This window comes from Streptomyces coacervatus (assembly GCF_029223485.1).
Lineage (GTDB): Bacteria > Actinomycetota > Actinomycetes > Streptomycetales > Streptomycetaceae > Streptomyces > Streptomyces coacervatus.
This window is the reverse complement of record NZ_JARHTP010000017.1, coordinates 224,574-268,322: the sequence shown is the minus strand read 5'-3', so window position 1 is coordinate 268,322 and position 43,749 is coordinate 224,574. Positions and strand designations below refer to the sequence as shown.

The following is a 43,749-nucleotide window of genomic DNA, read 5'->3' as shown; positions in this document are numbered from 1 at the left end:
TGGGCCCGTTCGCGCCCTGGGCCCGTTCGCGCCCTGGGCCCGTTCGCGCCCTGGGCCCGTTCGCGCCCTGGGCCCGTTCGCGCCCTGGGCCCGTTCGCGCCCTGGGCCCGTTCGCGCCCTGGGCCCGTTCGCGCCCTGGGCCCGCTCACGCCCAGGACCCGTCCAGTCCCGCGCTGTCCCGCTCACGACGCCGGCACCGTCAACCCCCAAGCCCCCTCCCAAACCGTCCAGGTCCGCCTCCGCACCGGCCCCCACACCCCCGCATCCGCCCGGTACCGGAAATCCGCCCCGGACACGCTCACCGTCCGGCCCTGTGCCCGTACCGGCGAGGCCTCCGCGCCCACCGACAGGGGGCGTACCTCGATCTCCGCCAGGCCGCAGTCACCCGGCGTGACCGTCACCGCCTCCACCGGCTGGTCCAGGTCGAGCAGGGTCACCCCGTCGACCTCCACCCGCAGACGGGCCGGCCGGGGCGCCGGGACCGAGGTCTCGCGGGCCGGTACCAGGGTGCGTACGAGGGACTGGGCGGTGCGCAGCCAGGGGCGGCCCGCCTCCACCGCAGGCGCCTGCACGGCCACCGGCGGGATGCACAGCGCGCCCAGCACCACGCCGTCGCTCTCGTCCACCAGCAGATCCCGCCGCCGTACGACCCCGTCGAGGACCGCCCGCGCCGCGGCCACCGCCCCCGTGGGCACGCCCAGGGAACGCGCCACCGACAGCGCCCCGCCCACCGGCACCATCGACAGTGCACATCCGGCCAGCTCCCGCTGCCGGTGCAAAAGGGACACCGCGCGGACCAGGGCGCGGTCGTCCCCGATCACCACCGGGCGCCGCGAGCCCCGCCGGGCCAGTGCCCGGGCGAATTCCTCCGGGCCCTCCGGCAGGCACACCTTCGTGTGCGCACCCGCGCTGAGCACGTCTTTTGCGATGCGTACGGACTCTCCGTCGGTCCGCCGGGCGACCGGATCGATGACCACCAGCAGCTGATCGGAAGTCGCTGAAGTCGCCACCTCGGTCCTGCCTCGCTTCCTCGGGTAGCATCTTTGTGCAAGAGCCCCTTGCGCTATTGCGCCAGGGGCTTCGTCTATTCCGGGGCATCCGGTCCGACGGTTTGCGGCCAACGACGGTCGCGGTGCACGCGGCGGTGAACCTTACGCGTACGCCCCTGACCTTGGACATGCCCCGCCCGGAAGGGGTGTACGCGCGTGCCCGCACTTGTGCTGCTCGGTGCTCAGTGGGGTGACGAAGGCAAGGGAAAGGCGACGGACCTGCTAGGCGGCTCCGTCGACTATGTGGTGCGCTACCAGGGCGGCAACAACGCCGGCCACACGGTAGTCGTGGGCGATCAGAAGTACGCCCTTCACCTGCTCCCTTCCGGGATTCTCTCCCCCGGCTGCACGCCGGTCATCGGCAACGGTGTCGTCGTCGACCCGTCGGTCCTGTTCTCCGAGCTGAACGGGCTGAACGAGCGCGGCGTCGACACGTCCAAGCTCCTGATCAGCGGTAACGCTCACATCATCACGCCGTACAACGTGACGGTGGACAAGGTGACCGAGCGCTTCCTCGGGAAGCGGAAGATCGGGACCACCGGGCGCGGCATCGGCCCGACCTACGCGGACAAGATCAACCGCGTCGGTATCCGTGTACAGGATCTCTACGACGAGTCCATCCTCACCCAGAAGGTGGAGGCGGCCCTCGACGTCAAGAACCAGATCCTCACCAAGCTCTACAACCGCCGCGCCATCGCCATCGACCAGGTGGTCGAGGAGCTGCTGGGCTACGCCGACAGGCTTGCGCCCTACGTCGCCGACACGGTCCTCGTCCTCAACCAGGCGCTGGAGCAGGAGAAGGTGGTCCTGTTCGAGGGCGGGCAGGGCACTCTGCTCGACATCGACCACGGGACCTATCCCTTCGTCACGTCGTCCAACCCCACCGCCGGTGGTGCGTGCACGGGCGCGGGCGTGGGCCCCACGAAGATCAGCCGGGTCATCGGCATCCTCAAGGCCTACACGACCCGCGTCGGCTCCGGCCCCTTCCCGACCGAGCTCTTCGACGAGGACGGCGAGGCGCTGCGCCGTATCGGCGGCGAGCGCGGTGTGACCACCGGCCGTGACCGCCGCTGCGGCTGGTTCGACGCCGTCATCGCCCGCTACGCGACCCGCGTGAACGGCCTGACCGACTTCTTCCTCACCAAGCTGGACGTGCTGACCGGCTGGGAGGAGATCCCGGTCTGCGTGGCGTACGAGATCGACGGAAAGCGCGTCGAGGAACTCCCGTACTCGCAGTCGGACTTCCACCACGCGAAGCCGGTCTACGAGACTCTGCCGGGCTGGTCCGAGGACATCACCAAGGCGAAGTCCTTCTCCGACCTGCCGAAGAACGCGCAGAACTACGTCAAGGCGCTGGAGGAGATGTCGGGCGCGCCGATCTCCGCGATCGGTGTGGGCCCCGGCCGGGACGAGACGATCGAGATCAATTCGTTCCTGTAAATCCCTTATGTCTGCTAGCTGTTGGGCCGGTCATGGACTTCCTTGACCGGTCCATGGCTTGTTCCTGGTTCCGAATGTAACTAGTGGGGCGCAACTATCTACGCGGGTAGTCCCGCCGCGCCCTCCTCCAGTTCCTCTCCATGACCAGGAGCCCCGTATGCCCGTCAGTCCGCTGAACCGCCGGGAGTTCGTGAAGAAGTCGGCCGTCACCGGGGCGGCCGTCGCCGCGGCCGGGACCGTCGCGGCAGGCCCCGCACAGGCCGCCGACCGTACGCCCGAAAACGCCGCCAAGGCCCCCAAGACCTGGTCGTTCTCCATCCTGGGCACCACCGACCTGCACAGCCACGTCTTCGACTGGGACTACTACAAGGACGCCGCCTACAGCGACAAGGCCGGCAACTCCGTCGGTGTCGCCCGCGTCGCCACCCTCATCAAGCAGCAGCGCGAGGCGAAGGGCGAGGAGCACGTCCTGCTCGTCGACGCCGGCGACATCATCCAGGGCACCTCGCTCGCGTACTACTTCGCGCGCGTCGACCCGATCACCGGCAAGGACGGCAAGAAGGGGCCCAAGCACCCCATGGCCGTCGCCATGAACCACATGCGCTACGACGCCGCCGCCCTCGGCAACCACGAGTTCAACTACGGCATCGAGACGCTGCGCAAGTTCGAGAAGCAGTGTCACTTCCCGCTGCTCGGCGCCAACGCCCTCGACGCGAAGACCCTGCGGCCGGCGTTCCACCCGTACACCGTGAAGCGGATCTGCGTGCCGGGCGCCCCCGACATCAAGGTCGGCATACTCGGGCTCACCAACCCCGGTATCGCGCTGTGGGACAAGGACAACGTCAGCGGCAAGATGGTCTTCCCGGGCCTCGTCGAGCAGGCGAAGAAGTACGTGCCGCGGCTGCGCGCGCTGGGTTGTGATGTCGTCTTCCTGACGGACCACTCGGGCCTGGACGGCTCGACGTCGTGGGGCGACTCCCTGCCGTACGTCGAGAACGCCTCCAACCTCGTCGCCGAGCAGGTCCCCGGCATCGATGCGATCCTGGTCGGCCACACGCACAAGGAGGTGTCCTCGTACACCGTCAAGAACGAGGAGACCGGCGAGGAGGTGCTGCTCTCCGAGCCGTACTGCTGGGGCTACCGTCTCACCGTCTTCGACTTCGAGCTCGAACTGCACTGCGGGCAGTGGAAGGTGACGAAGAAGACGGCCCAGACCCTCGACCCGAAGGGCGTCGAGGAGGACCCGGAGATCACCAAGCTCCTCAAGGCCGACCATGACCTCGTGGTGAAGTACGTCAACACGGCCGTGGGCTCCTGCACCCAGGACCTCTCGGCGGCGGAGTCCTGCTGGAAGGACGTCCCGATCATGGACTTCATCCACGAGGTCCAGATGCAGTCGGTGAAGGCGGGCCTGTCGACGAGCGATGCCGCGCTGCCCCTGATCTCCGTCGCCGCGCCGTTCAGCCGCACCGCCGACATCCCCGCGGGCAGCGTCACGATCAAGGATGTCGCCGGCCTCTACATCTACGACAACACGCTCTACGGCAAGAAGCTCACGGGCGCCCAGCTCAAGGACTACCTGGAGTTCGCGGCGAAGTACTACCACCAGGTGCCGTCGGGCACGAAGGTCGACACCGCGACCCTGACCAACGCCAACAACTTCTGGGACTACATGTACGACACCGCCGCCGGCGTCTCGTACGACATCGACATCGCGCAGGCCGAGGGTTCGCGGATCAAGAACCTGACGTACAACGGCGCGGCGGTCGCCGACGACCAGGTCTTCGTCGTCGCGGTCAACAACTACCGGGCGAACGGCGGCTCCGGCTACCCGCACATCGCGACCGCCGACATCGCGTACAGCTCGACCAACGAGATCCGCCAGCTGATGATCGACTACGTGACGGCGAAGGGCACGCTGAACCCGGCGGACTTCGCCGTCGCCAACTGGAAGCTGACGCAGGACGGGACGGCGGTCTTCTAGACGGCGGTCTTTCAGGGCTCTTCCGGGGCTCTTCCAGGGCTGTCAGCCGCTGAAGGCTGCCACATGGGCGCCGGCCCACTCCGCGAACGTCCGCGGCCGGCGCCCCACCTTCTCCACGGTCGGGAGCACTTCTGCGCCCCGGTCGCTGCCCAGGGTGCGCTGCATGATCGCGTCGACGACTTCCGGGGGGAAGCCGTACCGCGCCATGCCCGTGCGCGCCGCGTCGCACGCGTGGATGCATCCGCTCTGCTACCGGGGGAGTACCGACTGGACACAGCAGGGCAGTGGCCGCATACCGGGCATACGGTGAAGTTGTGCACGTGCGTCGTCGACCAGAAGAAGGTGAGTGCGATGCGTGTACTGCTCAAGGTGAACATGGAGACGGAGAAGTCGAACGAGGCCATCCGCAACGGCACCCTGGGGAAGCTGATCCAGGAGTCGGTGGAGCAGATCAAGCCGGAAGCGGCCTACTTCACCGCCGACGAGGGCGACCGCACGGCCTTCCTGGTCTTCGACCTGAAGGACGTCTCGCAGATGCCGGTGATCAGCGAGCCGTTCTTCCTCAACCTCGACGCCAAGATCTCCTACACCCCGCTGATGAACCTGGAGGACGTCCAGAAGGGGCTCTCGCAGCTGCACTGACGGCTGCACTCAAAGCTGCGATGACAGCTGCACCGATCGCGTGCAGTCAGCCCGACCAGGCCCGTGCGACCTCGGCGAGCGCCGTGACCAGACGGGTCCGGGCCGCCGGGTCGGAGCGGAGGCGGTAGCTGTTCTCCACGTGCAGGAAGTCCACGCCCAGGTCGGCCGCCGCACCGGCCTGGACGTTGGTCCTGCCCTCCAGCCCGCCGCAGTCGCCGGAGTCGCTCGACCAGGCCCGGCAGACCTCGAAGCCCTGTGCCGCGATCCGGTCGGCCGCCGCGACGGCCGTCGGGGTGCGTCCGGCGGGGCCCGTCGAGAGCACCACGTCGTGGCCGGGGGAGCTGGCGTCGGCGAAGCCGTGCACCTGGAGGGCGGGGACGCGTCGGCCGACCAGGGCGTCGCACACCGCGTTGAAGACCGTACGGCTGCGATGGGCCATGTCGGCCGTACGGCCCGCGGCGGCGTCGCGGGGCGCACCGGCGAGGACGAGCACGCCACCGGGGACGCGGGCGAACAGGTCGGCGCCGATCAGTTCGGTGTGCAGGTCGGAGCGGGGGTGCGGGACCTGGACGCTCCAGCGGACCGGGGCGCTGAGGTCCACGTAGACCCGGCCCCAGCCGCGGCCCGTTCCCGTCATGTGCTCGGTCGGCTCGGCGATTTCGGCCACCTCGCGGCCGGAGCCAGCCAGTTGATGCCTCGTCAGGCGGTAGTCGATGTGTTGTAGCTGCTGCTGCTGCTGCGCGGCGACGGAGCGATTGCCCCGATCGCCCCGCAGTGTGGCTGCCACGGCGTCGGCGACGGCCGTGCGTTCGCTGCCGGTGGGGGTGCGGTAGCCGCCGTCGCGGGGGAAGTGATCGACGTACTCGCGGAGTTCCTCGGTGAGGTGGAGCTTCGGGGTGGTGGGGGGTTCCCGGGAGAGCAGGGCGTACGTCGTCGGTACGGCGGCCGCCGCGCCCACCACACCGAGGGCGATCAGAAGGGTGCGGCGGCGTGGCTGAAATTCGCTCTCGAATTGCATGATGCGCCGAGCGTAGACCCTGGTTGCCTCTGAATGGCGTGGGGTCGATCACAGCGTCAACCGAGCATTAATTTGCTGATGTTGATGAACCTGCTCGCCTCCTCCCTCGTCTTGCAGGTCGCTTGCCGAGCCTTTCGGTTCGGGAATTTCACCTGCCCTTCTGGTCCCCCACTCAGGAGTGATTTCATGCAGGCAGTCGGGCCTGCCCGTCGCCGACGCCTGCTGCGGCGAAGGCGTGTGGACATGCCGTTGCTCGGCGGTGTCCGGCCTCCCGTAGCGGTTCTTCTGACTTTGTTGGTAACCGTTTGCTGTCTTACTTCGTTCACGGTCGGGAACTCTGACGACCAGGCAGTTTCACGTGCGATCGTCGATTCACAGGGAGATATCGCGGTCGATTCCGCGCGCTCTCTGGGCGCTTCCCTGGAGCAGAGTTCGGCGGATCTGCACGACGCCGTCTCCCTGCTGGAGCGGGGTGGGCGCAAGTCCCCGGGCGCCGTGCTGGCCTCCCTCGCAACCGCTTACGGCAAGTGGCGCGGACTCGCGGTCGTGGACGCCGACTCGGGCCGGCTGCTCGCGTCCCGCGGGGAGCACATACCGCTGGACGGCCTCGACCCGGACGAGCCGGGCTCCCGCCTCGTCGGCGGCGCCTCGGGCGCACCCCGGCTGGTGTCCGCCGCCCGGCTGGAACGGGCCGACGGCACAAGGCAGTTGATCGTCGCGTCCGGGCCGCTGCGGCTGCCGGACCAGTACGGCGGCCGCAGCGCCTACGTCACCGACGCACAGGGCCGCACCGTCCTGGCGTCCGGACCGCACGCGGCCGACGCCGGTCTGCGCAAGGCCGTACAGGACGGCCGCGGCGACGTACGGCGCGCGGGCCATCGCTACTACGTCATCGGCCGCGGGGAGGTGCCGGCAGGCCCCCACGTACGGGACCTCGGCCTGACCGTCTCGACCGTGGTACCGGTGCCCGCCGGAACCGCCGTCGGCGACGACCGGCTGCGGGGCCTCGGCGCGGCGGGCGCACTCCTCGCCGTGGCGCTCCTCGTGACATGGCTGCTGGTGCGCTACGTCCAGCGCCCGCTGCTCACCCTCCATCAGGAGGCCCGGCGCGTGGCCCGCGGAGAACTGGCGCGTCCGGTGTCCGTGCGGGCGCGCGGAGAGGCGGCGCGGATAGCGGGGGCGCTGGAGTCGCTGAGGCGGCAACTGCGCGGTGAAACCGCCGAGTCGGTGCGCGCCCTGAAGGGGCGCGGGGAACTGCGCGACCAGCCACAGCGAAGCCGCAGACAAAAGACGGCATATCGCAGCACGCTACGGCTAGTTCTGGCGGGCTGCGCAACCCTAATAGCCACCTGGGCCGTAGCCCTGCCCCTGGCCGGCCACGGCCAAGGCGGCCAATACGTCCCCCCACAGGCCGCCCGCGACCAACGCGACCGCACACAGGCCGCCGCCGACCGAATCCGCCGCACCCTCGGCGAGACGGTGGCCGACCTGACCTCCATCGCCAAGCTCACCGCAGGTACCCGCGTCGGCGACGTCCTCGACGACGCACGGCCCCGGCACGGCGCCTGGCGCTCGCTCTACCTCGTGAACCGCGACGGCAGGATCCTGGCCCGGTCCGGCCACCATCCGCTCGACATCGACCGCAGGTCCGCGCTGGCCAAGGTGAAGCCGGGCGGGACCGCCGTGCTCCAGCTGAACCGCAGCGGCAGGGTGCCGGTGGCGGCGGCCGTCGTCCCCGTCGGCGACGGCACCCGCAAGCTGGTCGGCGAGCTCACGCCGGACGCCTTCAACGGCGTACTGACCCGCTCCGGGCTCGGCCGGTCCTGGCTGGTCGACCCGAGCGGCCGGATCATCGCCTCCAACCAGGGCTTCATAGCCTTCCGTTCACCACCGGCGCCCGGCGGCCGCACCCTCGCCGCCACCGCCCAGGTCAAGGGCGCGAAAGCCGTCGAGGGCCTGGGCTGGCGGGTCGTCACCCACAAGCCGCTGTCCTGGACCCGCCTGGCCGCGTACGAGACCGAGCGGCACGCCGAACTCGCCGCCCTGCTCGCCCTCGCGGCCGCCGGGCTCGGTCTCGGCTGGCTGGAGCTGACCGTGCTGCGCCCGCTGCGTGCCCTCGACCGCTCGGCGCAGGCCCTGGCGGGCGGCGACCGCACCGCGGTGATCTACCCGGTCCACCACGACGAGGTCGGCTCCGTCGCCCGCAGCCTCGAACTCATCCGGCAGCAACTGGCCGCGGCACCCGCACCCGAACCCCCGCTCCCACCCCCACCCGCAGATCGCGATGCACGCCCGGAAGCACACCGCGAAGCACGAGAAGCACACCGAGAAGCAGGGTCATGGTCTTCCTCTTCAGCGTTTTCTTCGTAGGCTGCCTCGGCCTGCTGGCCGCCGGAATCGTCGAGCAGCGCAGGCACTACGCGAACCTCGACGCGATACCCCAGCGGGTGCTGGTCAACGGCATCCGCGGCAAGTCCTCCATCACCCGCCTGTGCGCGGGCGCCCTGCGCGGCGGCGGCCTGACGACCGTCGCCAAGACCACCGGCACGGCCGCCCGCTTCATCCACCCCGACGCCACCGAGGAACCCGTCTTCCGCAAGTTCGGCATCGCCAACGTCGTCGAGCAGATCGGCATCGTGCGCCGCGCGGCCGTCTACGGGCCCGAGGCCCTGGTCATCGAGTGCATGGCCGTCATGCCCGCCCTCCAGGAGGTCAACCAGACCAAGCTGATCCGCTCCACGATCGGCGTGCTGTGCAACGTCCGCGAGGACCATCTCGCCGAGATGGGACCGACCCTGGACGACGTGGCCCGCTCGCTGTCCCGCTCGATGCCCGTCGGCGGCATCTGCGTCACCGCCGAACGCGACCGGCTGCACATCCTCCAGCAGGAGGCCGCCGCCCGTGACTGCGAACTGATCTACGCCGACCCGGACACCGTCACCGACGAGGAACTGCGCGGATTCTCCTGGTTCACCTTCAAGGAGAACGTCGCCATTGCGCTCACCGTCGCGGAACTCCTCGGCGTGGAGCGGAAGACGGCCCTGCAGGGCATGTACGACGCCCCGCCGGACCCGGGGGTGCTCTCCGTCGAGCGGTACCGCACCCCGGACGGCAGCGAGCTGCGCTTCGCCAATGTCTTCGCGGCCAACGACCCCGAGTCGACGCTGATGAACGTCAACCAGCTCCTCGACCTGGGCGCGATCGGCCGCCCGCTCAACGTCGTCATCAACTGCCGTCCCGACCGTGTCGAACGCAACGGCCAGATGGGTCAGATCATCCCCGATCTCGCCCCCGACACCGTCTTCCTGATCGGCCACCCCACCAAGAGCGCCCGCGACGGCATCCCCGCCGCCTGGGGCGGACGCGTCGTCGACCTCGGCGGCGACGACCGCGACCCCGACGCCCTCACCACCGACCTGCTCGCCGCCCTCGGCCCCGACTCCTCCTTGGTGGCCATCGGCAACATCCACGGCCAGGGCGAGCGCCTCCTGGAGCGGCTCGCGAAGCTCCCCCCGGCCGACGCCGTCACCCTCCCCGCCAACGAACACAACGGACACAACGGAGAAAACGCCCTGTGACCCCCGTCGACCTCAGCCCCGACATGGCCGCGATCGGCATCGCACTCGGCCTGTTCTTCTCGCTGATCTGCTACCTGACCACCAACCTCTCGCCCGGCGGCATGATCACCCCCGGCTGGCTGGCGCTGGCCCTGGTCGGGGACTGGCGGCTGTTCGTGATGGTGCTCGGCGTGAGCGTGGTGACGTACGGCTGCACCCGGCTGATGCAGCGCCTCGTGATCCTTTACGGCAAGCGGCTGTTCGCGGCCGTGGTGATGTGCGGTGTGCTGATCCAGGGGGCGCTGTATCTGGCCCTGCAGCATCAGTTCCCGTACCTCTTCAGCCACCAGACGCTCGGCTACATCGTGCCCGGCCTGATCGCCTACCAGCTGGTCCGCCAGCCGCCGCGCGCCACGCTGCTGGCGACGACGACGGTCACGGTCGGCGCGTACATCGTGCTGCTCACGGGCGCGCTGCTCGGCGCCCTGCCCAGCGTCTGACCGCTCAGGCTCCCCACGGGCCTCAGCTGAAGACGATCATCGACCCCTGCGCCAGACTCCGCGTCGCCGCCGCGTGCAGGCCGAGCCACACATGGCGCTCGCGGGCGAAGGGGCTGGGGTCGTACGGCGCGGGGACGGCGGGCTCCTCCAGCTCGGTGGGGGCGCGCGGCGGCTCGGGCGGCGTCGGCGGGTTGGCCGGATCTATGCCGATCGACGGGGCCACGTACTCCAGTTCGCGCAGCAGGGCCTGGGCGGACCCCAGCGGGCCGCCGCCGGCCAGGAGCTCGTCGTTGGACAGGGGCTGGGGGAAGTCGACCGGGACGTAGGCGCCCGCGTGGTCGTAGTGCCAGACCAGGTGCGACTGCTGGGCCGTCGTCTCGAACATCTCCAGCAACTGCTCGTAGTCGCCGCCCAGTTCGTCGACCGGCGTCACCGGCAGACCGCACACCTGCAGCAGATACACGCGGCGCAGGAAGTGCAGCGCGTCGTAGTCGAAGCCGGCCACCGGGGCGACCTCGCCGGACAGGCCCGGCATGTACTGGTACACCGGCACCGGCGGCAGTCCGGCGGCGGCGAGCACGTTGTTGTACTGCGCGAGTTCCTCGGCGAACGGATTGTCGGGGGTGTGGCACAACACGTCGACGAGCGGTACCAGCCACAGGTCACAGGCCAAAGAGGGCTCCTCACACGGCAAGTCGGTCAAGGCAGGGTAATCGGTATGGCGGCAGGTCAGCTCCCATCGTGCAAGTCCCATACCCACACCCCGGCCACCCACTTACCGGGTCGGCCCACCAGTTCGGTAACGGCCCTGCGGAGGGCCTCGTCGTGCAGCCCGGGGGCCACGACCAGGGCTCCCGCCTTCCAGTACGCGAAGTCGCGCTGCGCCTGCGCCTGCCAGTTCCTGCCGAGTTCCGGGACCACGCCGGTGTCGCGGACGTCACTCAGCATGTCGGAGGTGTAGCGGGGGGAGGCGCCGTAGATGCCGATGCGGTCGGCGCCGTAGGGGCCGTTGAAGTAGCCGCCGGGGAGCTTGAAGCCGAGGCCGGCCCGCTGCTGCCAGTGCAGCGCCTGGGCGTCGCCGGCGCCGGGCAGCGGCACCGTGACGAGCGACTCCCCCTTGCGGACGTACGGCCGCCACGCCCCGTCGGTGAAGAAGGCAGGCGTCGCGGGGCGTTCGACCGTTTTCAGCGGGGCCGGGACCAGCGGGAGCAGGGCCAGGCAGACGCCGAGCAGGCCGACGTACTGCGTGCCCAGGTTGCGGGTCGCCATCAGCCGGTCCAGCGCCAGCGCGAGCAGCATGCCGAGCGCCGGGGCGCAGATCATCGCGACCCGTCCCTCGATGACCGACTCGAACAGGGGGAGTTTGGCGAGGAGCGCCCAGGGGCCCGGGTAGACCTTGTCCGTCATCGGGATACGGAACCTCGGGCCGAGCGAGAGCAACGCCGCGCCGACCGCCGTGACCGCCAGCGCCTTGACCAGGGCGTGCTCCCACAGCCGTACGACGATCGCGAAGGCGAGGAGCACCAGCGGCCAGCCGTAGAAGGCGTTCTGCTCGGTGGGGTTGGGCGAGAGGGCGTTCGCGCGCTGGGCGTTGCCCGCGATCAGGGATCGCTCGGCGAAGGAGAGCAGCTCGAGTGGACTGTTGCCCGAATTATCCCCGTGCGGCATATGGCTGTAGCTCTGCGGACCGGAGAACTGCCAGGTCAGCGCATACGCAACGATCGGAAGACAGACCGCAGCCGCAACCGCCAGACCACGCAGCAACGGCCGCCAGGCCTGCCTGGCCACGTCCCGGCGTACGACGCCATAGGCGCCGGCGAACAGCACCAGCCCGATCGCCGTGAGCAGCAGGGGCTCTTCGCCGAGAAAAACTTGGTACGCGGCCATAACCCCGAGCACAACCCCGTCCTTCAGGGGCGCGGGGAACTGCGCGACAAGCCACGACGGCCCCGCAGACGACCGACGGCCGACATCGGCACTCCCTGCGGAGCACAACCGCACCGCACGGTCGATGATCAGCGGAATCATGAACAGCACCACAAAGTTCGGGTGCGCATTGGCATGACTGACCATGGGCGGCGCAAACGCCGCCAGCGAGGCTCCGACGAAGGCAGCGGCCCGCCGCCGTACGACCCGCTTCACGATCAGCCAGTACCAGGCGACCCCGGTCGCGGCGAGGCCCAGAGCCATGACGACGGCGAGGGAGACGGCCGGTCCCGCGAGCAGGGTGAGCGGGGCGAAGGGGACGGTGAGGCCGAGCATGACCGTGTTGGCCATGAGGTTCACGCCGTCGGGGAAGCCCTGCAGGTCGGAGAAGAGCGGGTTGCGGAGGTGGGCGAGGTTGTCGGCCGTGACCGCGAAGAACCACTCCCACTGGTTCTGGTCCTGGAGGGAGTCGGGCAGATAGCGGTGGTCCGGGTCGAACAGGCGGCCGGAGTACAGGGCCATCGCCATCAGCAGGAAGAGGGCGACGGCGAACAGGTCGGCGGGGCGCAGGGAGCGGGCCCGCAGCCGGGTCAGTTCGGCGAGGACCCGGACGTAGTCCAGATGCCGCAGCTTCGAGCCGGGCCGGTGGGACCAGCGGACCGGGACCTCGGCGACCTGCCAGTCGGCGCGGTGGAAGTGACGCAGCACCTCCACGTCGATTCCCCAGCCGTTGATCCGGGAGGCGGCGAAGGCCTCGCGGGCCTTGACGCCCTCGAAGAGCTTGAAACCGCACTGGGTGTCCCGGATGCCGGGCACCGTCGTACGGCGTATGAGTAAGTTCCCGGCGCGGCCCAGCAGTTCGCGCAGCGGGTGCTGGCGTTCCCCGATCGTCGCGCCGGGCACGGAACGGGAGCCGATCGCCGCCGCGTTCCCCTCGCCGATCGCCTTGTCGAGGTGTTCCAGCTCCTCGATCGGGGCCGCGAGATCGGCGTCCGTGACCAGCACGCGCCGTCCGCGGGAGGCGGCGACGCCCAGGCGCAGGGCGTTGCCCTTGCCGCGGTTGCGGGGGCTGGTGACGAGCTGGATGCGGGGGTCCCGGCGTCCCGTGACGACGTCACGGGTGGTGTCCGTCGACCCGTCGTCGGCGACGACGACCTCCCACTCGCCCCAGCGGCCCTCGTTCTCGCGCAGATAGCCGGTGACGGCGTCGAGGGTGGGCCCGAGCCGCTCCTCCTCGTCGAAGGCGGGGATGACCACGGAGAGGTCCACGGCCCAGGCCGGAGTGCCGCGGGTCGGAGTACCCCTGCCGGGGGTGTCCCTGCCCCGGGTGCCCCTGGCCGGAGTGTCCCCGGCCGGGGTGCTCATCCGTCCGCCAGCCGCTCTAGGAGGGCCAGCGCGTGCTCGTTGTACGCGGCGACGATCGCCCGCGCCGTCTTCGTGTCGCGCCGCGCCAGGGCGTCGACCAGATCGGTGTGGCCGGACCACAGGGCGCCGCGCAGATCGCTCAGCCGGCGCAGATGCTGCACCGCGCACACCCAGGACTGCACGCGCAGCCGGTGCAGGAAGTCGGTGAGGTACGGATTGCCGAAGAGGGCGCCGAGCTCGCGCCAGAAGCGCAGGTCGTAGCCGATCAGGATGGTGAGGTCACCGGCGGCCGCGGCCCGCTGCGCCTCCTCGCCGCGGCGGCGCACCCCGGCGAGCGCGGCGACGGCACGGGCCTGGTCGGAGCGCAGGAAGGTGTCGCGGCCGTTGTCGAGGGCATGGAACATGCCGTCGGTGACCAGGCTGCGGGCCTCGACGATGCCGCGGTAGTCGGCGACCGAGTACTCGTGGACATGGAAGCCGCGGTGCTGGTCGGCGTCGAGGAGCCCTTGGGCGGACAGGTCGACGAGCGCCTCGCGCACGGGCGTCGCGGAGACTCCGTACTGCTCGGCGATCTCCTTGACCGTGAACTCCTGACCCGGCTGGAGCCGCCCGCCCAGCACCTCGTCGCGAAGCGCATCGGCGATCTGCTGCCGCAGGGTGCTGCGCGTCACGGCGCCGTTGCCGCCGCTGCTGCCGGGCATGGGTCGGGCGTCTCCTTGTCGCGTTCGAGTGGCGTGCACGTACCTATCTACGAGCACGCCACCTTACGCGTTCGACCTTCCCGTGTTTACCCGCGTAGCTGTGGTCGTTCGGTGCGGTTTCTGAGCGACTGCAGGCGGCTACTCCGTGTACTCGTCCGCCACGGAGAGCGCCGCGTCCAGCGCCGCGATTCCCTCCTTCAGCTCGGCCTCGCTCACGTTGCACGGGGGCACGACATGGGTGCGGTTCATGTTGATGAAGGGCCAGATGCCGTGCTTCTTCGCGGCGCCGCCGAAGGCGACCATGGCCGCGTTGGCCTCGCCTGCCGCGTTGTAGGGCACCAGCGGCTCGCGGGTCTCCTTGTTCTTCACCAGGTCCAGCGCCCAGAACATGCCGACACCGCGCACCTCGCCGACGCTGGCGTGCCGCTCGGCGAGCTCGCGCAGCGCGGGCCCGACGACGCTCGCACCCAGGTGCCCGGCGTTCTCGACGACGCCCTCCTCCGCCATGACGTTGATCGTCGCGACGGCGGCGGCGCAGGCGAGCGGATGCCCGGAGTACGTGAGACCACCCGGGTACGGCCGCTTCCCGAAGGTCTCGGCGATCGCACCCGAGATGGCGACCCCGCCCAGCGGCACATACCCGCTGTTCACGCCCTTGGCGAAGGTGATCAGGTCGGGTACGACACCGAACAGATCGGCGGCGAACCACTCCCCGGTCCGCCCGAACCCGGCCATGACCTCGTCCAGGACGAAGACGATCCCGTACTTGTCGCAGATCTCACGCACACCGGCGAGGTATCCGGGCGGCGGCACCATGATCCCCGCGGTCCCCGGAATGGTCTCGAGGATGATCGCCGCGACGGTCCCCGGCCCCTCGAAGGCGATCGTCGTCTCCAGGTGCTCCAGCGCCCGCGCGCACTCCTGCTCCTCCGTCTCGGCGTAGAAGCGGGAGCGGTAGAGATACGGCGCCCAGAAGTGCACGACACCGGCGGCCGCACCGTCGGAGGCCCAACGGCGCGGATCCCCGGTGATGTTGATCGCCTGCTGAGTACCACCGTGGTACGAGCGGTACGCGGACAGCACCTTCGCCCGCCCGGTGTGCAGCCGCGCCATCCGCACGGCGTGCTCCACGGCGTCGGCCCCGCCATTGGTGAAGAAGATCTTGTCCAGATCACCGGGCGTCCGCTCGGCGATCAGCCGGGCCGCCTCCGAACGGGCTTCGATGGCGAAGGCGGGCGCGAAGGTGGACAGGGTTGCGGCCTGCTCCTGTATCGCGGCGACGACCTTCGGATGCTGGTAGCCGATGTTCGTGTAGACGAGCCCGCTGGTGAAGTCCAGATACCGCTTGCCGTCGTAGTCCCAGAAGTACGACCCCTCCGCACCGGCGACGGCGAGCGGGTCGATGAGCTCCTGCGCGGACCAGGAGTGAAACACATGAGCACGGTCCGCGGCCTTCACGGCGGCGCCGGCCTCGGGGTTTGGCTGAGGGGTCATGTCCGCGAGCGTAGAAGTCGGCACTGCGGGGGCGAAATCGGCGTCATGTCTGCGGTCCGGGGGTTTCCGCGACAGGTTGTCGGGCCGCAGGGCACGTACTGGAACGGCTGTCCAAGGTGCTGGACCAGCTGAAGGGTGCTGTTACGGAACCGTAGACACCGGTCCGCTCGCCTCCTCGTACGCCCGCATTATCGTTGGGATGTTGCACAGGGGCGTGGCGGGGGATTTCGGGGGAGGCCTGCGATGGAGAAGCTGGGGGCGGGGGATCCGCCGCGGATCGGGGCGTATCGGCTGCTGGCGCGGCTCGGCGCCGGCGGCATGGGATACGTGTATCTCGCCCGCTCGGACCGCGGCCGTACCGTCGCCGTCAAGCTGGTGCGGGAGGAGCTGGCCGCGCAGGAGGAGTTCCGGGCGCGGTTCCGGCAGGAGGTGCAGGCCGCGCGGCAGGTCGGCGGGCACTGGACGGCACCCGTCCTGGACGCCGACACCGAGGCCGCCGTGCCGTGGGTCGCCACCGGGTATGTCGCCGGGCCCAGCCTGCAGCAGGTCGTCGGGCGCGACCACGGGGCGTTGCCGGAGAGGTCGGTGCGCATCCTCGCGGCCGGGCTCGCGCACGCGCTGCAGGACATCCACGCCGCCGGGATCATCCACCGGGATCTGAAGCCGTCCAATGTGCTCGTCACCATCGACGGGCCGCGCGTCATCGACTTCGGGATCGCGCGGGCGCTGGAGACGGTCACGGACGGCGGCCTCACGCGGACCGGCGCACTCGTCGGGTCGCCCGGCTTCATGGCCCCCGAGCAGGTGCGCGGTGACCGCATCACGCCCGCGTGCGACGTCTTCTGCCTGGGCTCCGTGCTGGCGTACGCCGCCACCGGCCACCTCCCCTTCGGCAGCGCCAACAGCGGCGTGCACGCCCTGATGTTCCGCATCGCCCAGGAGGAACCCGACCTGGAGGACGTCCCCGAGGGCATCGCCGACCTCGTACGGGAGTGTCTGAAGAAGGACCCGGGCGCCCGGCCGACGCTGGACGAGGTGCTGGAGCGCACGGGCGCCGAGGACACGGTGCACGGCGGGCGCTCGCGGGACCCCTGGCTGCCGAGCGCGCTCGTGGCCCAACTCGGCCGCCACGCCGTGCAGTTGCTGGACACGGAGAACCCGGAGGAGGGCACCGGCGGCCTCTCGCTGCGGAAGGCGCCCCCCGAGGCCTCCCCCGAGCACGCCCCCGCCGCCGACGACTTGGCACCGGAGCCCGGCACACCCGCCGGCCCGCCCCCGCCCGGGCAGCCGGGCAGCGGCGCCCCGCTGAACCACCTCCCCACCATGGTCGCCGGACAGGGCACACCGACACCCCCGCCCGCCCACGGCTATCCGCAGCAGCACCCGCAACAGCAGCAGCCCGCCTACGGCTACCCGCCCCAGCAGCAGCCCGCCTACGGCTACCCCCAACAGCCCGGCGCCTACGGAGGCACCGGTTCCACCCCGCCCTACGGCCCGTCCTACACCGGCCCGGCCCCGCACGCCCCGCAGGAACCGCCCCGCAGGAGCGGCCGTTCCACGGCGGCGCTGATCGCCGTCGCCCTGATCGTCGCGCTCGGCGCCGGCGGCTCGGTCTACGCCCTCATGAACGGCGGCGACAAGGCCGACAACAAACCGAGCCCGGCCCCGAGCACCGGCGCCCCCTCGAAGCCCGAGCCGTCCACGACGTCCCCGACGACCGCGCAGCCCACCACCTCCGCACCCGCGAACGGCGCGATCCCCACCGGCTACCTGGGCACCTGGACGGCCACCATCACCAATGCCGACGGCGAGAACACCCGCGAACTCACCATCCAGCAGGGCAAGGTGGGCGACACGGTCCTCTCCCTCGTCGCCGACGGCCCCACGAGCAGCGGCACCTACCACTGCGTGTTCCAGGCCCGGCTGACCGCGCCACCGGGCAGCGAGGGCCCCCTGGAGATCGGCCCGTCCACCGTGCGGTCCGGCGATTCCGGCTACTGCAAGCCGGGCGACGCCACCGAGATCAGCCTGCTGCCGGACGGCAGCCTGCAGCGCGAGAACACCGGCAACGGGGAGAAGCTGAAGTACACCAGGCAGTGACGGTGATGTGCGCGGTGCGCGAGGGGCCGACGGGCCCCCTTGTGCCGTAGTGGCGTGTCCATGACGATGGCGACGATCAGAACGATCGGTGAAGCATCGGCATCGGCAGCCACGGGAGGACCCATGCGTCCCAGCCCCAGCAGGAGAACGGTCCTGACCGCGACGGCGGCGGGCGCGGCGGGCGCGGCGGCACTCGGAGCGGCGAGCCCGGCCGAAGCGGCCACGCCGGGCCATCGCCCGCCGGTCACCGCGCAGCCGCCCACTCGTGAACTCCGCGCCCTGCTACGGGAGTTGGACGCTTCCCGTATCGAAGCGACGATCCGCAAGCTCGTCTCCTTCGGCACCCGCCACACCCTCTCCACCCAGGACGACCCGAACCGCGGCATCGGCGCCGCCCGCGACTGGCTCCTCGCCGAGCTGCGCTCCTGCGCCGCCGCCTCCGGCGGCCGGATGACGGCCGAACTCCAGTCGTACGTCCAGGAACCCGCGTCCCGCATCCCCACCGCCACGAAGATCACCAACGTGCTCGCGACCCTGCGCGGTTCGGTGACGCCGGAGCGCGTGTACGTCGTCTCCGGGCACTACGACTCCCGGGTCACGGACGTCATGAACGCCACCGCCGACGCGCCGGGCGCCGACGACGACGCGTCCGGGGTGGCCGTCGTACTGGAGCTGGCGCGGGTGATGGCGAAACGGCGGCCGGCCTCGACGATCGTGTTCGCGGCGGTGGCGGGGGAGGAACAGGGGCTGTACGGATCGACGTATCTGGCCCAGCAGTTGAAGGCCGCGGGGACGGATGTGCAGGGGATGTTCACCAATGACATCGTCGGCAGCTCGACGGCGGACGACGGCACGACCGACCCGTACACCATCCGGCTGTTCGCGGAGGGCGTCCCCTCCTCGGAGACTCCGGAGCAGGCCGCAATCCGCAAGTCGGTCGGCGGCGAGAACGACTCCGTGACCCGCCAACTGGCCCGCTTCGTCAGGGATGTTGCCGACAACAATGCGACCGGCATGCGCGTGCGCGTCATCTACCGCCGCGACCGCTACCTCCGCGGCGGCGACCATATCCCCTTCCTCGAACGCGGCTACCCGGCCGCCCGCTTCACCGAACCGGCCGAGGACTTCGCCCACCAGCACCAGGACGTACGCGTCGACGAGAGGGGCAAGCAGTACGGCGACCTGCCGGAGTTCTGCGACTTCGACTTCGTGGAGCGGGTGGCCAAGGTGAACGCCGCCGCCCTGTGGACCCTGGCGCAGGCGCCGGGAACGCCCAAGGGCGCGAAGACCGTCACCTCGGCCCTGACGAACTCCACGCAACTGGTGTGGACGCGGGGCACGGAACCCGACCTGGCGGGTTACGAGATCGTCTGGCGCGAGACAACCGCCCCGGAGTGGACGCACGTCATCCCGGCCGGCGACGTCACGACGTACGAGGTGGACCTGTCGAAGGACAACGTGTTCTTCGGCGTACGGGCCGTCAACCGGGCGGGGAACAGGAGCCCGGTGGCCTTCCCGGCCCCGCAGTCCTGACCGACGGCTCTCACCTGGGCTCGGGCGGCCGCTGACGGGGCATGTTCGGCCGCGAGTTCGCACCCGGATGCAGCGGGAAGCGCCCCTGTGCACTCCCCGTCTCCTGCCGCCCGGTCCCGGCCACCGCGGACTGGATGCCCATCGGCGCGGACCCCGTCCGGAACTCCACCATCCAGTCGGCCGTCTCGGCGCGCACCAGCTCGGTCACGTCCTCCGAGAAGCGCCGCAGCACCGACAGACACCGCTCGGCGGCCTCGCTCGCCGTGCCCTCCGCGGGACCCAGCACCTCCCGCACACTCTCCGAGGCCCAGTCGAACTGCAGCACCTGCAGCCGCCGCTGCACGGCCTGCGCGGTCGCCACATCCCTTATCCAGCCGGACGTCACACCGAAGAACCGGTCCACGGCCAGGCACGCCACCGCGAACAGCAGCGCCAGATACCCCCATGCGGCCAGCCCTGCGATCACTCCGGTCAGATCCAGCAGCGGCAGCGCGGCCCCGGCGACGGCCCCCACCGCGGCCCCCGAGCGCAGCGCCCGTGCGCCCCGCCGCTTCCACACCCGGTCCTCCAGATACCAGGCCGCCGTCTGAAGCGCCCCGCGCTCCACCCAGAGGTACAGCTCGTGCAGCCGCTCGGCCGGCTCGCCCCAGTCCCCGAGCGGGAACGACCGCCCGATCAGATCGCCCGGCCGCAGCCCGGCCGCACCCTCGCCCCAACCGTCCTGAGGCGGACCCTCGGGCTGCATCTCCGGCTGACCCACCCGGCACTCCCTACTGATCACGACGCCGATCATGAAACTGATCGCGACGCTGATCACGAGACTGATCACGACCGAACACGTTGCGTGACACCTGATCCAGACGTGCCCGAACCTTCCTACCGCCCAATGGGTGGCTGAGCCCCGTGATTCACCTCTAATCCGCCCGTAAGTGGGTCTTGATCAGGTATAGGACTCGGCAACACCTCACTCGAAAGAGTGCTGGGGCGATGGCTGCCTGGACCACGTAGGCTCGTGCCAGGCGGGAAAACCTCGCCCATACAGCCGTACGAAACCAGGAGCTGATCGTGATTCCCGGTGGTGGCCAGCCCAATATGCAGCAGCTGCTCCAGCAGGCCCAGAAGATGCAGCAGGACCTGCAGCGGGCGCAGGAGGAGCTGGCACGGACGGAGGTCGACGGACAGGCGGGCGGCGGCCTGGTGAAGGCCACCGTCACCGGCTCCGGCGAGCTGCGCGCGCTGAAGATCGACCCGAAGGCGGTGGACCCCGAGGACACCGAGACCTTGGCGGACCTGATCGTCGCGGCCGTCCAGGCGGCCAACGAGAACGCCCAGAACCTCCAGCAGCAGAAGCTGGGCCCGCTGGCCCAGGGCCTCGGCGGCGGCAGCGGTATCCCGGGCCTGCCTTTCTAAGAGAGGCATCCGCCAACTACCGTACGTACTTGTAAGGAACCCCCGGGAAGGACGGCAGTCCGTGTACGAAGGCGTGGTGCAGGACCTCATCGACGAACTGGGGCGGCTGCCCGGCGTCGGTCCGAAGAGCGCCCAGCGGATCGCCTTCCACATCCTGCAGGCGGAACCGACGGACGTACGGCGGCTCGCGCAGGCCCTGATGGAGGTCAAGGCGAAGGTCCGCTTCTGCGCGACCTGCGGCAATGTCGCGCAGGAAGAGCTGTGCAACATCTGCCGCGACCCGCGCCGCGACCCCTCCGTGATCTGTGTCGTGGAGGAGCCGAAGGACGTGGTCGCCGTCGAGCGCACCCGCGAGTTCCGCGGCAAGTACCACGTCCTCGGCGGGGCGATCAGCCCCATCGAGGGTGTGGGCCCCGACGACCTGCGTATACGAGAACTTCTCGCGCGGTTGGCCGACGGGACGGTCACGGAACTGATCCTGGCCACGGACCCGAACCTGGAGGGCGAGGCCACAGCGACGTACCTCGCCCGCATGATCAAGCCCATGGGCCTCAAGGTCACCCGCCTGGCCAGCGGCCTCCCGGTGGGCGGAGACCTGGAATACGCGGACGAGGTGACCCTCGGCCGCGCCTTCGAGGGGAGACGACTCCTAGATGTCTGACGCCACGCTGCATGCCACGACGCAGGACCCGGACGACTTCGCGGTCCAGATCGCGGACCAGGTGGAGAGCTTCCTGGTGGCTGTCACCGAGGTCGCGAAGGGCGACGAGCCGGACTCGGCCGTCCCCTTCCTCCTCCTGGAGGTCTCCCAGCTCCTCCTGGCCGGCGGCCGCCTCGGCGCGCACGAGGACATCGTCCCCGACGAGCGCTACGAGCCCGACACGGGCCCGGACGCCGACGTGGACGAACTCCGCGAGAACCTCGCCCGCCTCCTGGACCCGATCGACGTCTACTCCGAGGTCTTCGACCCCTACGAGCCGCGCAAGGCCCCCGTCCCGGCCCGTATCTCCGACGACCTGACCGACGTCATCACCGACCTCCGCCACGGCATGGCCCACTACCGCTCGGGCCGCACCACGGAGGCCCTGTGGTGGTGGCAGTTCTCCTACTTCTCCAACTGGGGCTCCACAGCCTCGGCAACCCTGCGCGCCCTGCAGTCGGTGGTGGCCCACGTCCGCCTGAACCAGCCCCTGGAGGAACTGGACGGCCTGGACACGGACCAGTCGCCGATGGGCGACGAGACCCTCGAATTCGAGGCGGGCAAGGTGATGCAGGAGGAGATCGGGGGGCCGCTGGGGATGCGGCCGGTCAAGCAGCAGTAGCGGCGGGTTTTCACGATGCGCATCGGATGAGCCGGTTCACTCGTTGAGCTGAACATATAAGGATTTCCTTTTGTTGCTCCACGTCGTACGCTCGGATCTGGAGCATGAATTGGGAGATCAACCTCCACCCCTCGGTGGAGTCGTGGCTGCTCAAGCTCGCAGAGGAGGATCCGATGTCTGCGGACCTCGTCGAGGCGGCGATCGACATGCTGGCGGAAGGCGGTCCTGCGCTGGGGCGCCCGCTTGTCGACCGCCTTACAGGTTGCCGTACGCACAACCTCAAAGAGCTGCGGCCGGGTAGTTCGCGAAGCACAGAGGTGCGGATTCTGTTCGTCTTCGACCCGAGGCGGGAGACGATCCTGCTGGTGGCCGGAGACAAGTCCGGCCGCTGGAGGGATTGGTACCTGGAATCGATCCCGCTTGCCGAAGCCCGCTACGACGAGTACCTGGCCGCCGCAGACGAGGCGGGAGAGGACGGGAAGACCCTATGAGCCAGTACAGCAGCTGGGCGGCGGTCAAGCGCCGGGTGCGGGAGAACCAGCTCGAAGTGTCCGACGCCGAGTGGGAATCCCGCAAGCAGGTGGCGCGCACCGCGACCGAGGCGTACGTCGTGGGGCAACACCTCCGGGAGATCCGCGAGGAGCAAGGACTGACACAGGCTCAGGTGGCCCAATCCGTCGGGATCTCGCAGGCCCGGGTCTCCCAGATTGAGCGCGGGGAGATCCATAACCTGGAGACCATGCGTACTTACGCGGAGGCGCTCGGGGCGAGGATCACTGTGACGATCGAGTACGGCGACAGGACTGCCGGCGCTGCCTGACCTTGCGCCATGGGGAGACCTCCCGGCATTGCCGAGGTCGGCTAGGAGCTGCGGACTTTTGCATCCTCCATGACCAGACCGGGGACCTCGGGCAGGGTGGCTCGGATGGCGTCGGTCACGCGCTGGAGGTCGACGCCCAGGCGTTCCAGCCGTTCCACGAGCTCGCTGGTCGGCATTCCGGTTACGCGGGAGATCGTGAGGAAGTCGGTGATCGGCTGGCGCAGCGCGAGGGGGAGACAGGCCGGCGCTCGATGCCCGTCATGGTGGGCGAGGCAGAGGCGGCGGTCGGCTTCGTCCAGCTGCTCCGGCTGAATGTCCGGCAGCTGGAAACCGTAGGCGGAAAGCCGCTCCATGACCTCACGAGGCTCCATGGAGAGCCTTGCCGCGACGGAGATCACGTGATGCATCGGTACCGGCCTGTCCCAGGCAAGCCACTCGCTCCGCTCCCTGTCCCCGTCGTCTGCGGGCAGCACGTTGTCGTAATCGCCCGACTGGATGCGGATGAGGTCGGCGTCGAACCTGTTGGCTTTGTCCGGTGCTGCTTCGAGAGGCGTGGTCAGACCGTATTGGGCGAGTCGGTCCACAACGGCTCGGGGTGAGATTCCGAGGCGGGTGGACACCAGTATCACGTGACGCACCGGTACCGGCCGACCCAATGAAAGCGGATACCTGTCCAGGCGTGAACGGTGGTGCAGGCTCAGGAGGATCTCGTCGTTCCGCTCGGCGAATGCGGGCAGTGATGCGGCTGCTGGCATCAGACCGTAGGCGCGGAGGCGGGAGGCCACTGCCTCGGGGGAGAGCCCCGTATTGATGGACGCCCGCGCCACATGAATCACGGGGACGGTGAATTCATCGGTGAGCCAGGGAAATTTCCCATCAGCCTTGGAGCTGAGGATCACCGTATCCGCGTCGTCCGGTCGCTCCGGCAGAGTGTCGGGAGCGGTGAAGCCCAGCTCCCGGATCCATTCGGCGATGTCGCGGAGGGGGACATCCTGGTGAGCGGCAGTGCGAGCGAGTACGCCCGGTGGCACGGTTTCTCCAGGCCGCAGGCTGCTCCAGTCGTCGGCCGCCCAGCCCCAGCCCGCGCCCTGCTGGAGCAGCACGTCGGTCGGCCAATCGTGCGGAGCGTCGGAGCCCAGATGGATTCCATAGGACTCGAGTTCCTCCACCACCTCTTGCACTGGCCGTTTGAACTCCGCAGCGGCATGAAGCACATGGCCGACCGGGACCGGTTCGGTTGGACTCAGCCCCCAGCGTGTGTCCAGATTGCGGCTGAGTAGGCGCAGGGTTCGCTCGTCAGGGATGTGCGCCGGCGATCCCAGATCCGGGACGGTGAAGCCGAACGCCTTCATCTGTTCGGCGGCCTCGCTCACGTTCATGCCCAGCTCGAAGTGGGCCTTGACGAGATGGGCCGGCGCCACCGGGGCGTCGGTGTCGAGCCAGAACTCGCCTTCCAGGCCGACACTGAGCAGGCACAGCGTCCGATCGTCCGGGGTGTCCGCCAAGGGACTCAGCTCCGGCACGGTGAAACCGAAACCCCGCAGGCGACGGGCCGCCTCGCTGACGCTGATGCTCAGCTCGAAGTGAGCGTTGACGAGGTGTGCTGGACGCACGAGTTGGCTCGTGCTGAGCCATACCTTCAGGTCACCGATCGCCGAACCGGGCGCCCCCCAGCCGTTGCTGAGAAGTATGAGGTTGACTGCGTCGACGACTGGGTCGTCCGTTGGCCGCGCAGGTGCGGCCATACCCAGTTCTTCCAATCGATGGAGAACCTCCCGATAGGAAAGTCCGCAGCGCTGGGCGATGTCGAAGGCATGGCCCGGCTCTGCCCGCTGCTCGAAACGACTGGAAAACCAGTGCCGCTGGCTCCACTTGCCGGTAGAGGTGCTGCGCAGAAGGGCGTCCGAGGGCAGAGCCGGAACGGTGCTGCTGGCCCTGGCCAATTCCGGAACGAGAGCGGTCAGCGCTGTCAGCTCGGCATTGGGCCGTCGGGCCAGCAGGCGCCACAGCAGCGTGGTGGCATCCGGATCACCGTAGACCCTGAAGGCCGAAGGCCCGTCCAAGGCGGCGTCGAGTTCCGAACGCTCGGAGTCGCCACGGTGCACGATGCCGACGTCCTGAGGAAAGAACCCCGCTGTGTTCAGTGAGCAGCGATGACCATTCAGGTCCAGCTCGCAGCCTGCCGCCCCCGCGGCCTTGGTCACGATGTCGGCAAGTCTTGGGCTCTGGCCGGCGACTTCGGTCAGCCACTGTGCCTTCAGCAGAGTGCTGTCGGGCTCGAACAGAGCCGGTAGGGCGTCTCTGACGAGCCGCTCGACCGTGACGCAGATGTCGTTGTCGAGGATCTCGGTTCGGTCTACGGAGAGCCGCTTGGGGCGGCTGTCCCCAGTGAGGTTCACGACGATGCCGCGCAGTCGGCGAGAGTCCTGCGGATCGGCCAGTATGCCCCGCCGTACACGGGCTTCCGTGAAGATGCCGTCGACCAGGATGCCCCCGCCCCGCTCGCACCACACCACCTGGCCGTCGGACCGGGCGGGACGGCACGGCGCGGACACCAACTGCCCATCGGCTGCGAAGCCGTGGGGCCGAAGACCTTGGCTCCTTCTCGGGAGCAGGACACCGGCCTCCCACCTGGCATTCTGTGTGCCGTGCACGGCCGTCGTCGCGAACTCGGCGATCCCCAGGAGCCGCCGGAGCTCCGTGACACAGGAAGGTGCGTTCTCATCGTCGCGCAGGTAGAGCCGGACGACGGTGCCGATGGTTCCCTGCTGACTGGTGGGACGGACCCGGAAGTAATGTCCGGGGCCGCTGATGAGGACGGTGAGTTCGCGTAACTTGCCCTCGAAACCGTCCATGTGACATGTAGTCACTCTTACTTCGTCGGCGAGCATGAAGTAGCTGAGTACGCCGATTCCGAACCGGCTGTTGGGATGGATGGTGATGCCCCGGCTTCGCCATTCCTGGCGTTCTTCCTGAAACCGGGGAAGGTCCGTGAAACGTACCCCGGCCCGGGAGAAGACTTCCGACAACGTGATCTCGTCCATGCCGACGCCGTTGTCCCGGCACTCCAGGTAGTGCCGACCCTCCTCCTCGTCGTAACCTTGCGTGAACTCGATCCGGCCGTCGTACGCGCTGAAGCTGTCGCGGGCCTGCGCTCGGGCCTGCCGGTAGCGGCATGCATCCAGAGCGTTCTGGTACAGCTCGCGAATGGCGAGTGAGCGGTCACGATAGAGGTTCTCGCCCATGAGTAGTTCCTGGACGCGCTCCTCGTCGAGCCGGAAGCGGATGATTCCACCGATCGGCACGGGACCGCCCTTGTCATCGACCTCGCGCACTTCGTCGGCCTGGGTGTGGACCGGCAGCGCACGGAGGACGGGGTCCACGCCGTGCCTTATGCCCCGCAGAAGCGACTCCAGATGGTGGCTGTGCTCGGTGAGGGCAGCCACGACAGCGGGGTGGCGGCAGTTGGCCTTGAGGCCGATTCCGTCCCGGCGCGGGTGCCAGGATGCGTTCTCCACGGTGGTGAGGAGCCGCGCCGGATCCAAGGGGTCCGGTATACCCACATGCCTGACGATCACCGAGGACAGACCGGTGATGTCGATCGCCATGCCATGAGCGACGGCGAACAGCGGCCCCACGAGCCGCTCGCGCACACCCTGGAAGTCCCGGCCGGCGAAGTCGAGTTGGAAAGCGTCCTCGCGCAGATACTCTGCGCGTGCTGTGTCGAACAGTTCCTGCGGCCTGGAGCGAACGCAGGACAGCAGCCGGGACAGCAGTTCCGGATCGAGCACGACTCCGAGACCCGTGCCGCCCGCGCCCACATCCGCCAGGAACGCTTCGAGCTGCCCGGGTTGCTGTTTCACCCACTGGTGAAACAGCCACCAGCCGATCTCCCTACGTCCGTTCCGGCGGTCCTTCAGATCGCCCAGCTCTGCCCGCCGGACCAGTCGCTCGTGCCCGTGCAGCAGCACCTCGTACATTCGCCGCTCCGGATCGGCGGAGGCCCGCAGCTCGAAGTCTGTGGGGTCGACATGCGACAACTCGGCAGCCGTACGCGACCGGTGAACCTGGTACAGGAAGGGAAGTAACGCGATCACGGCGGCCTCGCCGGGTGCGAGGACGTGGTCGGCATCGTGCTGGATCAGATGGATCAACTGATTGGTCCTGCGGGCGATTCGCCGCGCCAGGTTCCCGTCGTGCCAGGGGTCGTCGGCGAGGCTTGGGTGTATCTCGGCGTACAGCTCCGCGAGACGCTCGGCAACTTCCTCGGCTTGTTCCCTGAGCGGCTCGGCCCGGCCCTCGTCGTCCGGCTTGAGCAGCTTCCACGCCAAGGATCCCGCGACATCGGTCCGCCATCCCTGCTGGGCGTGGGAGGCGTCAGGGGAGCCTGGGGGAGGGACGACCGGCCCGGCTTCTCTATTTCGGCGGGCCTCCTTGGCTTGCTTCGCCATGCTGCGCCACTGCGCTTGGCTCGGGAGCCGTGGTGTCGCCGGGTGCTGTCTTGCCTGCGCGAGGCGATGGAGGGCGGGCACAAAGAGGTCCAGGTCGCTGCTCTGCCGTGGAATCGTCCGCCCGGAGATCCAGTCTGCGACCGTGCTGTCGGCCGGCGGCCGGTGCGTGCGTGGCAGGTTCCCCGCGATCTCCGCGCGCACGGCAGCCGGTTCGGGGTGTCCGGCCAATTCCATGAGCCTGGCCAGTGCCTTCCAGTACTCCACCGGTTCCGCCATGGCCCCTATACCCCTGCGCCCTCGCCCAGCATCCCCGAGTCGGCCGGGTCGGCCGACTCGTGAAGTCACACGCTACCGACCTGACCTGCGTGACAACCCAGCATCACGGAGATTCCGAGGCGCGATGCCCGCGCCAGACCCGGCAACCTCGCCGATGTCTGCGCCCGTGGTTCCGAAGGAGTCGTCATGGATCGGGTTCTCGTTGTTGGTGCTGCTGCTTGCGGCGTTTCCGCCTTGCTCATCGTTGCTTGCACGGCCGTGCTCGTTGTGCGGTCAGCGCTTCACGAGGCCGAGTCCCGGGACAGGGCGCGAATTCTGGGTGCGGTGGCTGAGGTGGTGCGGGCGCTGCGGGGGAGGCGTTGATCCTGTTCAGCCTGCGTCCGGGTGGAGGGTCGCAAGGAGTTGGGGATCCGACGAGTCGGCCCGTTTTCATCAAGCGGATGGTGGACGGCTGTGAGTGATCGGTGCGACGGTGAAGCATCCGGAGCCCGTGAATATCACCCTGGACACCGAGCCCCTCAAGGAGTTCACAGCCCCCACGCTCCCTTCCCCACCGCCGTGACCCCACCCCCCAGGGCCAGTGACAGCACCAGCAGACGGGCATGCCTCTCCGGTATGCGCCCGGCGAGACCCCGCCCTATCACCGCCCCCACCACCATCGCGCCGACGACCCACCCCCACCGGTCCCCGCCCAGCCTCGGCACCCCGTTCGCCGCCACCGAGAACGCGTTCACGATCACCCCGTAGAACTGCGCGTTCGGCACGAACTCCCGTACCGTCCAGCCCGCGTTGACCGCGTACAACGACACCGGCGGCCCGCCCACCCCCGCCGCCGAGTTCATGAACCCGCCCACCGCGCCCGCGGCCACCGCCCCCTTCGTGCCCCGCAGGGCAGGTACCCGCGCGCCCCGCATCACCAGCAGCACGGCGGCCGTCACCAGCCCGCCCATCGCCAACAGCAGGACGGGTTCCGGCAGTTGCTGCGTCAGCCATGCCCCTGCCGGCACCGTGCAGGCCGCCGCCGCGCACAGCGGCACCATCGCCGCCGGTCGCACCCGCCGCCAACCGCCCGCCAGGCCGACGATGCTGATCGCCCCCGCCGCGCAGTTGGCGAGCACGACGCCCTCGGCCGGCCCGAGCAGCAGCACCAGTGCGGGTACGGCGACCAGCGCGAAGCCCATGCCGGTCAGCCACTGCACCGAGGAGCCGAGCAGCACGATGCCCGCCAGTAGCAGGTCCGTTGTGATCAATTGGTCACTCCACGTGAGTTGGGTGCGTCTTGGATCTGTGCTGTACGACAGCTGCACGGGCCCTAACCGGTGAAACGCGAGTCTGGAGTCACTTCCCCAGCAGGGAGGCGAAAGACCCGGAACCGCACCGAAACTGGAGACAGCGATGACCCGTCGTTCCATGACCAAGCGCGCAGCCCTCGTCACCGCCACCGCCGTCGTCGCCCTCGGCACGATCGGTACCGTCGCTGCCACCGCCGGCCCGAAGCACGAGGTCAGGCCCACCAAGACGCAGATCGCCGGCCTGTTCGACAACTGGAACAAGGCGCTGCAGACCGGTGACTCGGAGAAGGTGGCGGACCTGTACGCGAAGGACGCGGTCCTGCTGCCCACCGTCTCCAACAAGGTCCGTACCGACCACGCCGAGATCGTCGACTACTTCGACAAGTTCCTGCAGAGCAAGCCGGTCGGCACGAAGATCAAGACGATAGTCAATGTCCTCGACAGCAACTCCGCGATCGACACCGGTGTCTACGAGTTCAGGCTCACCGACAAGGCCACCGGCAAGAAGAGCGTCGTCGAGGCCCGCTACACGTACACCTACGAGAAGATCGGCGGCAAGTGGCTGATCGTCAACCACCACTCCTCGGCGATGCCCGAGAAGTGACCCTCAGCCGCCGGTGCGCTGTGCGGCCGCCCGTAGGCGGATCTCCACGCACAGCCCGCCGCCGGGTGCGTCCCGCAGGGCCACGGTTCCGCCGTCGTCGGTCACCAGCTGCTTGACGACGGCGAGGCCGAGGCCGGAGCCGGAGCGCCCGGTCAGGCCCTGGCCGCGCCAGAAGCGGTCGAAGGCGCGGGATTTCTCCGCGTCGGACATGCCGGGGCCCTCGTCGAGGACGGAGAGGACCACTTCGTCGCCCTTCGGCTCGACCCGGACGGTGATCGTGCCTCCGTCCGGCGAGACCTCCAGGGCATTCGAGAGCACGTTGTCCAGCACCTGGTCCAGATGACCGGGGCCGGCCAGCACAGACGGCCGGCCGTCGGCACTCCCCCTGAGCGTGATGGTGACTCCACGCTCGTCGGCGGCCGGTCTCCACACCGACAGGCGTTCATCGACGATGTCCAGCAGGGCGAGCGGCTCCGCGGCCGTGACCTTCGCCTCCGCACGCGCCAGCACCAGCAGTCCGTTGACCAGGCGGCTCATCCGGACGACCTCCGCGGTCGCCTGCTCCACGTCCTCCCGTACGAACTCGTCGTCCACCCCGTCCGCGATGTTGTCCAGCGACAGACGCAACGCCGTGAGGGGCGTGCGGAGTTGGTGGGAGGCGTCCGCCACGAAGATGCGCTGGGACGCCACCAGCGTGTCGAGGCGTTCCGCGCCCTGGTTGAGGGTGCGCGCCAGCGTCTGGGTCTCCGGCGGGCCCGTCACCGGGGAGCGCGCGGTCAGGTCGCCGTCGCTGAACTTGCTCGCCATGCCGTTGAGTTCGCGCAGGGGGGCGGTGATGCGGCGGGCCGCCACCGCGCCGATCAGCGCCGCCACCGCGAGCACCGCCACCGCGAGGCCCGCGCGGAAGGCCCAGATCGTCCACAGCCTGTGGGTGAGGTGGGAGGTGGAGTACACGATCCTTACGGCGCCGACGACCTGCCCGCCGTCGTCCCTCGCCGGGACCGTGACCACCAGGTGCGGGCCCCAGATGAAGTCCGAGCCCCAGTCTGTGGTCGACCCGCCCTTCTCCAGGGCCTTCGTCAGGGCCGCATCCCCCTGGGGGCGGGGTACGTCCGCCGCGCACCGGTCGGTGGTCGTGACCTGGACATGGTCCTTGGTCTCGGCGGTGTACGCCCCGGCCATCGTCGTCAGCGCCCGGCACGCCGCCGCGTCACCGTTGGCCAGCAGCAGCGCCATGGTGGTCGCCTCGCGCTTGACGGACGCCTCGGTGTCGTCGCGCAGCTGCTTGGTGAGCGTGAAGGCGACGGGCACGGTGAACAGCAGGATGGCCACGGCGACCAGCAGGATGTAACTGCGGATGAGCTGGCGGTTCATGAGGCTGCGCCGTCTTGACCCTCGCTCACGACGAGCCGGAACCCGACCCCTCGCACCGCCTCGATGGTGATCGCGCCCGCGAGTTTGCGCCGGAGCGCCGCCACATGCACGTCCAGGGTCTTCGTCGGCCCGAACCAGTTCGCGTCCCAGACCGCCTCCATGATCTGCTCGCGCGACATCAGCGCGCCGGGCTCCTCGGTGAGGAAGGCCAGCAGGTCGTACTCCTTGGGGGCGAGGGACACCTCCTCGCCGTCCAGGTGGACGCGGGCCGCCTTGCGGTCGACGGTCAGCCGGTCGCCGTACCGGTCCGGGGTGTTCTCGGCGGCGGAGGACGTACGGGGCTGCACGCGCCGCATCACCGCTCGTATCCGCGCGATGACCTCCCGGACCCCGAACGGCTTGGACACATAGTCGTCCGCGCCGAGTTCCAGGCCCACCACCCGGTCCGTCTCGTCGCTGCGCGCGCTGATCACGATGATCGGCACGTCGCTGCGCCCGCGCAGCGCCTTGCACACGTCGAGACCGTCGGTGTCGGGCAGCCCGAGATCGAGGAGTACGACGTCGTAGGGGCCCTCGTGGCTCAGTGCCGCGCCGCCCGTGGTGACCCACTCGACCTCGAAGCCGTAGCGGGTCAGGCCGCGGCGAAGGGACTCGGCGACCGGCTCATCGTCTTCCACCAGAAGTACGCGCACAGGCGAACCCTAATGCTTGAAATTTAAAGACGAACGGCCGCCGAGCCGGGGGGTGCCGCTACCACATGGCCGGCAGCCGCTCCGGAATCCGCTTCATGAATCCCGTCCGCCAGACCAGCTGCTCGATCGGCACCGCGAGCCGTAGGCGCGGCATCCGCTCCAGCAGTGTCTCCAGGGCGATCTCGGCGTGCTTGCGGCCGAGCGCGGTGGCGGGGCAGTAGTGGCGTCCGCCGCCGAAGGAGAGGTGGGCCGTGCTGTTGGCCCGGGTCAGGTCGACGGTGTGCGGGTCGGGGAAGGCGGACGGGTCGAAGTTCGCGCCTTCGACCAGGACGAGGACCAGCTCGCCCGCCGCGACCTTCACATCCCCGAGGAGTACGTCCTCGGTGGCCAGCCTCGGCAGTCCGTCGCCGATGGAGAGGTTGATGCGCAGCAGTTCGTCGACGGCCGCGGGGATCTTCCCGGGATCCGCCACCAACTCCCTTTGCAGATCGGGGTGTTGGATCAGCGACACCAGTGCCATGGTCAGGAAGCCGGACGTCGAGATGACGCCCGCGCCGAACATCGTCACGCCGACCGTCGCGAGCATCTCGTCGGTCAGGTGGGCGTAGTCGGGGTCGGCGCGCAGGGCGGCAAGCTCGGCCATCAGGCCCGTGGTCGACGGGTCGTCCAGCCGCTCCGTCATGTACGCGATGTCACGGTCCCAGTTGAGCCGGGCGCCCGTGACCGGGCAGGCCGAGTTCATGAACGCTATGTCCAGGCTGCGCATCAGCCGGGGCGCGTCCGCCTGCGGGATGCCGAGGATGCGGCAGTGCATGCCGGACGAGTACGGGTCGGCGAAACCGGCCCGCAGGTCCACGGGCGCGCCCTCGCGGACCAGCCCGTCGACGAGCTCACCGGCGTAGGACCGAAGCCACTGAGCCAGCCCCGGGGCCTTCGGATTGAGCGCCTTGAGCACGGCCTTGCGCAGTCCGGCGCCCGTGATGTTCCCCATGTTGTTGACGACCTCGGGCGGGATCGTCAGCGCGTACTGGCGGGGGACCCCGGGGGCCGAGGTGTCCTTGAGGCTGAACCGCGGGTCTTCGAGGACCTGCTTGCAGAGGTCGTACGACGACACCAGCCAGGCCTCGTCGCCCGCGATGGTGCGCACCCGCCGTACGGGGGTCGTGGTGCGCAACTCCTCGACCTCGGACGGGAGTTGGTCGCCCCGCCAGGAGAACGGGAAGTCGATGAGCAGGTCAGCGGACATCGGTGTGGTCCCCCTCGGCCGGCGTGACGATGGCGTGGCCCTGGTTGCGGGAGGCGCGCAGGCCCGCGCCGGGCGAGTAGAGCAGCTCGGCCATCGGCAGGAGCTGGTGGTAGCAGTTGAGGGAGGAGGGGACGCCCAGGATCGCGGGGGTGTCGAGGAAGAGGGGTGCCTCCGCGGTGACGTACTCCATGCAGACGGCCCGTTGGCGCGCGGTCACCTCCTGCTCCTTGGCCGACAGGAAGGAGTCGACGAGTTTCTCGCAGGTCGTGCGGAACTCGTCGTCCGAGGAGAGGCGGGTGCGCAGGTCCTCGTGTATCTCCCGATACGCCGGGTTGTCGCGGAGTTCGGACATGGCGTGCGCTCTGAGGCGGGTGCCGGCGGGGTCGGCGGTCTCGACGGCGCCGAGGACCTTGGCCCTCACGCCGCGCAGGTTCTTCACCGCCTTGCGGCGCGCGTCGTCGGCCGTATAGCCGGACGCCTCGTACATCTCGGCCACGTGCAGATCGGTGTAGACGAAGTCCACGCGCTCGAAGAGGGCGAGGCCCCAGCGGGCCAGATCGTGGATGCGGGCGGCGGAGAAATAGCTGTTGCCGGGGGAGACGCCGATGACGGCGTGGTCCGCGGCGGTGCGGATGACCTCGCAGTGCGGGGTGAAGGGCCGGACCGTGAAGAGGTCGGCGGGAGTGACGTGCTGGAGCTCGGAAACGGTCGCAGTCGTCAAGGAAGGAGAATCCTTCGCGTCGCTAGTCCCGATGGAGCCTTGTGCTCCTGGTGTGGCGACGACGACGTGAAGTTATCGGGCGGCTACTCAGAGCGTCAACGGGTGACCTGGCCCACTTTGCGGAGTGTTCATGTGCGGGGTTGGGCAGGGGCCGTGCTGGAGCGCCGGGTCTCACCATGTGGTTTCAGCAAGGTCGATATCGGGCGCTCGGTAAAATGAGCCGACACACACGGGACGAGCGAGGAGCGCACGTGGGCCTTGTCGTGCAGAAGTACGGAGGCTCCTCCGTAGCCGATGCCGAGGGCATCAAGCGCGTCGCCAAGCGAATCGTGGAAGCGAAGAAGAACGGCCACCAGGTGGTCGTCGTCGTTTCCGCGATGGGCGACACGACGGACGAGCTGATCGATCTCGCCGAGCAGGTATCTCCGATGCCGGCCGGGCGTGAGTTCGACATGCTGCTGACCGCCGGAGAGCGGATCTCCATGGCGCTGCTGGCCATGGCGATCAAAAACCTGGGCCACGAGGCCCAGTCGTTCACCGGCAGCCAGGCAGGAGTCATCACCGACTCGGTCCACAACAAAGCGCGGATCATCGACGTCACCCCGGGCCGGATCCGTGACTCGGTGGACGAGGGCAACATCGCCATCGTCGCGGGCTTCCAGGGTGTAAGTCAGGACAAGAAGGACATCACCACGCTCGGCCGCGGCGGCAGCGACACGACCGCCGTCGCGCTGGCCGCCGCCCTCGATGCCGAGGTGTGCGAGATCTACACCGACGTCGACGGCGTGTTCACCGCCGACCCGCGTGTGGTGAAGAAGGCGAAGAAGATCGACTGGATCGCCTTCGAGGACATGCTGGAGCTCGCCGCCTCCGGCTCCAAGGTGCTGCTCCACCGCTGTGTGGAGTACGCCCGCCGCTACAACATCCCGATCCATGTGCGCTCGTCCTTCTCGGGGCTGCAGGGCACCTGGGTCAGCAACGAGCCACTCGTTCAAAAGGCACAGCAGCAAGGGGAAAAGGTGGAGCAGGCCATCATCTCGGGTGTCGCTCACGACACCTCCGAGGCCAAGGTCACGGTCGTCGGCGTCCCGGACAAGCCGGGCGAGGCCGCCTCGATCTTCCGCGCGATCGCCGACGCCGAGATCAACATCGACATGGTCGTGCAGAACGTGTCCGCCGCCTCCACCGGGCTGACGGACATCTCCTTCACGCTCCCCAAGACCGAGGGCCGCAAGGCCATCGACGCCCTGGAGCGGGCGAAGACGGCCATCGGGTTCGACTCGCTGCGCTACGACGACCAGATCGGCAAGATCTCGCTGGTCGGCGCGGGCATGAAGACCAACCCGGGCGTCACGGCCTCCTTCTTCGAGGCGCTGTCCGACGCCGGCGTGAACATCGAGCTGATCTCGACCTCCGAGATCCGTATCTCGGTCGTCACCCGCGCCGACGACGTGCCGGAGGCCGTGCGCGCCGTCCACACCGCGTTCGGCCTCGACTCCGACACCGCCGAGGCGGTCGTCTACGGAGGCACCGGCCGCTGATGGCCGGCACGGGACGGCCCACGCTCGCGGTCGTGGGAGCGACCGGAGCCGTCGGCACGGTCATGCTCCAGATCCTGTCCCAGCACGCGGACATCTGGGGCGAGATCCGTCTGATCGCCTCACCGCGCTCGGCCGGCCGCAAGCTGGCCGTGCGCGGCGAGGAGGTCGAGGTGAAGGCCCTGGCCGAGGAGGCCTTCGACGGGGTCGACGTCGCCATGTTCGACGTGCCCGACGAGGTGTCCGCGCACTGGGCGCCGATCGCCGCGGCCAAGGGCGCGGTGGTGGTGGACAACTCGGGCGCCTTCCGGATGGACCCGGAGGTGCCGCTGGTCGTCCCCGAGGTCAATCCGCACTGCGCCCGCCGCCGGCCTCGCGGGATCATCGCCAACCCCAACTGCACGACGCTCTCCATGATCGTGGCCCTGGGTGCGCTGCATGCCGAGTTCGGGCTGCGCGAGCTGGTGGTCTCCTCGTACCAGGCGGTGAGCGGAGCCGGGCGCGCCGGGGTGGAGACCCTGCGGCAGCAGTTGGCGCTGGTCGCCGGTACGCAACTGGGGACCAGCCCCGGTGATGTACGGCGGGCCGTCGGCGACAACACCGGGCCGTTCCCGGAGCCGGTCGCGCTGAACGTCGTACCGTGGGCCGGATCCCTGCGCGAGGACGGCTGGTCCTCGGAGGAGATGAAGGTGCGGGACGAGTCCCGCAAGATCCTCGGACTGCCCCGGCTGCCCGTCGCCGTCACCTGTGTACGGGTACCGGTGGTCACCACGCACTCCCTCACCGTCCACGCCCGTTTCCAGGGCGAGGTCACCGTCGACGGGGCCCGCGAGATCCTCGCCACCGCCCCCGGGGTCGTGCTCTTCGACGACCCGGCGGCCGGCGAGTTCCCCACGCCCGCCGATGTCGTGGGCACCGACCCGACCTGGGTGGGCCGGGTGCGGCGCGCGCTCGACGACCCGACGGCGCTCGAACTCTTCGTTTGCGGCGACAATCTGCGCAAGGGCGCGGCCCTGAACACCGCACAGATCGCGGAGCTGGTGGCGGCGGAATTCGCCTAGTCGTCGTGACGGCGCGTGACGATGGTCGCGCTCCCATGACCTGCCGTGTTGCGTGCAGCACATCCGGAAGTAAGGGTTTTCCGCCGGAAAAGCCCTGGCTGTGGCCGGTTTCGTTTATAGGATCTGCGGGTGACACGTGGCCCGGAGAAGGTCCGTACCACTTGCCCCGGGCCCCCTCGGCATCCGAAGATTTCCCTCCCCGCTCTCCGCAACCGCGCGAAGGGCGGGGAGCGTCTTTGCGAACGCCCTTCGGGGTGCGGGGATGCGCGGTGAGGCGTGGGGACGCCTCGGACATTCGGGATATAGGGGAAGAGCGGGTAGGCATGAGGGCGTTTGACGCACGGTCAGTTGCGCTGCCTGACACCGGACGGCCGGCTGCGGCACATGACGCAAAAGTGACGCCCGGCACGTACAACCCTGACGGGGCGGAGCGTGTCCAACTGGCGTGGCAGAGGTTCTCGACTTCCAAGCAGCGACCCGCGGTACGGCTCTACGGCCGCTCCGCCCGTCGCTCCGACCCCGCGTGCCCGGTGCGCCCGGCGGCATGCCGGTGATCGCGCCCATGCCCGCAGCGCGGCCTGCCCGCATACCGAGTCAGCGTGACGGCGCCGATCACGCCGAGGACGCTGCGGCGGCCGGCACCACCGTCGACCACCTCACCGAGACCTACCGCACGCACTACCGCTCACTGCTGGGTCTCGCCGCCCTTCTGCTCGACGACACCGCCTCCTGCGAGGACGTCGTCCAGGAGGCCTTCATCCGCGTGCACTCGGCACGCAAACGGGTCCGCGACCCGGAGAAGACGCTCGCCTATCTGCGTCAGACGGTCGTCAATCTTTCCCGCTCCGCCTTGCGCCGCCGCATCCTGGGCCTCAAGCTCCTGTCGAAGCCGATGCCCGACATGGCGAGCGCCGAGGAGGGGGCCTACGACCAGCTGGAGCGCGACTCCCTGATCAAGGCGATGAAGGGCCTGCAGCGCCGCCAGCGCGAGGTCCTGGTGCTGCGCTACTTCGCGGACATGACCGAGGCCCAGGTCGCCGAGACGCTCGGGATATCGCTGGGCTCGGTGAAGGCGTACGGCTCCCGCGGCATCGCGGCCCTCCGTCTCGCGATGGAGGCAACGGCATGAACAAGGACGCCGAGGGACGTGACTCCCATGGCCGCCATGAGCCCTTCGCATGGCATGAGCCGACGGCAGGGCACGAGCAAGAGCACAGGCAATCGCACGCTGGGAACGGAACTGTGAACCACGGCCCCGACGACCAGAGCCCCGACGGGCTCGACTCGGACGAGCTGGCTCTGCGCAGGATGCTGCACCAGGCGGTGCAGACGGTCGAACCGCGCGACGGCACGCTGGACCATCTGCGGCGGGCCGTGCCCGCGCGGCGCGCCCGCAAGCGGCAGGCCGTCGTCGGCATGGCGGCCGCCGCGCTCTTCCTCGGCACCGCCGTCCCGGCCCTGGTCCATGTCTCCAACTCCACCGGTTCCGACGTCAACCCGTCCGTCGCCGGCCAGGCCTCACAGGCCCAGGGCGGGGCGAGCCAGGGAAAAAACGCAGACGGCAGTGAGAGCACTGCCGGCGGCACCCCGGGCAAGACGCAGGGCAAGGGCAAGGGCGACTCGAAGGGCGACGGCAAGGGCACCGGTACGGGCACGGGCAGCAGCACCGGCACCGGCCCGTCGGCCACCAGCGCCGCCGGTGCCCCCGTGTGCACGGCCGCCCAGCTCGGCTCGCCCACCGAGTCCGTCGCCGCCCCCGACGCCGCGAACACGGTCTACGGCACCTTCCGCGTCGTCAACGTCTCCACCTCCGCCTGCACCCTCGGCGGCGCGGGCACCCTGAGCACGCTCGCGCAGGGCGCCGCAGACGCCACCAAGATCACTACTGCGCGGCATGTGTCCGGGGATGCGGCGGCCGGCCTGCCCGACCCGGCCACCGAGGTCGCCGCGCTGCAGCTGCAGCCGGGCGCGGCCTACGAGGTGAAGTTCGCCTGGGTTCCCTCGGAGACCTGCCCCACCACGGGCAGCAGCACCGGCGGCACCACCGACGGCGGTTCCACCCCCACCCCCACCCCGACTCCGACCGCCGACGCGGGCAGCACGTCCGGCACCGGCTCCACCGGCACGGACAGCGGCGTCACCACGCAGATGATGACGGCGGACGGCACGGCGGACGGCAGCGTGGTGGTGTCCCACACGACGGCGGCGGGGTCTCCGACGGTTTCGGCAACGGTGTCCAATGCGTGTGCGGGGACGGTCATTTACACCGGGGTGCTGGCCGCCGCTTCCTAGCCTGCGGGCAGTCGTGCCGCTGGGGCGGCACCCGTCCCAAAGAAAGGCGGCACCCCGCAAGCGCGGGCAAGTGACACCCCCCCCAAGCCGCAGCCCCGGTTCACCGAAAACCGAGGTCAGACGGCAACCCCCTCTTCCTCCGCCACCAACCCCATCTGCGCATCCCGCGCAAACTCCGCCTCGCGCCGCAGCAGCCGGAACCACATGAAGACCACGAACCCGGCGAAGACGAACCACTCGCCGGTGTAGCCGAGGTTCTGGAACGCCTTCAGGTCCAGCCCGGAGTCCGCGGGCGCGGTCGCCGGCACGGCCGTCATCCCGGCGTCGGCCTTGTCCAGCGTGACCCACGCGTCGTACACGTCGTACGGCACGAGGTTCACCAGCGATGCCGAGCTGATCGCCGCGGTCTGCCCGGACGGCAGGCCTCCCTGGGCGCTCACCCCGTTGTCCCCCGGCGTCTCGGACGCCTGCAGCGCACCGGTGACGGTGACTTCACCGGTGGGCGCGGCGGGCGCCCTGGCGGCGTCGGCGGAACCCGGCAGCCAGCCGCGCACCACGGGCAGCGCCTTGCCGCCGTCGGTGCGCAGCAGTGTGAGGACGTAGTAGCCGCGCTTGCCGTCGAGTTGGCGGTCCGGGACGAGCAGTTGCTTGCCGTACCGCCCGGTCGCGGTGGCCTGTCTGCCGGACGTCGCCTTGTCCACGGGCAGCAGCTCGCGCAGCGGACTGGCCGCCTCGTGCCGGTCCGTCGTGACCTGCTCGGTCGCGTCCCGGTGGGCCTGCACCCGGTCCTCGAACCGGCTCAGCTGCCACGACCCCATGAAGATGCAGAAGGGGATGGCGAGCAGCACGAAGACGTTGATCCCCCACCAGCGGGGCGTCAGCAGAAACCGGTACACGCCTTCCACGGTACGGGGCCGCCGCGCCGGGCTCGGCCGCGGGGTTCAGTACCGCTCGGTGAGATGGTCCCGGCCGGCCGGGGGCTCGTACGGCTCCGGCCAGAAGTCGGTGATGGTGGATATGCGGCCGTGCCCGTCCTCCGTGAAGAACGAGATCGCGTACATCTCGTCCAGCCCCACCGTGAAGTGCACCCAGCTGACCACCTGCCCCGGCTCGGCGACGATCCGCTCGATCCGCAGGTGCCAGTCACCTGGATACTCCCGGTTGAACTGCACATACCGCTCCCGCCCGCTGATCCGCTCCCGGGTCTGGGGGAGCGTGTACTCCACGTCCTCGGCGAGGGTGCCTGCGAACGTGTCCCAGTCCCGGGCCTCGGCGGATGCCCAGAACGTCTCGACTGTCTTGCGCAGATCGGTCATGTCGACGAGTCTGCACCCCGCCACTGACAATCAGTCCTTGGCCGCCCGCAGCGAGTACATCAGCGGAATGCGCGGCCGGTCCGCCGGAAGGCGGAAGTACCCGTCCCGCTGCTCGAAGACCTCGAACCGGCGGAACAGTGAGACGTCGTGCTCGTGCAGGAACTCGATGCGCAGCCCGGCCGCGGCGAGCGCGGAGACGACCTCGCCGAGCGGGTGCTGCCATTCCACGGTCCGGTTGTGGATGGTTTCGGTGCTCTGTGCCGCGTAGGTACCGGGGTAGTCGTAGATCTGCGCGCCAAGGTCGAAGTAGTCCCGCACGATCCGCGATCCGGTCTCGTCGTCGAGCACATCGGTCAGCGGATGGAACTCGGCGAGGTACAGGAACCCGCCCGGCGTCACCAGCGCGGCGGCCGTCTCGGCCCAGCGCCGGATGTCGGGCAGCCAGCACAGCGCGCCGGTGCCGGTGTAGACGATGTCGTACGAGGACTCGGACAGCGCAGCCACCGCGGACGCCGCGTCGTACACGTCGGACGCGACGAAGGCCGCCCGCTCGGGGCCGAAGCCCAGGTCGGAGGCGAGCGCGCGGGCGGCCTCGACGGCCGGTTCGGAGAAGTCGAGGCCGACGACACGGGCGGCGCCGTGCCGGGCCCAGGACAGGGTGTCGGTGCCGATGTGGCACTGCAGGTGCAGCAGCGACTTGCCCCTCACGTCGCCGACCTCGGCCAGCTCGAAGTGGCGCAGCGGATCCTTGCCGGCCCGGAAGCCGTCGAGGTCGTAGAAGTCGCCGGCGGTGTGCAGCGGCACCCGCTCGTTCCAGTTTGCGCGGTTGGTCTCGCGCCAGTCGGTGGGTGAGGGGGGAGGGGTGGGGGAGGGCATGGATCCGGCTTCCTGACCTGCTTGGACGTGTGTTCGGTAAATGCCCGGTAGAAGTTATCCACAGGCTGAGGACCCCGCCAGCGAATTGTCTGTGGGGGCAGGCACTATGGGGCCATGACTGAGAGCAACGGGTCCGGCGCGCCGGAGCGGAACGAGGACATGCCGGACTGGGAGAAGCGCTTTCGTGCGCCGCGGGTGTCGCTGCCCGACTGGGCGGAGGACGCACCGGACCGCGCCCTGTTCGTGTCGAACGCGACGGGGACGTACGAGCTGTACGCCTGGGACCGGTCGACGGGCGGGCAACGCCAGGTCACGGACCGGCCGAACGGCACGACGGACGGCGTGCTCACCCCCGACGGCGCTTGGATCTGGTGGTTCGACGACAAGGACGGCGACGAGTTCGGCGTCTGGCGCAGACAGCCCTTCGCCGGTGGCGAGGACGAGCTCGCCGCCCCGGGCCTGGAGGCCTCCTACCCGGCCGGACTGGCCCTCGCCCGGGACGGCCGCACGGCGATCGTCGGCCGCTCCACGGACGAGGACGGTACGACGATCCATCTCGCGCGCTCGGGCGAGGCACCCGTGGAGATCTACCGCCACCGCGAGTCGGCGGGCGTCGGCGACCTCTCCCACGACGGTTCGCTGATCGCGATCGAGCACACGGAGCACGGCGACGCGATGCACTCCGCGCTGCGCGTCCTGCGGCCCGACGGCACGGCGGTCGCCGACCTGGACGACACCAAGGGGGGCCAGGACGAACTGGGTCTGGAGGTCCTGGGCTTCGCACCCGTCGACGGCGACACCCGGCTGCTCATCGGCCACCAGCGCCGCGGCCGCTGGGAGCCCCTGGTGTGGGACGTGGCGACGGGCGAGGAGACCGACCTGGCCCTGGAGCTGCCCGGCGACGTGGGCGCCGAGTGGTACCCGGACGGCACCGGCCTGCTCATCGTGCACAGCTTCGAGGCCCGCAGCGAACTGTTCCGCTACGACCTCGCGAGCCGCGCCCTGGAGAAGGTCCCCACCCCGCCCGGAACGGTCTCCGGCGCGACGGCCCGCCCCGACGGCAGCGTGGAGTACCTCTGGTCCTCGGCCGCCGAGCCGTCGGCGGTCCGCTCGACCACGGGCGCGGTCGTCCTCGACCCGCCCGGCATGAAGTCCCCGGGCTCGGTGCCCGTGGAGGACGTATGGGTGGACGGCCCCGGCGGCCGCATCCACGCCCTGGTCCAGAAGCCGGCGGGCACCACCGGCCCCCTGCCGACGGTCTTCGACATCCACGGCGGCCCCACCTGGCACGACAGCGACGCGTTCGCGGCGGGCCCGGCGGCCTGGGTCGACCACGGGTACGCGGTGATCCGGGTGAACTACCGCGGCTCCACGGGCTACGGCCGCGCCTGGACCGACGCCCTCAAGCACCGCGTCGGCCTCATCGAACTGGAGGACATCGAGGCGGTCCGCGCCTGGGCGGTGAACTCGGGCCTGGCGGACCCCGACCGCCTCATCCTCACCGGCGGTTCCTGGGGCGGCTACCTCACCCTCCTCGGCGTCGGCACCCAGCCGGACGCCTGGACGCTGGGCATCGCGGCGGTCCCGGTCGCGGACTACGTCACGGCGTACCACGACGAGATGGAGGCCCTGAAGGCCATGGACCGCACCCTCCTCGGCGGCACCCCGGAGGAGGTCCCCGAACGCTTCGAGGCCTCGTCCCCCCTGACCTACGTCGACCAGGTCACCTCCCCGGTCTACATCTCGGCCGGCGTCAACGACCCCCGCTGCCCCATCCGCCAGATCGAGAACTACGTCAAACGCCTGGAGGCGAGGGGCGCGGCCCATGAGGTGTACCGCTATGACGCCGGGCACGGTTCGCTGGTGGTGGACGAGCGCATCAAGCAGGTGAGACTGGAACTGGACTTTGCGGAGCGGTACTTGGCCTGACGGTGGGTCCTCGGCGCCGGGCAGGTTTTTTCAGCCCGTCCGGCGATTGAGGACGAGGCCCGTTCAGGGCCGAAGCGGGGGTCTGGGGGCGGCAGCCCCCAGCAACGCCCGCTCCGGCGGACGCCGACCGAGCAGCTCCGCCAACCCCCGCCGCGTAGCCGCCAGCACCACCCGGTCCGACCCCCGCAGAACCCGCTCGTCCGGCAGATCCCACACCAGCCCCGACCCCGGCCGATCCTCGTACGCCTCCTCCGCGGCAGGTTCTTCCCGCCGCCCGCCCGAGACCCCCGTATCCAAAGCCAGCACCCGCCAAGCCCCCGCCCGAAACGCCTCCGCGACCGTCTTCCCCTCCAGCTGCGGATGCCCTGCCACATCCATCGCGGCGAACAGCAGCACCCGCCGCTCCACCGGAATCGCCCCCAGGATCTGCCGCCCCATCATCGCCCCGGCAAAAGCGGGCGCCGCCAGATGGGACACACTGCGGCTCCGGGTGGACGCACGCGGATGAGCAGCCCGCAGCGTCCGGTACACGGCGGTCGCGAAGTCGTCGTCGTACAGCCGCAGTACGACCCGTAGATCGGGCCGCACGGACCGCGCGTACAGCGCGGCCTCGAGATTCGTCGTGTCCGCGCTGGTCACCGCGAGCAGCGCATGCGCACGGTGGATCTTGGCGGCCTCGAGAACGCCTTCCTGGGTGACGTCCCCGAGCACCACAGGAACCCGCAGCCGCCGCGCCGTGGCAAGGCCCCGGGCCTCGGGGTCGGACTCGACGCACACCACGGGGATGTGCAGTTCCCGCAGCCGGGTCAGCACCCGCGTACCGATCTTGCCCAGCCCGAGGAGGACCACATGCCCGCCCAGCCCCCGCGGCGGCTTCCGCAGCGCGGACGTCGTCCGGAAGGTGCCCAGCGCTTCGAGCACCGCGGCCAGCAGCACCGGCAGCAGCAGCAACCCCGTGAGTCCGGAGAGGAGTTGGAGGATCTGCCGTCCGATGGACGCCCCGATGGCGGGGTTGTCGATGGCGAAGAGATCGAGCAGCGTCAGATAGAACGCGCTCAGCGGATGCATCCCCGTCACCAGCCACAAGGCCACCGCGAGCGCGACCACGCACCCGATCATGCCCGCCAGCGACCACCGCAGCCGCCGGGAGAACAGCGAGGAGAACGCCACGGACCCGCGGGCCGGGGGCAGTTGGGGCCCGGCGTACGACACCTGCTCCA

General features: G+C 69.8%; 36 protein-coding genes and 1 pseudogene (1 of these 37 cut by a window edge). 19 read left to right on the top strand and 18 right to left on the bottom strand.

What is annotated here, in order from left to right; all coding sequences use genetic code 11:
* Positions 1–182 precede the first annotated feature (182 nt).
* Positions 183–1,010 carry a diacylglycerol kinase family protein gene (locus P2Q00_RS35930; protein ID WP_275778117.1) on the bottom strand — a complete coding sequence of 276 codons (828 nt, stop codon included), beginning with the start codon at positions 1,008–1,010 and terminating at the stop codon, positions 183–185.
* 195 nt (positions 1,011–1,205) lie between these two features.
* Here P2Q00_RS35930 and P2Q00_RS35925 point away from each other — a divergent pair, with 195 nt between their 5' ends.
* On the top strand, positions 1,206–2,489 hold the full coding sequence (locus P2Q00_RS35925; RefSeq protein WP_275778115.1) for an adenylosuccinate synthase: 1,284 nt from the start codon (positions 1,206–1,208) through the stop codon (positions 2,487–2,489).
* A 157-nt stretch (positions 2,490–2,646) separates the two neighbouring features.
* Positions 2,647–4,473, top strand: coding sequence for a bifunctional metallophosphatase/5'-nucleotidase (locus P2Q00_RS35920; protein ID WP_275778113.1), 1,827 nt, complete (start codon positions 2,647–2,649; stop codon positions 4,471–4,473).
* A gap of 42 nt (positions 4,474–4,515) precedes the next feature.
* Here P2Q00_RS35920 and P2Q00_RS35915 read toward each other — a convergent pair whose 3' ends face one another.
* Positions 4,516–4,680 carry a hypothetical protein gene (locus tag P2Q00_RS35915; RefSeq protein WP_275778111.1) on the bottom strand — a complete coding sequence of 55 codons (165 nt, stop codon included), beginning with the start codon at positions 4,678–4,680 and terminating at the stop codon, positions 4,516–4,518.
* A 144-nt stretch (positions 4,681–4,824) separates the two neighbouring features.
* Between P2Q00_RS35915 and P2Q00_RS35910 the strand changes: the two genes are divergently transcribed.
* Entirely contained in the window at positions 4,825–5,115 is a 291-nt protein-coding gene (locus tag P2Q00_RS35910; RefSeq protein WP_275778109.1) for a hypothetical protein, read from the top strand.
* 46 nt (positions 5,116–5,161) lie between these two features.
* On the opposite strand, the gene P2Q00_RS35905 is transcribed toward P2Q00_RS35910, so the two are convergent.
* On the bottom strand, positions 5,162–6,133 hold the full coding sequence (locus P2Q00_RS35905; protein ID WP_275778107.1) for a hypothetical protein: 972 nt from the start codon (positions 6,131–6,133) through the stop codon (positions 5,162–5,164).
* Positions 6,134–6,628: 495 nt separating this feature from the next.
* Between P2Q00_RS35905 and P2Q00_RS35900 the strand changes: the two genes are divergently transcribed.
* The 3 genes and pseudogenes from P2Q00_RS35900 to P2Q00_RS35890 all read left to right on the top strand — a co-directional run bounded on the left by P2Q00_RS35900 (position 6,629) and on the right by P2Q00_RS35890 (position 10,190).
* Positions 6,629–8,503, top strand: a complete 1,875-nt coding sequence (locus P2Q00_RS35900; protein WP_275778105.1) for a HAMP domain-containing protein — start codon at positions 6,629–6,631, stop codon at positions 8,501–8,503.
* A pseudogene (pgsB, locus tag P2Q00_RS35895) lies at positions 8,473–9,672 on the top strand (poly-gamma-glutamate synthase PgsB); the annotation flags it as partial. The gene P2Q00_RS35900 and the pseudogene pgsB, both read left to right, overlap by 31 nt.
* Positions 9,673–9,707: 35 nt before the next feature.
* On the top strand, positions 9,708–10,190 hold the full coding sequence (locus P2Q00_RS35890; protein WP_275778101.1) for a poly-gamma-glutamate biosynthesis protein PgsC/CapC: 483 nt from the start codon (positions 9,708–9,710) through the stop codon (positions 10,188–10,190).
* A gap of 22 nt (positions 10,191–10,212) precedes the next feature.
* Here P2Q00_RS35890 and P2Q00_RS35885 read toward each other — a convergent pair whose 3' ends face one another.
* The 4 genes from P2Q00_RS35885 to P2Q00_RS35870 all read right to left on the bottom strand — a co-directional run bounded on the left by P2Q00_RS35885 (position 10,213) and on the right by P2Q00_RS35870 (position 15,676).
* Positions 10,213–10,863, bottom strand: coding sequence for a putative DNA-mimic protein (locus P2Q00_RS35885; RefSeq protein WP_275778099.1), 651 nt, complete (start codon positions 10,861–10,863; stop codon positions 10,213–10,215).
* Between the two features lie 56 nt (positions 10,864–10,919).
* Positions 10,920–13,481 carry a dolichyl-phosphate beta-glucosyltransferase gene (locus P2Q00_RS35880; RefSeq protein WP_275778097.1) on the bottom strand — a complete coding sequence of 854 codons (2,562 nt, stop codon included), beginning with the start codon at positions 13,479–13,481 and terminating at the stop codon, positions 10,920–10,922.
* Positions 13,478–14,182, bottom strand: a complete 705-nt coding sequence (locus tag P2Q00_RS35875) for a GntR family transcriptional regulator (RefSeq protein WP_275778095.1) — start codon at positions 14,180–14,182, stop codon at positions 13,478–13,480. Before P2Q00_RS35875 ends, P2Q00_RS35880 begins: the two co-directional genes overlap by 4 nt.
* A 138-nt stretch (positions 14,183–14,320) precedes the next feature.
* Positions 14,321–15,676, bottom strand: a complete 1,356-nt coding sequence (locus P2Q00_RS35870) for an aspartate aminotransferase family protein (RefSeq protein ID WP_275778093.1) — start codon at positions 15,674–15,676, stop codon at positions 14,321–14,323.
* Positions 15,677–15,919: 243 nt separating this feature from the next.
* Here P2Q00_RS35870 and P2Q00_RS35865 point away from each other — a divergent pair, with 243 nt between their 5' ends.
* The gene (locus P2Q00_RS35865; RefSeq protein WP_275778091.1) at positions 15,920–17,776 is read left to right on the top strand and encodes a serine/threonine-protein kinase; all 1,857 of its coding nucleotides are present in this window, start codon (positions 15,920–15,922) and stop codon (positions 17,774–17,776) included.
* Positions 17,777–17,899: 123 nt separating this feature from the next.
* On the top strand, positions 17,900–19,309 hold the full coding sequence (locus tag P2Q00_RS35860) for a M20/M25/M40 family metallo-hydrolase (RefSeq protein ID WP_275778089.1): 1,410 nt from the start codon (positions 17,900–17,902) through the stop codon (positions 19,307–19,309).
* A 10-nt stretch (positions 19,310–19,319) separates the two neighbouring features.
* Here P2Q00_RS35860 and P2Q00_RS35855 read toward each other — a convergent pair whose 3' ends face one another.
* Entirely contained in the window at positions 19,320–20,069 is a 750-nt protein-coding gene (locus P2Q00_RS35855) for an SLATT domain-containing protein (RefSeq protein WP_275778146.1), read from the bottom strand.
* 305 nt (positions 20,070–20,374) lie between these two features.
* Between P2Q00_RS35855 and P2Q00_RS35850 the strand changes: the two genes are divergently transcribed.
* The 5 genes from P2Q00_RS35850 to P2Q00_RS35830 all read left to right on the top strand — a co-directional run bounded on the left by P2Q00_RS35850 (position 20,375) and on the right by P2Q00_RS35830 (position 22,861).
* On the top strand, positions 20,375–20,719 hold the full coding sequence (locus tag P2Q00_RS35850) for a YbaB/EbfC family nucleoid-associated protein (RefSeq protein ID WP_275778087.1): 345 nt from the start codon (positions 20,375–20,377) through the stop codon (positions 20,717–20,719).
* Between the two features lie 61 nt (positions 20,720–20,780).
* A complete protein-coding gene (recR, locus tag P2Q00_RS35845) occupies positions 20,781–21,380 on the top strand; it encodes a recombination mediator RecR (protein ID WP_275778085.1) in 600 nt (199 codons plus the stop codon).
* A complete protein-coding gene (locus P2Q00_RS35840; protein ID WP_275778083.1) occupies positions 21,373–22,041 on the top strand; it encodes a DUF5063 domain-containing protein in 669 nt (222 codons plus the stop codon). The genes recR and P2Q00_RS35840 overlap by 8 nt, the downstream gene beginning before the upstream one ends.
* 104 nt (positions 22,042–22,145) lie before the next feature.
* Positions 22,146–22,532: a type II toxin-antitoxin system RelE/ParE family toxin gene (locus P2Q00_RS35835; RefSeq protein ID WP_275778082.1), complete on the top strand. Its 387-nt coding sequence runs from the start codon at positions 22,146–22,148 to the stop codon at positions 22,530–22,532.
* Positions 22,529–22,861, top strand: a complete 333-nt coding sequence (locus tag P2Q00_RS35830) for a helix-turn-helix domain-containing protein (protein ID WP_275778081.1) — start codon at positions 22,529–22,531, stop codon at positions 22,859–22,861. Before P2Q00_RS35835 ends, P2Q00_RS35830 begins: the two co-directional genes overlap by 4 nt.
* A gap of 41 nt (positions 22,862–22,902) precedes the next feature.
* Here the strand turns inward: P2Q00_RS35830 and P2Q00_RS35825 are convergent, their stop codons facing one another.
* Together P2Q00_RS35825 and P2Q00_RS35820 are read right to left on the bottom strand one after the other, a co-directional pair.
* The gene (locus P2Q00_RS35825) at positions 22,903–27,588 is read right to left on the bottom strand and encodes a wHTH domain-containing protein (protein WP_275778080.1); all 4,686 of its coding nucleotides are present in this window, start codon (positions 27,586–27,588) and stop codon (positions 22,903–22,905) included.
* A 527-nt stretch (positions 27,589–28,115) separates the two neighbouring features.
* Positions 28,116–28,835, bottom strand: coding sequence for a sulfite exporter TauE/SafE family protein (locus P2Q00_RS35820; protein ID WP_275778144.1), 720 nt, complete (start codon positions 28,833–28,835; stop codon positions 28,116–28,118).
* 148 nt (positions 28,836–28,983) lie between these two features.
* Here P2Q00_RS35820 and P2Q00_RS35815 point away from each other — a divergent pair, with 148 nt between their 5' ends.
* Positions 28,984–29,484 (top strand): SgcJ/EcaC family oxidoreductase, encoded by a 501-nt coding sequence (locus P2Q00_RS35815; protein ID WP_275778079.1) that lies wholly within the window; start codon positions 28,984–28,986, stop codon positions 29,482–29,484.
* A gap of 3 nt (positions 29,485–29,487) precedes the next feature.
* Here P2Q00_RS35815 and P2Q00_RS35810 read toward each other — a convergent pair whose 3' ends face one another.
* From P2Q00_RS35810 to P2Q00_RS35795, 4 genes are read right to left on the bottom strand one after another with little or no spacing between them, the layout of a single operon-like run.
* Positions 29,488–30,858 (bottom strand): sensor histidine kinase, encoded by a 1,371-nt coding sequence (locus tag P2Q00_RS35810; protein ID WP_275778078.1) that lies wholly within the window; start codon positions 30,856–30,858, stop codon positions 29,488–29,490.
* Entirely contained in the window at positions 30,855–31,550 is a 696-nt protein-coding gene (locus P2Q00_RS35805) for a response regulator transcription factor (protein ID WP_275778076.1), read from the bottom strand. Before P2Q00_RS35805 ends, P2Q00_RS35810 begins: the two co-directional genes overlap by 4 nt.
* A gap of 58 nt (positions 31,551–31,608) precedes the next feature.
* Positions 31,609–32,796: a cytochrome P450 gene (locus P2Q00_RS35800; protein ID WP_275778075.1), complete on the bottom strand. Its 1,188-nt coding sequence runs from the start codon at positions 32,794–32,796 to the stop codon at positions 31,609–31,611.
* Positions 32,786–33,517: a cyclodityrosine synthase gene (locus P2Q00_RS35795; protein WP_275778073.1), complete on the bottom strand. Its 732-nt coding sequence runs from the start codon at positions 33,515–33,517 to the stop codon at positions 32,786–32,788. The genes P2Q00_RS35800 and P2Q00_RS35795 overlap by 11 nt, the downstream gene beginning before the upstream one ends.
* 251 nt (positions 33,518–33,768) lie before the next feature.
* Here P2Q00_RS35795 and P2Q00_RS35790 point away from each other — a divergent pair, with 251 nt between their 5' ends.
* The 4 genes from P2Q00_RS35790 (at position 33,769) to P2Q00_RS35775 (ending at position 38,408) form a co-directional block, all read left to right on the top strand.
* A complete protein-coding gene (locus P2Q00_RS35790) occupies positions 33,769–35,058 on the top strand; it encodes an aspartate kinase (RefSeq protein ID WP_275778071.1) in 1,290 nt (429 codons plus the stop codon).
* Positions 35,058–36,116 carry an aspartate-semialdehyde dehydrogenase gene (locus P2Q00_RS35785; protein ID WP_275778069.1) on the top strand — a complete coding sequence of 353 codons (1,059 nt, stop codon included), beginning with the start codon at positions 35,058–35,060 and terminating at the stop codon, positions 36,114–36,116. The genes P2Q00_RS35790 and P2Q00_RS35785 overlap by 1 nt, the downstream gene beginning before the upstream one ends.
* A 445-nt stretch (positions 36,117–36,561) precedes the next feature.
* Entirely contained in the window at positions 36,562–37,245 is a 684-nt protein-coding gene (locus tag P2Q00_RS35780; protein ID WP_275778067.1) for a SigE family RNA polymerase sigma factor, read from the top strand.
* A gap of 113 nt (positions 37,246–37,358) precedes the next feature.
* Complete coding sequence (locus P2Q00_RS35775) at positions 37,359–38,408, top strand: hypothetical protein (protein WP_425579557.1); 1,050 nt, start codon at positions 37,359–37,361, stop codon at positions 38,406–38,408.
* Between the two features lie 116 nt (positions 38,409–38,524).
* Here P2Q00_RS35775 and P2Q00_RS35770 read toward each other — a convergent pair whose 3' ends face one another.
* The 3 genes from P2Q00_RS35770 to P2Q00_RS35760 are packed head-to-tail and all read right to left on the bottom strand — an operon-like array spanning position 38,525 to position 40,600.
* Entirely contained in the window at positions 38,525–39,304 is a 780-nt protein-coding gene (locus P2Q00_RS35770; protein WP_275778063.1) for an SURF1 family protein, read from the bottom strand.
* Between the two features lie 45 nt (positions 39,305–39,349).
* Positions 39,350–39,724: a nuclear transport factor 2 family protein gene (locus P2Q00_RS35765; protein ID WP_275778061.1), complete on the bottom strand. Its 375-nt coding sequence runs from the start codon at positions 39,722–39,724 to the stop codon at positions 39,350–39,352.
* Between the two features lie 30 nt (positions 39,725–39,754).
* On the bottom strand, positions 39,755–40,600 hold the full coding sequence (locus P2Q00_RS35760) for a class I SAM-dependent methyltransferase (protein WP_275778059.1): 846 nt from the start codon (positions 40,598–40,600) through the stop codon (positions 39,755–39,757).
* Between the two features lie 114 nt (positions 40,601–40,714).
* On the opposite strand from P2Q00_RS35760, the gene P2Q00_RS35755 reads away from it, so the two are divergent.
* On the top strand, positions 40,715–42,529 hold the full coding sequence (locus P2Q00_RS35755) for a S9 family peptidase (protein WP_275778057.1): 1,815 nt from the start codon (positions 40,715–40,717) through the stop codon (positions 42,527–42,529).
* A 63-nt stretch (positions 42,530–42,592) separates the two neighbouring features.
* Here P2Q00_RS35755 and P2Q00_RS35750 read toward each other — a convergent pair whose 3' ends face one another.
* Positions 42,593–43,749, bottom strand: partial view of an NAD-binding protein gene (locus tag P2Q00_RS35750; protein ID WP_275778142.1) — the 3' portion only. The gene runs 748 nt beyond the window's last position; 1,157 of the gene's 1,905 nt are visible here — the last part of the coding sequence; its start codon lies off the right edge, out of view; its stop codon occupies positions 42,593–42,595.

Coding starts and splice junctions, on each gene's coding strand:
- P2Q00_RS35835 (WP_275778082.1), top strand. CDS start 22,146: ATGAATTGGGAGATCAACCTCCACCCCTCGGTGGAGTCGTGGCTGCTC.
- P2Q00_RS35755 (WP_275778057.1), top strand. CDS start 40,715: ATGACTGAGAGCAACGGGTCCGGCGCGCCGGAGCGGAACGAGGACATG.
- P2Q00_RS35815 (WP_275778079.1), top strand. CDS start 28,984: ATGACCCGTCGTTCCATGACCAAGCGCGCAGCCCTCGTCACCGCCACC.
- P2Q00_RS35800 (WP_275778075.1), bottom strand. CDS start 32,796: ATGTCCGCTGACCTGCTCATCGACTTCCCGTTCTCCTGGCGGGGCGAC.
- P2Q00_RS35765 (WP_275778061.1), bottom strand. CDS start 39,724: ATGACCGATCTGCGCAAGACAGTCGAGACGTTCTGGGCATCCGCCGAG.
- P2Q00_RS35810 (WP_275778078.1), bottom strand. CDS start 30,858: ATGAACCGCCAGCTCATCCGCAGTTACATCCTGCTGGTCGCCGTGGCC.
- P2Q00_RS35915 (WP_275778111.1), bottom strand. CDS start 4,680: ATGGCGCGGTACGGCTTCCCCCCGGAAGTCGTCGACGCGATCATGCAG.
- P2Q00_RS35920 (WP_275778113.1), top strand. CDS start 2,647: ATGCCCGTCAGTCCGCTGAACCGCCGGGAGTTCGTGAAGAAGTCGGCC.
- P2Q00_RS35910 (WP_275778109.1), top strand. CDS start 4,825: ATGCGTGTACTGCTCAAGGTGAACATGGAGACGGAGAAGTCGAACGAG.
- P2Q00_RS35875 (WP_275778095.1), bottom strand. CDS start 14,182: ATGCCCGGCAGCAGCGGCGGCAACGGCGCCGTGACGCGCAGCACCCTG.
- P2Q00_RS35760 (WP_275778059.1), bottom strand. CDS start 40,600: ATGCCCTCCCCCACCCCTCCCCCCTCACCCACCGACTGGCGCGAGACC.
- P2Q00_RS35830 (WP_275778081.1), top strand. CDS start 22,529: ATGAGCCAGTACAGCAGCTGGGCGGCGGTCAAGCGCCGGGTGCGGGAG.
- P2Q00_RS35905 (WP_275778107.1), bottom strand. CDS start 6,133: ATGCAATTCGAGAGCGAATTTCAGCCACGCCGCCGCACCCTTCTGATC.
- P2Q00_RS35840 (WP_275778083.1), top strand. CDS start 21,373: ATGTCTGACGCCACGCTGCATGCCACGACGCAGGACCCGGACGACTTC.
- P2Q00_RS35860 (WP_275778089.1), top strand. CDS start 17,900: ATGCGTCCCAGCCCCAGCAGGAGAACGGTCCTGACCGCGACGGCGGCG.
- P2Q00_RS35880 (WP_275778097.1), bottom strand. CDS start 13,481: ATGAGCACCCCGGCCGGGGACACTCCGGCCAGGGGCACCCGGGGCAGG.
- P2Q00_RS35785 (WP_275778069.1), top strand. CDS start 35,058: ATGGCCGGCACGGGACGGCCCACGCTCGCGGTCGTGGGAGCGACCGGA.
- P2Q00_RS35825 (WP_275778080.1), bottom strand. CDS start 27,588: ATGGCGGAACCGGTGGAGTACTGGAAGGCACTGGCCAGGCTCATGGAA.
- P2Q00_RS35865 (WP_275778091.1), top strand. CDS start 15,920: ATGGAGAAGCTGGGGGCGGGGGATCCGCCGCGGATCGGGGCGTATCGG.
- P2Q00_RS35870 (WP_275778093.1), bottom strand. CDS start 15,676: ATGACCCCTCAGCCAAACCCCGAGGCCGGCGCCGCCGTGAAGGCCGCG.